The organism is Solirubrobacter soli DSM 22325 (genome assembly GCF_000423665.1).
Taxonomy (GTDB): domain Bacteria; phylum Actinomycetota; class Thermoleophilia; order Solirubrobacterales; family Solirubrobacteraceae; genus Solirubrobacter; species Solirubrobacter soli.
In genome coordinates, this window is the sequence record NZ_AUIK01000022.1 from 1 (window position 1) to 54,429 (window position 54,429).

General features: G+C 71.7%; 62 protein-coding genes and 1 riboswitch (1 of these 63 only partly in view). Of the genes, 38 read left to right on the forward strand and 24 right to left on the reverse strand.

All coding sequences use genetic code 11. The annotated features are described in order from the left end of the window. A partial coding sequence (locus G569_RS58165; RefSeq protein WP_169542162.1) for an RNA polymerase sigma factor occupies positions 1-1,304 on the reverse strand: 1,304 nt, incomplete at its 3' end. Positions 1,305-1,450: 146 nt separating this feature from the next. Beyond that, positions 1,451-3,172, reverse strand: coding sequence for a gamma-glutamyltransferase family protein (locus tag G569_RS0116405; protein ID WP_028064197.1), 1,722 nt, complete (start codon positions 3,170-3,172; stop codon positions 1,451-1,453). Positions 3,173-3,201: 29 nt separating this feature from the next. Here G569_RS0116405 and folD point away from each other — a divergent pair, with 29 nt between their 5' ends. Genes folD through G569_RS0116450 form a run of 9 tightly spaced genes read left to right on the forward strand, consistent with a single transcriptional unit; the run spans position 3,202 to position 10,564 of the window. Next, positions 3,202-4,041, forward strand: coding sequence for a bifunctional methylenetetrahydrofolate dehydrogenase/methenyltetrahydrofolate cyclohydrolase FolD (gene folD / locus G569_RS0116410; RefSeq protein WP_028064198.1), 840 nt, complete (start codon positions 3,202-3,204; stop codon positions 4,039-4,041). A 3-nt stretch (positions 4,042-4,044) separates the two neighbouring features. Further along, a complete protein-coding gene (locus tag G569_RS0116415; RefSeq protein WP_028064199.1) occupies positions 4,045-4,416 on the forward strand; it encodes a hypothetical protein in 372 nt (123 codons plus the stop codon). Further along, a complete protein-coding gene (locus tag G569_RS0116420) occupies positions 4,413-5,252 on the forward strand; it encodes a hypothetical protein (RefSeq protein WP_028064200.1) in 840 nt (279 codons plus the stop codon). The genes G569_RS0116415 and G569_RS0116420 overlap by 4 nt, the downstream gene beginning before the upstream one ends. A gap of 11 nt (positions 5,253-5,263) precedes the next feature. Continuing rightward, positions 5,264-5,866 carry a hypothetical protein gene (locus tag G569_RS0116425; RefSeq protein WP_157592092.1) on the forward strand — a complete coding sequence of 201 codons (603 nt, stop codon included), beginning with the start codon at positions 5,264-5,266 and terminating at the stop codon, positions 5,864-5,866. Next, positions 5,866-6,597, forward strand: a complete 732-nt coding sequence (locus G569_RS0116430; RefSeq protein ID WP_028064202.1) for a hypothetical protein — start codon at positions 5,866-5,868, stop codon at positions 6,595-6,597. The genes G569_RS0116425 and G569_RS0116430 overlap by 1 nt, the downstream gene beginning before the upstream one ends. 11 nt (positions 6,598-6,608) lie before the next feature. Then, positions 6,609-6,899, forward strand: a complete 291-nt coding sequence (gene gatC / locus G569_RS0116435; RefSeq protein ID WP_028064203.1) for an Asp-tRNA(Asn)/Glu-tRNA(Gln) amidotransferase subunit GatC — start codon at positions 6,609-6,611, stop codon at positions 6,897-6,899. After that, positions 6,896-8,305: an Asp-tRNA(Asn)/Glu-tRNA(Gln) amidotransferase subunit GatA gene (gene gatA, locus G569_RS0116440; RefSeq protein WP_028064204.1), complete on the forward strand. Its 1,410-nt coding sequence runs from the start codon at positions 6,896-6,898 to the stop codon at positions 8,303-8,305. The genes gatC and gatA overlap by 4 nt, the downstream gene beginning before the upstream one ends. Further along, a complete protein-coding gene (gene gatB / locus G569_RS0116445) occupies positions 8,302-9,696 on the forward strand; it encodes an Asp-tRNA(Asn)/Glu-tRNA(Gln) amidotransferase subunit GatB (RefSeq protein WP_037497201.1) in 1,395 nt (464 codons plus the stop codon). The genes gatA and gatB overlap by 4 nt, the downstream gene beginning before the upstream one ends. After that, positions 9,680-10,564, forward strand: coding sequence for a pyridoxal-phosphate dependent enzyme (locus G569_RS0116450; RefSeq protein WP_028064206.1), 885 nt, complete (start codon positions 9,680-9,682; stop codon positions 10,562-10,564). Before gatB ends, G569_RS0116450 begins: the two co-directional genes overlap by 17 nt. Here the strand turns inward: G569_RS0116450 and G569_RS0116455 are convergent. The 4 genes from G569_RS0116455 to G569_RS0116470 are packed head-to-tail and all read right to left on the reverse strand — an operon-like array spanning position 10,549 to position 13,447. Beyond that, positions 10,549-11,103, reverse strand: coding sequence for a hypothetical protein (locus tag G569_RS0116455; protein WP_028064207.1), 555 nt, complete (start codon positions 11,101-11,103; stop codon positions 10,549-10,551). The two genes, G569_RS0116450 and G569_RS0116455, sit on opposite strands and share 16 nt — an antisense overlap. Further along, complete coding sequence (locus tag G569_RS0116460; RefSeq protein ID WP_037497206.1) at positions 11,100-11,630, reverse strand: RNA polymerase sigma factor; 531 nt, start codon at positions 11,628-11,630, stop codon at positions 11,100-11,102. Before G569_RS0116460 ends, G569_RS0116455 begins: the two co-directional genes overlap by 4 nt. A gap of 18 nt (positions 11,631-11,648) precedes the next feature. After that, entirely contained in the window at positions 11,649-12,290 is a 642-nt protein-coding gene (locus G569_RS0116465) for a response regulator transcription factor (RefSeq protein ID WP_037497295.1), read from the reverse strand. Further along, positions 12,287-13,447 (reverse strand): sensor histidine kinase, encoded by a 1,161-nt coding sequence (locus G569_RS0116470; RefSeq protein ID WP_037497208.1) that lies wholly within the window; start codon positions 13,445-13,447, stop codon positions 12,287-12,289. The genes G569_RS0116465 and G569_RS0116470 overlap by 4 nt, the downstream gene beginning before the upstream one ends. Positions 13,448-13,556: 109 nt before the next feature. Between G569_RS0116470 and G569_RS0116475 the strand changes: the two genes are divergently transcribed. Further along, a complete protein-coding gene (locus tag G569_RS0116475) occupies positions 13,557-14,435 on the forward strand; it encodes an ABC transporter ATP-binding protein (protein ID WP_028064211.1) in 879 nt (292 codons plus the stop codon). Beyond that, entirely contained in the window at positions 14,432-15,154 is a 723-nt protein-coding gene (locus G569_RS0116480; protein ID WP_028064212.1) for a hypothetical protein, read from the forward strand. Before G569_RS0116475 ends, G569_RS0116480 begins: the two co-directional genes overlap by 4 nt. Here the strand turns inward: G569_RS0116480 and G569_RS0116485 are convergent. Both G569_RS0116485 and rpsD read right to left on the reverse strand, forming a co-directional pair. After that, complete coding sequence (locus G569_RS0116485; RefSeq protein ID WP_028064213.1) at positions 15,151-15,780, reverse strand: hypothetical protein; 630 nt, start codon at positions 15,778-15,780, stop codon at positions 15,151-15,153. The two genes, G569_RS0116480 and G569_RS0116485, sit on opposite strands and share 4 nt — an antisense overlap. Next, complete coding sequence (gene rpsD / locus G569_RS0116490) at positions 15,780-16,403, reverse strand: 30S ribosomal protein S4 (protein WP_028064214.1); 624 nt, start codon at positions 16,401-16,403, stop codon at positions 15,780-15,782. The genes G569_RS0116485 and rpsD overlap by 1 nt, the downstream gene beginning before the upstream one ends. A gap of 128 nt (positions 16,404-16,531) precedes the next feature. Between rpsD and G569_RS0116495 the strand changes: the two genes are divergently transcribed. Then, positions 16,532-16,786: a hypothetical protein gene (locus tag G569_RS0116495; protein ID WP_028064215.1), complete on the forward strand. Its 255-nt coding sequence runs from the start codon at positions 16,532-16,534 to the stop codon at positions 16,784-16,786. A 59-nt stretch (positions 16,787-16,845) separates the two neighbouring features. On the opposite strand, the gene G569_RS58170 is transcribed toward G569_RS0116495, so the two are convergent. Continuing rightward, positions 16,846-19,344 (reverse strand): putative bifunctional diguanylate cyclase/phosphodiesterase, encoded by a 2,499-nt coding sequence (locus G569_RS58170; protein ID WP_157592093.1) that lies wholly within the window; start codon positions 19,342-19,344, stop codon positions 16,846-16,848. Between the two features lie 91 nt (positions 19,345-19,435). Here G569_RS58170 and G569_RS0116505 point away from each other — a divergent pair, with 91 nt between their 5' ends. From G569_RS0116505 to G569_RS0116555, 11 genes are all read left to right on the forward strand, one after another. Beyond that, on the forward strand, positions 19,436-19,660 hold the full coding sequence (locus G569_RS0116505; RefSeq protein ID WP_028064216.1) for a hypothetical protein: 225 nt from the start codon (positions 19,436-19,438) through the stop codon (positions 19,658-19,660). A 27-nt stretch (positions 19,661-19,687) separates the two neighbouring features. Then, entirely contained in the window at positions 19,688-20,308 is a 621-nt protein-coding gene (locus G569_RS62665) for a hypothetical protein (protein WP_157592094.1), read from the forward strand. Positions 20,309-20,376: 68 nt separating this feature from the next. After that, on the forward strand, positions 20,377-20,559 hold the full coding sequence (locus G569_RS0116515) for a hypothetical protein (RefSeq protein WP_028064218.1): 183 nt from the start codon (positions 20,377-20,379) through the stop codon (positions 20,557-20,559). Between the two features lie 35 nt (positions 20,560-20,594). Further along, a complete protein-coding gene (locus G569_RS0116520; protein WP_028064219.1) occupies positions 20,595-20,777 on the forward strand; it encodes a hypothetical protein in 183 nt (60 codons plus the stop codon). Further along, positions 20,774-21,061: a hypothetical protein gene (locus tag G569_RS0116525; RefSeq protein ID WP_028064220.1), complete on the forward strand. Its 288-nt coding sequence runs from the start codon at positions 20,774-20,776 to the stop codon at positions 21,059-21,061. The genes G569_RS0116520 and G569_RS0116525 overlap by 4 nt, the downstream gene beginning before the upstream one ends. 50 nt (positions 21,062-21,111) lie before the next feature. Beyond that, entirely contained in the window at positions 21,112-22,791 is a 1,680-nt protein-coding gene (ilvB, locus tag G569_RS0116530) for a biosynthetic-type acetolactate synthase large subunit (protein WP_245602499.1), read from the forward strand. A 3-nt stretch (positions 22,792-22,794) separates the two neighbouring features. Further along, on the forward strand, positions 22,795-23,352 hold the full coding sequence (ilvN, locus tag G569_RS0116535; protein ID WP_084285060.1) for an acetolactate synthase small subunit: 558 nt from the start codon (positions 22,795-22,797) through the stop codon (positions 23,350-23,352). After that, positions 23,349-24,785, forward strand: coding sequence for an isochorismate synthase (locus tag G569_RS0116540; protein WP_028064223.1), 1,437 nt, complete (start codon positions 23,349-23,351; stop codon positions 24,783-24,785). Before ilvN ends, G569_RS0116540 begins: the two co-directional genes overlap by 4 nt. Positions 24,786-24,867: 82 nt before the next feature. Beyond that, positions 24,868-25,917 (forward strand): M4 family metallopeptidase, encoded by a 1,050-nt coding sequence (locus G569_RS49085; RefSeq protein WP_084285062.1) that lies wholly within the window; start codon positions 24,868-24,870, stop codon positions 25,915-25,917. A gap of 38 nt (positions 25,918-25,955) precedes the next feature. Further along, positions 25,956-26,372, forward strand: coding sequence for a protealysin inhibitor emfourin (locus G569_RS0116550; protein WP_028064224.1), 417 nt, complete (start codon positions 25,956-25,958; stop codon positions 26,370-26,372). Between the two features lie 122 nt (positions 26,373-26,494). Then, the gene (locus tag G569_RS0116555) at positions 26,495-28,717 is read left to right on the forward strand and encodes a carboxypeptidase-like regulatory domain-containing protein (protein WP_028064225.1); all 2,223 of its coding nucleotides are present in this window, start codon (positions 26,495-26,497) and stop codon (positions 28,715-28,717) included. Here the strand turns inward: G569_RS0116555 and G569_RS0116560 are convergent. Next, positions 28,692-28,928: a hypothetical protein gene (locus G569_RS0116560; RefSeq protein WP_028064226.1), complete on the reverse strand. Its 237-nt coding sequence runs from the start codon at positions 28,926-28,928 to the stop codon at positions 28,692-28,694. The genes G569_RS0116555 and G569_RS0116560 overlap by 26 nt on opposite strands. A gap of 247 nt (positions 28,929-29,175) precedes the next feature. Between G569_RS0116560 and G569_RS62670 the strand changes: the two genes are divergently transcribed. Continuing rightward, positions 29,176-29,349, forward strand: coding sequence for a hypothetical protein (locus G569_RS62670; RefSeq protein WP_157592095.1), 174 nt, complete (start codon positions 29,176-29,178; stop codon positions 29,347-29,349). On the opposite strand, the gene G569_RS0116570 is transcribed toward G569_RS62670, so the two are convergent. From G569_RS0116570 to menD, 6 genes are read right to left on the reverse strand one after another with little or no spacing between them, the layout of a single operon-like run. Then, positions 29,346-29,675 carry a hypothetical protein gene (locus tag G569_RS0116570; RefSeq protein WP_028064227.1) on the reverse strand — a complete coding sequence of 110 codons (330 nt, stop codon included), beginning with the start codon at positions 29,673-29,675 and terminating at the stop codon, positions 29,346-29,348. The genes G569_RS62670 and G569_RS0116570 overlap by 4 nt on opposite strands. An 11-nt stretch (positions 29,676-29,686) precedes the next feature. Next, entirely contained in the window at positions 29,687-30,076 is a 390-nt protein-coding gene (locus G569_RS0116575; RefSeq protein ID WP_028064228.1) for a hypothetical protein, read from the reverse strand. 10 nt (positions 30,077-30,086) lie between these two features. Further along, a complete protein-coding gene (locus G569_RS62675; RefSeq protein WP_157592096.1) occupies positions 30,087-30,248 on the reverse strand; it encodes a hypothetical protein in 162 nt (53 codons plus the stop codon). Between the two features lie 18 nt (positions 30,249-30,266). Next, positions 30,267-31,613: a hypothetical protein gene (locus G569_RS0116585; protein ID WP_028064229.1), complete on the reverse strand. Its 1,347-nt coding sequence runs from the start codon at positions 31,611-31,613 to the stop codon at positions 30,267-30,269. Positions 31,614-31,673: 60 nt separating this feature from the next. Next, the gene (locus tag G569_RS0116590) at positions 31,674-31,937 is read right to left on the reverse strand and encodes a hypothetical protein (protein WP_028064230.1); all 264 of its coding nucleotides are present in this window, start codon (positions 31,935-31,937) and stop codon (positions 31,674-31,676) included. 12 nt (positions 31,938-31,949) lie between these two features. Continuing rightward, positions 31,950-33,674: a 2-succinyl-5-enolpyruvyl-6-hydroxy-3-cyclohexene-1-carboxylic-acid synthase gene (menD, locus tag G569_RS0116595; protein WP_028064231.1), complete on the reverse strand. Its 1,725-nt coding sequence runs from the start codon at positions 33,672-33,674 to the stop codon at positions 31,950-31,952. 173 nt (positions 33,675-33,847) lie between these two features. On the opposite strand from menD, the gene menH reads away from it, so the two are divergent. Beyond that, positions 33,848-34,594, forward strand: coding sequence for a 2-succinyl-6-hydroxy-2,4-cyclohexadiene-1-carboxylate synthase (gene menH / locus G569_RS49095; protein WP_053226479.1), 747 nt, complete (start codon positions 33,848-33,850; stop codon positions 34,592-34,594). On the opposite strand, the gene G569_RS0116605 is transcribed toward menH, so the two are convergent. From G569_RS0116605 to G569_RS0116625, 5 genes are read right to left on the reverse strand one after another with little or no spacing between them, the layout of a single operon-like run. Beyond that, complete coding sequence (locus G569_RS0116605; RefSeq protein WP_028064232.1) at positions 34,558-34,803, reverse strand: hypothetical protein; 246 nt, start codon at positions 34,801-34,803, stop codon at positions 34,558-34,560. The two genes, menH and G569_RS0116605, sit on opposite strands and share 37 nt — an antisense overlap. Before the next feature lie 15 nt (positions 34,804-34,818). Beyond that, positions 34,819-35,814, reverse strand: coding sequence for a mandelate racemase/muconate lactonizing enzyme family protein (locus tag G569_RS0116610; RefSeq protein ID WP_028064233.1), 996 nt, complete (start codon positions 35,812-35,814; stop codon positions 34,819-34,821). Further along, the gene (locus tag G569_RS0116615; protein ID WP_053226525.1) at positions 35,814-36,680 is read right to left on the reverse strand and encodes a 1,4-dihydroxy-2-naphthoate polyprenyltransferase; all 867 of its coding nucleotides are present in this window, start codon (positions 36,678-36,680) and stop codon (positions 35,814-35,816) included. Before G569_RS0116615 ends, G569_RS0116610 begins: the two co-directional genes overlap by 1 nt. Before the next feature lie 20 nt (positions 36,681-36,700). After that, complete coding sequence (gene menB / locus G569_RS0116620; protein WP_028064235.1) at positions 36,701-37,519, reverse strand: 1,4-dihydroxy-2-naphthoyl-CoA synthase; 819 nt, start codon at positions 37,517-37,519, stop codon at positions 36,701-36,703. Beyond that, entirely contained in the window at positions 37,516-37,827 is a 312-nt protein-coding gene (locus G569_RS0116625; protein WP_028064236.1) for an Hpt domain-containing protein, read from the reverse strand. The genes menB and G569_RS0116625 overlap by 4 nt, the downstream gene beginning before the upstream one ends. Before the next feature lie 23 nt (positions 37,828-37,850). Here G569_RS0116625 and G569_RS49100 point away from each other — a divergent pair, with 23 nt between their 5' ends. Continuing rightward, positions 37,851-39,098 carry a class I adenylate-forming enzyme family protein gene (locus tag G569_RS49100; protein ID WP_157592097.1) on the forward strand — a complete coding sequence of 416 codons (1,248 nt, stop codon included), beginning with the start codon at positions 37,851-37,853 and terminating at the stop codon, positions 39,096-39,098. Here the strand turns inward: G569_RS49100 and G569_RS0116635 are convergent. Next, positions 39,051-39,935, reverse strand: coding sequence for a type IV toxin-antitoxin system AbiEi family antitoxin domain-containing protein (locus G569_RS0116635; protein ID WP_028064237.1), 885 nt, complete (start codon positions 39,933-39,935; stop codon positions 39,051-39,053). The two genes, G569_RS49100 and G569_RS0116635, sit on opposite strands and share 48 nt — an antisense overlap. Before the next feature lie 67 nt (positions 39,936-40,002). On the opposite strand from G569_RS0116635, the gene G569_RS0116640 reads away from it, so the two are divergent. The 5 genes from G569_RS0116640 (at position 40,003) to serA (ending at position 45,097) form a co-directional block, all read left to right on the forward strand. Next, on the forward strand, positions 40,003-40,407 hold the full coding sequence (locus tag G569_RS0116640) for a GNAT family N-acetyltransferase (protein WP_028064238.1): 405 nt from the start codon (positions 40,003-40,005) through the stop codon (positions 40,405-40,407). Between the two features lie 19 nt (positions 40,408-40,426). After that, positions 40,427-40,508: riboswitch (ZMP/ZTP riboswitch) on the forward strand. A gap of 23 nt (positions 40,509-40,531) precedes the next feature. Beyond that, a complete protein-coding gene (gene serC, locus G569_RS0116645) occupies positions 40,532-41,659 on the forward strand; it encodes a phosphoserine transaminase (RefSeq protein WP_028064239.1) in 1,128 nt (375 codons plus the stop codon). Continuing rightward, entirely contained in the window at positions 41,656-42,474 is an 819-nt protein-coding gene (locus tag G569_RS0116650) for a class I SAM-dependent methyltransferase (RefSeq protein ID WP_028064240.1), read from the forward strand. The genes serC and G569_RS0116650 overlap by 4 nt, the downstream gene beginning before the upstream one ends. Next, positions 42,450-43,484 (forward strand): ketol-acid reductoisomerase, encoded by a 1,035-nt coding sequence (gene ilvC / locus G569_RS0116655; protein ID WP_053226481.1) that lies wholly within the window; start codon positions 42,450-42,452, stop codon positions 43,482-43,484. The genes G569_RS0116650 and ilvC overlap by 25 nt, the downstream gene beginning before the upstream one ends. Further along, positions 43,484-45,097, forward strand: coding sequence for a phosphoglycerate dehydrogenase (serA, locus tag G569_RS0116660; protein ID WP_028064242.1), 1,614 nt, complete (start codon positions 43,484-43,486; stop codon positions 45,095-45,097). The genes ilvC and serA overlap by 1 nt, the downstream gene beginning before the upstream one ends. Here serA and G569_RS0116665 read toward each other — a convergent pair. Further along, complete coding sequence (locus G569_RS0116665; RefSeq protein WP_157592099.1) at positions 45,094-45,726, reverse strand: hypothetical protein; 633 nt, start codon at positions 45,724-45,726, stop codon at positions 45,094-45,096. The genes serA and G569_RS0116665 overlap by 4 nt on opposite strands. Positions 45,727-45,813: 87 nt before the next feature. Further along, positions 45,814-47,235 (reverse strand): HD-GYP domain-containing protein, encoded by a 1,422-nt coding sequence (locus tag G569_RS58175; protein WP_053226482.1) that lies wholly within the window; start codon positions 47,233-47,235, stop codon positions 45,814-45,816. Positions 47,236-47,345: 110 nt separating this feature from the next. Between G569_RS58175 and G569_RS0116675 the strand changes: the two genes are divergently transcribed. The 7 genes from G569_RS0116675 to G569_RS0116705 form a co-directional block, all read left to right on the forward strand. Next, positions 47,346-48,080: a GntR family transcriptional regulator gene (locus G569_RS0116675; protein WP_211233011.1), complete on the forward strand. Its 735-nt coding sequence runs from the start codon at positions 47,346-47,348 to the stop codon at positions 48,078-48,080. Between the two features lie 116 nt (positions 48,081-48,196). Beyond that, complete coding sequence (locus G569_RS0116680; RefSeq protein ID WP_028064245.1) at positions 48,197-49,483, forward strand: extracellular solute-binding protein; 1,287 nt, start codon at positions 48,197-48,199, stop codon at positions 49,481-49,483. Between the two features lie 74 nt (positions 49,484-49,557). Beyond that, a complete protein-coding gene (locus G569_RS49110) occupies positions 49,558-50,439 on the forward strand; it encodes a carbohydrate ABC transporter permease (RefSeq protein ID WP_157592100.1) in 882 nt (293 codons plus the stop codon). Further along, entirely contained in the window at positions 50,436-51,263 is an 828-nt protein-coding gene (locus tag G569_RS0116690; protein WP_053226484.1) for a carbohydrate ABC transporter permease, read from the forward strand. The genes G569_RS49110 and G569_RS0116690 overlap by 4 nt, the downstream gene beginning before the upstream one ends. Next, positions 51,260-52,354: an N-acetylglucosamine-6-phosphate deacetylase gene (gene nagA, locus G569_RS0116695; RefSeq protein ID WP_028064247.1), complete on the forward strand. Its 1,095-nt coding sequence runs from the start codon at positions 51,260-51,262 to the stop codon at positions 52,352-52,354. The genes G569_RS0116690 and nagA overlap by 4 nt, the downstream gene beginning before the upstream one ends. Before the next feature lie 4 nt (positions 52,355-52,358). Beyond that, positions 52,359-53,333: an SIS domain-containing protein gene (locus G569_RS0116700; protein WP_037497218.1), complete on the forward strand. Its 975-nt coding sequence runs from the start codon at positions 52,359-52,361 to the stop codon at positions 53,331-53,333. A gap of 14 nt (positions 53,334-53,347) precedes the next feature. Then, positions 53,348-54,429, forward strand: the 5' portion of a protein-coding gene (locus G569_RS0116705; RefSeq protein ID WP_028064249.1) for an ABC transporter ATP-binding protein. The gene runs 100 nt beyond the window's last position; the window shows 1,082 of its 1,182 coding nt (coding positions 1-1,082); the start codon lies at positions 53,348-53,350; the stop codon falls past the right edge of the window.

Sequence of the window (54,429 nt, forward strand, 5' to 3'; positions counted from 1 at the left end):
CTCGCGGCGCCGCCGCCGGCCGCCGCGCCAGTCGCGCCGCCGGCCGCCGCGCCGCCGACCGCCGCGCCGCCGCCGACCGCCGCGCCGCCGCCGACCGCCGCGCCGCCGCCGGCTGCCGCGCCCGCGCCGCTCGCGCCGCCGGCCACCGCGCCGCCGCCGGCCGCCGCGCCCGCGCCGCTCGCGCCGCCGGCCACCGCGCCGCCGCCGGCTGCCGCGCCCGCGCCGCTCGCGCCGCCGGCCACCGCGCCGCCGCCGAGCACGCCGCCGCCGGCCGCACCCGCGCCGCCCGCGGCCGCGCCACCGCCGGCCGCCGCACCGCCGCCACCGAGCACGCCGCCGCCGGCCGCCGCTGCGCCGGCCGCGCCGCCGCCGCTCGCAAGCACGCCGCCGCCCGCGGCGCCTCCCGCGCCCACGCCGCCCGCGACCGCATCGCTCCAGCCGTGACCGTGCGCCGCGGCGCTCGACGCCATGTCGCTCCAGCCGCCGCCGTGCGCCGCGCCGCCGGCGCCGCCGCCGAGGATGCCTCCCGCGGCGCCGCCGCTGAGTGCGGTCTTGCCCGCCGCGGCCGCCAGGACCGCGGCTTTGAGCGTGAGGGCCGGGGTGACGGGGATGATCGACGCAAGGCCGGCGCGCTGGGTCGTCACCGCGACGCGGTAGGCCTGGCAGGCCTCGCAGTGCTTGAGGTGGCGGCGCAGGGGGCCGCGGCGGAGGGCGCCGCCGCGGGCGACGGAGAGCTCTTCGCGGATCGAGTCGCACGGCGTCTGGCGGGCGTCGCGTTCGGCCATCAGCTCGGTGCGGGCCTGGAAGACGAGGGCCTTGACCTTGCCGGCGGGCACGCCGATCGCCTCGCCGATCTCCGCCTGCGAGAGCCCGCCGAGCTCGAAGAGCACGAGCGCGGCCCGCTGGTCCTCGGGAAGGCGGCCGAGGTCGGCGACCAGTTGGCGGAGGTCGCTGCGCTGCTCGACGCCGTCGGCCAACCCGTCGTAGGACGGTTCGTGGTCCTCGATCGGCACGGCCGCGGCGCGGCGCAGCGCGAGCATCGAGAGGCAGCGGTTGCGGGCGATCGCGAAGAGCCACGGCCGGACCGCGTCGGGGAGCTGGCCGCCGCGCAACGCGCCGTGGGCGCGCAGGAAGGTCTGCTGCAGGGCGTCCTCGCCGTCCTCGGTCGAGCCGAGCATGTGGCGGCAGAACGAGAGCAGCGCGCGATGGTGGCGGTCGTAGAGCGCTTCGAACGCCGCCGCGTCGCCGGCGGCGACCCGGCGGGCCAATCTCGAGTCGTCGATCTCTGCGAAGCGGCCGGACATGAGGATCGGTCGACCCTCCCCGAGCGGGGTTGGCATCTCCTTGGGAATTCCCAAGGGCGCCGGACGCGGGCGCACAGGGGCACAACCTCTCCACCCGGACAGGACGCCAGAGGTTGGCGGGTTATTCCAAAGCTGGCGCGCCGGCGCTAGCGGCCGACGGCGTAGCCCTGCATCCCGCGGGGGTTCGCGGCGCCGCGCAGCAGCCCGTCGGGCGAGCGGGCGATGGCGCTCAGGCGCCCGTGGACCCAGTCGTCACCCACGAGCACGTCGTGCCCGCGCGCCCGCAGCGCCGCGACCGTCGAAGCCGGCACGCGCCCCTCCACCTCGACCCGCCGCGGCTCGGCCTCACGCGGATAGAAGGAGCTCGGGAAGTGGGTGGTGTGGAACATGGGCGCGTCGATCGCCGCCTGCAGGTCGAGGCCGAACACCACGTGGGCGAGGAAGAACTCCAGCGACCACTGGTCCTGCTGGTCGCCGCCCGGCGTGCCGAACGCCATCACCGTCCCGTCCTCGCGCACACCCAGCGAGGGCGAGAGCGTCGTGCGCGGCCGCCGCCCGCCCACCAGCGACGCCGGCAACCCCTCCTCGAGCCAGAACATCTGCGCGCGGGTGCCGAGGCAGAACCCGAGGCCTTCAATCGCCGGCGAGCTCTGCAGCCAGCCCCCGCTGGGCGTCGCGCTGACGAGGTTGCCCCAGCGGTCGGCGACGTCGAGGTGGCAGGTGTCGCCGCGCGGCGGCCCGGCAACGGGCTCGTCGCGGGTCGGCTCGCCGACGCCGACGCCGACGCCGCCGCCGCCGGCCGGCACGCCGCCGCGCCGCACGATCTCGGGCAACCGCCCATCCAGCCCCGGCCGCAGCTCACCGCTCGCCGTCTCGCCGATCAGCGCCCGCCGCTCGCCCGCGTACGCGCGCGAGAGCAACTCGTCCAGCGGCACCGGCGCCGAGTCGCCGTAGAACGCGTCGCGGTCCGCGAACGCGAGCTTCGCGCCCTCGACCACCGCATGCAGGTGCTCGACCCCGAGGAACGGCCCGAGGTCGTCGATCATCGCCAACTGCTGCAGGAACACCGGCCCCTGGCCCCACGGGCCCGTCTTGAACACGGTCCAGTCGCGGAAGGCGAGCGACACCGGCGCCTCGTAGGTCGCCGCGAACGCCGCCAGGTCGTCGCCCGACAGCACGCCCGCGTGCGCCGAGCCGGACGAATCGACGGCCGGCGTAGCCACGGCGCGCACGATCGCCTCGGCCACGAAGCCGCGGTACCAGGCGTCCCGCGCGGCGTCGATCCGCGCCTCCCGCGTCGACCCGCCCGCGCGCGCCAGCCGCTCATACGTGTCGGCGAGCAGCGGGTTGCGCAGGCGCGGCGTCTCCCGCCACAGCGCCAACGACGTCGTCCACGTCGGCTGCAGCGCCCGGATCGCCCGCGAGATCCCGGGCGTGAGCGGAAACCCGTCGCGCGCGTAGCCGATCGCGAACGCGAGCACGTCGGCCAGCTCCCACGTCCCGTGGTCGCGCAGCAGCGTCAGCCAGGCGTCGAAGGAACCGGGGACGCAGGCGGCGAGGTATCCCGTCCCGGGGACCAGCGAAAGCCCCAACGCCCGGTACGACGCCACCGATGCGGCCACAGGTGCCGGACCCTGCCCGCACAGCACCGTCGGCGCCCCGTCCGTAAAGAAGATCAGCGGGAGATCGCCGCCCGGCCCGTTCATGTGCGGCTCGACCACCTGCAGCGCGAACCCGGCCGCGACCGCGGCGTCGAACGCGTTCCCGCCGCGCTCCAGCACCGCCATCCCCGCCGACGATGCCAGCCAGTGCGTGGAGGCCACCATGCCGAAGGTGCCGCTCAGCTCGGGCCGGGTCGTGAATGCCATCGCCCCAGAACGCTAGCCTCGGCGGCGCAATGACGCTGATCGACGGTAAGGCCATCGCCCAACAGGTGCGAAACGAAGTGCGCGACGAGGTCACGGCGTGGGTCGCCGCGGGCCACGAGCCGCCCGGGCTCGCGACCGTGCTCGTGGGGGATGACGCCGCGAGCGCGATCTACGTGGGCGGCAAGCAGAAGGCGAGCGCCGAGGTCGGCATCCGCCCGTTCGACATCCGCCTCGGCCAGGACGCCACCCACGAACAAGTGCGCAAGGTCATCCACGACCTCAACGCCGATCCGACCGTCAACGGCATCCTGCTGCAGCTGCCGACGCCGAAGCAGGTGAACGGCCAGCTGCTGACCACCGAGATCCTCCCCGGCAAGGACGTCGACGGCCTGACGCCGATCTCCGCGGGCCTGCTGTCGAAGGGCCTGCCCGGCCTGCGCCCCTGCACGCCCAGCGGGTGCATGGAGCTGCTGCGCCGCCACGACGTGACCCTCGAAGGCGCCGAGGCGGTCGTCGTCGGGCGCTCAGACCTCGTCGGCAAGCCGATCGCCGCCCTGCTGCTGGCCGCGAACGCGACCGTCACCATGTGCCATTCGCGCACCCGCGACCTTCCGGACGTCGTCCGCCGCGCCGACGTCGTGGTCGCCGCCGTCGGCGTGCCGGAGATGATCAAGGGCGACTGGATCAAGGAAGGCGCCGTCGTGATCGACGTCGGCATGAACCGCACGCCTGAGAAGCTGACCGGCGACGTAGAGTTCGAGACCGCCGTCGAGCGGGCATCCCTGATCACGCCCGTGCCCGGCGGCGTCGGCCCGATGACGATCGCGATGCTCCTGCGCAACACCCTCGAAGCCGCGAAGGCCGCCTGACCCGTGCGGCGCGCCGAGCCCATCGCCGGCCTCGGCGGCCTCCTCACGATCGCCGGCGTCCTGATCGCCGGGGTCGGCGTGACCGGCGTGCTGCTGATCGTGCTCGGCCTGCTCGCGCTCGCCGTCCCGGTGACGACGCTCGCGACGAGCGGCCCCGCGAAGTCGATCGGCACCGCCGTCGCCGCCAGCGCGCTCGGCTGGATCGGCATCGTGCTGGCGCTGATCCGCGTGCTCGACGACGCGACCACGGGCAACTGGATCGTGCTCGTCGGCGCCATCGTGGCGTGGGTGGGGAGCTGGCTGAGCATGCGCGACGACTCGACGCCCGGCGCCGTCGCCCCCGACATCCCACGGCGGCCCGCACCCGCGCCGTGACACGGCGAGCGATCGCCGCGGTCGCCGGTGTCGCGCTCTTCGCGACGCTGTTCGCGCCCTGGTTCGAGGTCACGCAGGGGTGGATCGTCTTCGACGGCGGTGCACGGACGATCGATGGGTCGTCGTCGACCTTGACGGCCTGGGAGGCGTTCTGGGCGCTCGACGTCCTCCTGGCAGTGCTCGCGCTCGCGATGCTCACTCCGCTCGCGCGGCTCGCCGCCCCGCTCGCGCTGGGGATCGTGGCGTCGGTGGTGGTCGCCGGGGAGCATCCGGCCGCCGGCGCCTGGCTCGCCTTGGCGGTCGCGGCGGTCGGCGTGGGCGCGACCTGGCGGTTCGGGATCCCGCGCCGCCTCGGCCGGTTGCGCCGCGCCGAGCCGTTCGCCGGCCTCGGTGGACTGTTCCTGCTGGTCGCGCTGTTCCTCGACTGGTACGGGATCGAGCCCAGCCCCGACCTGTCCGGCGAGGCCTTCGCGCAGCTCGAGCGAATCCCCGGGGCGACACTCTCGATCTGGGAGGCCCACGAGCTGCTGCCAGTGGCGCTGCTGATCGCTGCCGCGCTCGCCATTGCCGTCCCGGTGGTCTCGCTGATCGCGTCCGGTCCGGCACGAGCGATCGGCGCGGCGGCGCTCGCGAGCGCCGTCGGCTGGATCGGGATCGCGCTCGTCCTGTATGCGCTCGTCTCCGCGCCGGAGGACTGGCCGGACCTGCGCGCCGGGGCCTGGCTCGCGCTCGCCGGCGCCGTCCTCGCCTGGGTCGGAAGCTGGCTGAGCATGCGTGACGAGACGACCCCCGGCGCCGCCGCGCCCGACGTTCCCCGGCGGCCGGCACCCGCGTGACGCGCCGGCTGGTGGCGGGAGCGGGAGGCGTCGCGCTGATCGCGTCGCTCTTCCTGCCGTGGTACGAGGTGGCGGATGTCGCCGAGTTCAGCGGGTGGGACGCGTTCGCCACCCTCGACGTGGTGCTCGTGGGGTGTGCGGTGGCGGCGATCGGCGGGTCCGCCCGCTTCGCCGGTCCGGCCGCCTGGATCGCGCTGCTGGTCGTCGCGACGCGGCTGACGACCCCGGGCACCGACATCGGCGTCTGGGTCGCACTCGCCGCGTCGCTGTTGCTGTTCGCCCGCGCGGAGGTCCCGGACTGGCGGCCGCAGCGCGAAGACGCCATCGCGCTCGCGGGAGGCGTGCTCGTGTTCGCCTCGCTGTTCACCGATTGGCACGGGATCGACGCGCTGTCGGCGTGGGCGGTGCTCGAGCTGACGCCCGTCGCGGCGACCGTCGCGACCGTCATCGCGATCGTGCGCCGCTCCACGCCCGCGGCGATCGCCGTCGTCGCGCTCGTGGGCTACGCGCTGTTCACGACCTCGGACCCCCGCTACGGCGGGTGGCTGGGCCTCGCCGGGGCCGTGATCCTGCTCGTGGGCACGTTGCGCAACGATCGGCTCGTCCCGGCGTGATGCGGCGCCTCGCCGCCGGAGTCGGCGCCCTCGTCCTCGCGATCTCCCTGTTCCTGCCCTGGTACCGAGCCACAGGGTGGTTCGCGTACGAGGGCCAGCCTCGCGTGCTGCCGACGTTCTCGGCGTGGGAGGCGTTCGAATACCTCGACGCTGTGTTGCTGGTCCTCGCCTTGGCCGCGGTCGCGGCTCCGCGGGCGGCGGGGGCGCTCGCCGGCGTGATCGCGGCGGCGCAGCTGCTCGGCGACGCCCACGGCGTCGGCGCGTGGCTCGCCCTCGTCGCCTCGATCGCGATTCTCGTCGCCGGAGGGCGGCCGGAGTGGAACCGTCCGCCCGTGATCGCCGGCGCCGGCGCGCTGCTGCTGTTCGGCGCGCTGTTCGCCCCCTGGTATGGCTTCGCGCCGCCGTCGCGGCCGTCGCCGGCCGGGTACGAGAACGGCGTGCTGGGCCTCCTGAACACGCTCGTCGGGCCCGACACCTTGTCCCTCTGGCGCGCCTTCGAGCTGCTCCCGGTCGCCATCACGATCGCCGCGGCTCTGGCGTTCGCCTCCAAGCGGGCAGCCGCCGCCGGTGGCGTTCTCGCGATCGTGCTGGTCGTCTATGCCCTGCTCGCGCCGCCCGAGAACTTCTCGGATCTTCGCTTCGGCGCCTGGCTCGGCCTCGCGGGAGCCGTGCTCGCGGCCGTGGGCGCAGGTTCGAACCGGTTGAGAGCCCGGCCGCAGGTGGCGCCCTAACATCAGCGCCAATGCTGAGTCGCGATCAGGTACTTCACGTCGCCCGCCTCGCCCGCCTCGAACTCACCGACGAGGAGGTCGAGCGCTTCGGCGGCGAGCTCTCCAAGGTGCTCGACCACATCGAGCTGATCGGCGAGCTCGGCGATCTTGCCGACGTTCCACCCACGAGCCACGTCATCGACGTCGAGAACGCCCTGCGCGCCGACGAGCCGCGGCCCTCGATGCCGCGCGAGAAGGCGCTGGCGAGCGCGCCGGACGTGGCCCAGGACGGGTTCCGCGTCCCGAGTCCGGGGGCCGCATGATCGAGCTCACGGCCAAGCAGGCCGCCGATGCCATCAAGAAGGGCGAGCTCGACGCGAAGGAGTACTTCGACTTCTACCGCGAGCGGGCGGCGAACGACGCCTTCAACTCCTACATCTGGGTCGCGGACGAGGCGCCTGAGCTGAACACCGAGACGCCGTTCGCGGGCGTGCCGGTCGCGATCAAGGACCTGTTCTGCACCGAGGGCGTCCCGAGCCAGGCGGGAAGCAAGATCCTCGAGGACTACCGCCCGCCCTACACGGCGACGTCGGTGCGCAACCTCAAGGCCGCCGGCGGCACGCTGCTCGGCAAGACCAACCAGGACGAGTTCGCGATGGGCTCGTCGACCGAGAACTCCGCCTACGGGCCGACGCTGAACCCGTGGGACACGACGCGCGTCCCGGGCGGGTCGAGCGGTGGCAGCGCCGCGACGGTCGCGGCGGCGACCGCGCCGTGGTCGATCGGCACCGACACCGGCGGCTCGATCCGCCAGCCCGCGGCGCTCTGCGGGATCGTCGGGCTCAAGCCCACGTACGGCGCGATCAGCCGCTACGGCATGATCGCGTTCGCGAGCTCGCTCGACCAGGCCGGCACGTTCACCCGCGACGTCACCGACTCGGCGCTGCTGCTGTCCGGCATGGTCGGCCCCGATCCGTGCGACAGCACGAGCATCGGCCTGCCCGAACCGGTCAAGCTGCCGACGGCGCGCGACCTGAAGGGCATCCGCCTCGGCGTCCCGGAGGAGCTGTCCGGCGAGGGCATCGAGCCCGGCGTCCTGGAGGCCTTCCACAAGACGCTCGACCTCGCCCGCGAGCTCGGCGCGACGGTGGAGACGACGCACCTGCCGCACTCTCCGCACGCGCTTGCCGCGTACTACTTGATCGCGCCCGCGGAGTGCTCGTCCAACCTCGCCCGCTACGACGGCGTGCGCTTCGGTTACCGCGCGCAGGACGCCAAGGGCGGCCTGCTGGGCATGTACACCAAGACGCGCGAGGAGGGCTTCGGTCCCGAGGTCAAGCGCCGGATCATGCTCGGCACCTACGCGCTGTCGTCCGGCTACTACGACGCCTACTACGGTCGCGCGCAGAAGGTCCGCACGCTGATCAGCCGCGACTTCACCAACGCGTGGGAGCGGTTCGACTTCATCGTCACCCCGACGGCGCCGAGCGTCGCCTTCGAGCTCGGCTCCAAGACCGCCGACCCGCTGGCGATGTACATCAACGACGTCTGCACGGTGCCGATGTCGCTCGCCGGCATCCCGGGCATCTCGATCCCGAACGGGCTGTCCGAGGGGCTGCCGGTCGGCTTCCAGATCGCCGGCCCGGCATTCAGCGAGAACCGCATCCTCGATGCGGCGTTCGCGCTCGAGCAGGCCATCGGCTTCGACGGATCGGGGGCATTCGCGTGACCCAGTACGAACCCGTGATCGGGCTGGAGATCCACGTCCAGCTCAAGACCCGCACGAAGATGTTCTGCGGCTGCGAGCTGAGCTTCGGCGAGGAGCCCAACACCCGCACCTGCCCGGTGTGCCTCGGCCTGCCCGGAACGCTGCCGGTGACGAATGCCCAGGCCGTGACGTACGGGATCATGATGGGCCTCGCGCTGGGCTGCGAGATCGCGCCGCGGTCGATCTTCCACCGCAAGAACTACTTCTATCCGGACCTCTCCAAGGGCTACCAGATCTCCCAGTACGACATCCCGCTCTGCCTGGGCGGGCGGCTGGGGGACGTGCGCATCCACCGCATCCACCTCGAGGAGGACGCCGCCAAGCTCGTCCATCTCGGGACGAGCGGGCGCATCCACGGCTCCGACGCGTCGATCGTCGACTACAACCGCGGCGGCACGCCGCTGGCGGAGATCGTCACCGAGCCCGACATCCACTCGGCCGAGCAGGCCCGCGACTGGCTGCAGCTGCTGCGCGAGACCCTGCGCCAGCTGGGCGTGTCCGACGTGAACATGGAGGAGGGCTCGCTGCGCTGCGACGCCAACGTCTCCATCCGCCCCGTCGGCACCACCGAGCTCGGGACCAAGACCGAGCTGAAGAACATGAACTCGTTCCGGTTCGTGATGCAGGGCATCAACGCCGAGATCGCGCGCCAGACGGCGCTGCTGGAGGCGGGTGAGGCCGTCGTGCAGGAGACGCTGCACTTCGACCCTGTCAGCGGCCGGATCAGCTCGCTGCGTTCCAAGGAGGAGGCGCACGACTACCGCTACTTCCCGGAGCCCGACCTCGTCCCGCTGGTGCCGACGCCGGAGATGCTGGAGACCGCGCGCCGCGCGATCCCCGAGCTCCCCGCCGAGCGCTCCGCCCGCTACGAGAACGACTTCGGGCTCTCGCCGGACACCGCGTACCTGTTCAGCTTCGAGCCCGAGTGGGGCGAGTACTTCGAGCAGGCCGCGGGCGAGGACCCCAAGGCCACGGCGATCTGGGTGACCGAGCTGCGCTCGCGCGACGGCGCGTCCGTCGCCCCGGAGACCCTGGCCAAGCTCGTCACGCTCGTCACCGCCAAGACGGTCACGGCGGCCGCGGGCCGGACGATCCTCGACAAGCTCGTCGCCGACGGCGGCGACCCCGCCGAGATCGCCGAGCGCGAAGGCCTGACGGCGATGGAGGACTCCGGCGAGCTCGAGGCCATCGTCGCCAAGGTGATCGCCGACAATCCGGACGTGGTCGAGCGCATCCAGGGCGGCAACGCGAAGGCGATGGGCGCCCTGGTCGGCCCGATCATGCGCGAGACGAAGGGCCGCGCCGACGGCGGAGAGGTCAACCGGTTGCTGCGGAGTGCCCTCGGTCTCTGACCTCGGCGTCTTCGAGACACCACTGGAGCCCGCTCCGCGGCTCGCGGAGCGGCTCGGCCTGCAACCGGGCGACCTCTGGATCAAGCGCGACGACTTCCTCGGCTTCGGCGGCGGCGGGAACAAGCTGCGCAAGCTCGAGCACCTCGTGGGTGACGCGGTCGAGCGCGGCGCCCGCTGCCTGGTCACGAGCGGCGCCGCGCAGAGCAACTACGCGCGGCTGACCGCCGCGAGCGCGCGGCGGCTCGGCCTGGACGTCGTCCTGTGCCTGCGGCGCGGCTCCGGCACCGGCAACCTCACGCTCGACGCCGTCTTCGGCGCCGAGATCGTCTGGGACGGCAACCCGGAGCAGGTGGCGGCGACGATCCCGGACGCCGTCGTGCTCCCGTACGGCGGCTCGAGCGAGCTCGGCGCCCGCGGGTACGTCACGTGCGCGGAGGAGATCATCGCGGCCGCGCCCGACGTGCGCCACGTGGTCGTGGCGGTCGGGAGCGGCGGCACGATGGCGGGGCTGGTGCGCGGCCTCGGCCCGGAGCGCGTGCTCGGGGTCGACACCGGCGCGGTCTCGGACCCGGTGGCGACCGTCGCGGACTTCGCCGGGATGGACGCGCTGCGGATCCGCGTCGACCAGGTCGGCCCTGGCTACGAGCTCCTGACCGACGCGGCCCGCTCGGCGATCGAGCTGGCCGGCCGGACCGAGGGCATCGTGCTCGACCCGGTCTACACGGCCAAGGCGATGGCGGGCCTCGCCGCCGCGGTGCGCGACGGCGAGATCCGGCCGGGGGAGAAGACCGTGTTCGTCCACACGGGCGGCCTCGTCGGCCTCTTCGGCCACCCCTACGCGGACGAGCTGACTCAACAGCTCATGTAGGGCGCCGGCTTCTCGCCGCCGTCGGCGCCCGGGCGCTGGGTCGGGTGCGCGCACAGCCAGGCGTGCGCTTCGGCGTCGCTCAAAGGCTTGATGTCGTAGTCGGCCGGCCCGAGGTCGATCACCTCGATCCCCTCCAGGGGCGGCGCGTACTCCCCGCTCGGGAGAAAGCAGGCGCCGCGGTGGTCCGGGTCGCCGCCGCAGCGGGCGGTGACGCCCTCGGCGGCCAAGGCCTGCTCGCGTTTGCGGTTCATGCGCGCGGTGGCCTCCGGGTGTTCGCGCAGCAGGACCGGTCCCTCGCCGTGGCCGAACGGGTTCTTGGCGTAGTACTGCCACTCGGGGGCGGCCGGGACGCTGTGGTCGACCTTCGGCTCGGACCAGATCACGCCCGTCGCGGCCGCCACCGCGGTCGAGCCCGCGAGCAGCACCGCGATCATCGTCAGCGGAGCGATCCAGCGACGCCGCGAGCGCCGCGCGGCGTCGCGGGCGACGGCGGGCAGGAGTGCCGCGCGGACGGCGGCGACGTCGGACTCCACGCTCATGACACGGCTCCTTCAGGGCTCAAAGTGGGGGAGGGCTCGCGCCGCAGCTCGCGCAGCCCGCGCGAGACCCGCAGGCGCGCCGCGGTGTTGGAGCAGCCCAGGCGGCGGGCGAGCTCGTGGTAGTCGAGCTGCTCGACGACGCGCAGCAGCACGGCCTCACGCGTCCCGTCTCCAAGCCGCGCCAGCCGCGCGCTCAGCTCGGCGCGCAGCGCCGCCGCATCCAGACGCTCGTCAGCCTCGTCGACGAGCGCGGGCTCCAGAGCGGCGACGCCGAGTCGCCGGCGCGCGCGGTCCTCGACCTCGAGGCGCCGGTAGTAGCCGAACAGCAGGTGCTGGGCGATCCCGAACAGCCACGCGCGGGCGGGCCCGCGCTCGGGCTTGAAGCGCCGCCGCGAGCACCACGCCTCGGCGAACGTCTCAGCGAGCAGCTCCTGCGCGGTGTCCGGGTCCGATCGTCGCCGCAACCATGCGGCGAGCGCCGGCGCGTGCCGGTCATAGAGCTCCGCGAACGCGGCCTCGTCGATCATGCTCTCTATTGACGGAGCTCACCGGGAATGTGTCTCCTGGATCAGCAAGGCGACCTGGACGCGGTTCTCGACCTCGAGCTTGACCAGCAGCCGCGAGACGTGTGCCTTGACCGTCGCGACGCTCATGTGCAGCTCGCGCGCGATGTCCGCGTTCGCCGCGCCGCGCCCGACCGCGAGCGCCACCTCGCGCTCGCGCGCCGAGAGCGTCTCCAGCCGCGCCCGCGCCGCGTCGTGGCGGCCGCCGTCGTCGCCCGCGACGAGCGCGATCAGCTGGCGGGTGACGGCGGGGGAGAGCATGCTGTCGCCGGCGTGGACGTGCTCGATGGCGCGCACGATCTCCGCCGGCGGCGTGTCCTTCAGGAGGAACCCCGCGGCGCCCGCCCGCAGCGCGCGCAGGACCAGTTCGTCGGCGTCGAACGTCGTCAGCACGACCACGGCCGGGGGCGACGGTTGGGAGCGCACCAGCCGCGTGGCTTCGATCCCGTCCACGATCGGCATGCGGATGTCCATCAGCACGACGTCCGGGCGGTGGCGGTCGATCGCGGCGAGCACCTCGCGCCCGTCCTCGGCCTCGCCCACGATCTCGACGCTGCCGGACAGCATCATCCGCAGCCCGGAGCGCACGAGCGCGTCGTCGTCGACCAACAGGACGCGGATCATGTCCACGGCAACGTGGCTCGCAGGACGAAGTCACCGCGCGGGTTCGGGCCGTGCTCGAGCTCGCCGCCCACCAGCTCGACGCGTTCGGCCAGGCCGATCAGCCCGCTGCCGGCGCCGTCGGACTCGACCCGTTGCGCGGAGCGGCGCGACACGACCTCCACCACCAGCTCGTCGGCCGCGGCCACGGTCACCTCGACGGCGGCGGCGGGCGCGTGCTTGCGCGCGTTCGTCAGCCCCTCCTGGACGACGCGGTACGCCGTGCGGCCGAGCAGGACGTCGCCGCCCGCGGCGTCGACGTGCGCCTCCACCTTCATCCCCGCCGCGCGCGACTCCTCGATCAGCGACGGGATCGCGTCCAGCGTCGGCTGCGGCGGCGCCGTGCTGTCGGCGCCGGCGCGAAGGACGCCGATGACCTCGCGCAGCTCCTGCAGCGCCTCGCGCGCGTTGGCGCGGATCACCCCCGCGGCCTCGGCGATCTCCTCGGGCGGCGCGTCCGGGCGGAACTCCAGCGCCCCCGCGTGCACGCTCAGCAGGGAGAGCCGGTGCGCGAGCACGTCGTGCATCTCGCCGGCGATACGGCGCCGCTCCGCCTCGCGCGCCTGCTCGATGTGGGCGCGCTGCTCGGCCTCGGCCTGGCGCGCGCGCTCGTTGGCGGACCGCAGGAGGTCGCGCTGGGCGCGGGTGAACAGGCCCCACGGGATCACGATCAGCGTGATCAGGACCGACAGCGCCACCTCGACCGCGAACGGCAGCTCGTCGTCGGGGTAGATCAGCGTGTAGACCGTCGCCATCGCGAGGCCGAACGCGGCCGTGAGGACGAGCGCCCGCCGCGACCCGCGCAGCGCGACGTTGAACAGCGCGATCAGGCTCGCGCCCGCCACGAACGCCGAGAACGCGCTGAAGGTGATCGTGATCACCGCGACCGCGACGGGCCAGCGGCGCCGCCACCAGAGCGCGATCCAGCCGATGACGCCGGCGACGAGGTCGATCAGCGAGCCGAGCTCGGAGTGCTGGTCCTCGCTGGGGCTGAAGACCGCCACGCCGATGCCGATCGCGACGAGCATCATCGTGATGTCGACCAGCCAGTCGCGGCCCGTGCGCTTGGCACCGGGCTCCTCGAGCAGCGCGCTGGGAAGCAGGTGGCGGCGGTTCGGCATCGCTCCGCCAATGTACGCCCGAAGGAGGATTCCGACCCCCTACCGAAGTCGATCCCACTGTCGACTCCAGGCAGTGTTCGGCGCCGCCGCCGCGCCCGATGCTGAGGCCATGATCGAAGCGACAGGACTCACGAAGCGCCTCGGCGGGCGCACCGTGGTCAGCGACGTCTCCTTCCGCTGCGAGCCGGGCACCGTGACCGGTTTCCTCGGACCCAACGGCGCCGGCAAGACCACGACGATGCGGATGCTCGTCGGCCTCTCGGACCCCGAGGCGGGCGCGTCGCGCGTGCTCGACCGGCCGTACCGCGAGCTCGAGAATCCCGGCCGGCGGGTGGGCGTGCTGCTCGACGCGTCCGCCCAGCACCCCGGCCGCACCGGCCGCGAGGCGCTCACGGTCTCCGCCCTGATGATGGGCGTCGACACGTCGCGGGTGGACGAGCTGCTGCAGCTGGTCGGGCTGGACAAGAGCGCCGCGAAGAAGCGGGTGCGCCAGTACTCGCTCGGCATGCGCCAGCGGCTCGGGCTCGCCAACGCGCTGCTCGGCGACCCCGAGGTGCTGATCCTCGACGAGCCCGCCAACGGCCTGGACCCGGAGGGGATCCGCTGGATGCGCGGCCTCCTGCGCGACTTCGCCGACCGCGGCGGCACCGTCTTCCTCTCGAGCCACCTGCTCCTGGAGGTCGAGGCGGTCGCCGACCGGCTGCTGATCATCGGCGGCGGCCGGATCGTCGCCGACGGCTCGTGCGAGGAGCTGCTCTCCGGCGCGGGCGTGCTCGTGCGCGCCACCGACGACGAGGAGCTCGCGGCCGCCCTGCGCGCCGCAGACCTCGACTACCAGACGGTCGACGGCGGTTTCGTCGTCGACGCTTCCGCCGAGTCCGTCGGCGCCGCCGCGCTGCGCGGAGCCGTGATCCTCACCCACCTGGGCCCGTCCGAGGGCGCCGGGCTCGAACAACTCTTCTTCGACCTCACCGAGGTGCCCGCATGACCGTCTCGTTCCCGCGCCTGACCTGGGTCGAGCTGCGCAAGATGGTCGACACCCGCGCCGGCTTCTGGCTGCAACTCGGGACCGCCGTGCTGACCCTCGGCGTCGTGATCCTCTTCTGCATCTTCGCCGACACCAAGGACCTGATCTTGCGCGACGCGTTCGCGCTCGCGATCACCCCGGCGAGCATCCTGCTCCCGATCATCGGCATCCTGCTGGTGTCCTCGGAGTGGTCCCAGCGCACCGCGCTGATCACCTTCACGCTCGTTCCAAAGCGCATGCGGGTGATGAACGCCAAGATCGTCGCCAGCCTCTCGCTGGGCGCGATCGCGATGGTGATCGCGTTCGCCGTCGCGGTCGTCGCGATCCTCGCCGTCGGCGGCTCGTGGGAGCTGGGGATCGGCGTCTTCGGCCAGATCGCGCTGCTCTGCGTGATCTCGATCCTCACCGGCGTCGCCTTCGGCGCCGCCTTCCTCAGCTCGGCGCCCGCGATCGTCCTCTACTTCGCGCTGCCGATCGCCTGGGCCGCGCTCGGCTCGATCCCGTTCCTCAATGACGCCGCGGACTGGCTGGACACCACCCGCACCACCTCGCCGATGACCGAGCACCTGCTGAGCGGCACCGAGTGGGCGCAGTTCGCGACCTCCGAGCTGCTGTGGCTGGCGGTCCCGCTCGCGGTCGGCCTGTTCCGGATCGCCCGGGGCGAGATCCGCGCCGCCTAGTTCAGCCGCGCGAGCAGCCTCGCGTGCTCGCGCTCGCGGTAGTCGCCCTCCAACGGGAGCGTCAGCGCGCGGGCGGCGATCGCGAGCGCCAAGTCGCCCGTGCGCTCCGCCCGCTCCGCGATCCGGTCGAGGATCGTCGCCGTCGTCTCGTGCGCGCACTGCCATTCGAGGTCGACCCCGAGTGTCCGCCCGTCGAGCAGCCGCCCGCTCGCCTCGACCACCAACGGCGCGTCGGGATGCGCGAGATATAAGGGGTCTGTCCCCTCAACTTCGTGTTCGTACGAAAAGCCCTGCTCAGAGCGAAAGCGCATTGTTGAGGGGACAGACCCCGGATTCTGCGGCGCGACGAGGTCGACGGACAGGCCCGCCCGCTGTGCTGCCGCGGCGACCGCGAGCGCGACGCCAGCCGAGTCGCCGGCGCGGGCGCGCAGGACGTCCGGCAGCAGCAGGGCCGGCCCGTGCCCGAACGTCTCGCACAACACGCCCACGGCCTGCAGTTCGCTGTAGGCGTCGCCGGGCGCAAGCGACGCGGCCAGCTCGGCCAGCGCGAGATCCGTGCCCTCGAGCGAACAGCCGAGCTCGCGCGCGACCGACAGCGCGACCTCAGCGTGAGCGGGGCAACCCACTAGAGACGTGAGTAGAGCTCGACGATCAGCTGCTCGTTGACCGGCGCGTTGATGTCCGACCGCTCCGGCAGGCGCAGCACCTTGCCCGTCAGCTGCTCGAAATCCGTCTGCAGCCAGCCCGACACCGCGCCCGTGAGCTCGGTGGCCGCGGCGGCCGACTCGCGGACCGCGTCCTTGATCGCGACGACCTCGCCCGGCACGACCAGGTAGGAGGCGATGTCGACCTTCTTGCCGTCCACGGTCACGTGGCCGTGGTTGACGAACTGGCGCGCCTGGGCGCGGGTGCCGGCGAAGCCGAGCCGGTAGACGACGTTGTCCAGCCGCCGCTCGAGCAGCGACAGCAGCTCCTCGCCCGTGATCCCGGGGGCGCGGTTGGCCTTGTCCACGTAGCGGCGGAACTGGCCCTCGCGCACGCCGTAGTAGCGCTTGCAGGTCTGCTTGGCGCGCAGCTGGGTCTGGTAGATGGAGACCTTGCGGCGGCGGTTCTGGCCGTGCTGCCCGGGAGGCGCGTCGCCGCGGCGCTCGAGTGCGGACTTGCCGTTGAGGGCCCGCTCACCCTTCAGGAAGAGCTCCACGCCCTCGCGGCGCGAAAGCTTCTCGACTGGTCCGGTGTGACGCCCCATCTATCATTCTCCTACTGCCGAAGTCGGATTTAGTTAGGGCACCCTAACACATGGGGTCTGGACCCCATGTTCCCCGTCTGGACATTCGTCCCATTAAGGAATTGGGAATCGCCTGGAACCATGTGGTCATGGGTCAGGTCATCAACTTCCCCGGCAGCACCACTGAGGCCAAGAAGCACGGCCTGACCGAGGATCGGCGCCACGCCATCGTCACCGCCCTCTCGGCCCTGACGTTCCTGCTCGGCTTCTTCATCGTCGGGCCTTCGCTCGCGCTCTTCGCCTTCGGTTTCGCCTCCACCGCGCACATCGGCTCCGCCCTCAGCTGCCTCGCCGGCCTGCTGGTCACGTGGGCCATCACGCGGGCGGCGTACAAGCACCTTTAGCCCTCCAACCCCGTAGTTCCCCCCTCGCTTGACGACCCGGCTCTGCCGGGTCGTTTGCGTTAAGCGCGGGTGTTGCGGCCGAGGCGGGGCGCGGCGCCCGTCGGGCGGCCGAGGAAGTAGCCCTGGCCGAGACCGGCCTTGAGCTCACGCAGGGCGGCCAGCTGATCGGCCGTCTCGATGCCTTCGGCGATCACCTCGAGCTCGAGGGTCCTGGCCAGATCGACGATCATGCCGACGAAGCTCGACTCGCGCCGCCCGCTCGTCAGGCCGTCGATGAACGGCTTGGCGATCTTGAGCGTGTCCAGCGGCAGCGAGTGCAGGTAGGAGAGCGACGAGTAGCCGGTGCCGAAGTCGTCGAGCGCGATCTTGACGCCGAGGTCGCGCAGCTCGTGGAAGCGCTCGACGCCGGCGGCGGCGACCAGCTGGGACTCGGTGATCTCGATCACGAGCTGGCCCGGATCGATGCCGGACTCCTGGATCGAGGCGAGGACGTTCTCGACCAGGCCCGGGTCGCGCAGCTCGGCGACGCTCAGGTTCACGTGCATGCGCAGCGGCTCGACGCTCGTGTCGGTCTCGGCGTCCTGCCAGCGGCGCGCCTGGCGGCAGGCCTCGCGCAGGACGTGACGGCCGAGCGGCACGATCAGCCCGGTCTCCTCGGCCAGCGGCACGAACTCGGCGGGCGGGACGAGGCCCCGCACCGGGTGCTCCCAGCGCACGAGCGCCTCGGCGGCGACGATCCGGCCCGAGTCCAGCGCGACGATCGGCTGGTACTGGACGATCATCTGCTCGCGCTCGATCGCCTTGGCCAGCTCCTCCTTGAAGTCATGGCGGCGCAGCACCGCGGAGGCCATCTGCGGCTCGAAGAGCTCGAAGCGCGCCTTGCCCTTGGACTTGGCCTGGTACATGGCGACGTCGGCGTTGCGGATCAGCTCGTCGGAGTCGCCGCTGGACTGGTCGCTGGACGCAAGTCCGACCGAGAGGTGCACGGAGACGAGCTCGGTGCCGGCCTCGACGGGCAGCTCGAAGGCCTTCAGGATCCGGCGCGCGATCGTGCGCCCGTCGGCCAGCGGGTCGTCGACGCCCGGGATCATCACCGCGAACTCGTCGCCGCCGAGGCGGGCGACGGTGTCCTCGGGGCGCACGCAGCCGCGCAGGCGCTCGGCGACCGAGATCAGCAGCGCGTCACCCACGTGGTGGCCGAGCGAGTCGTTGACGGTCTTGAAGTCGTCGACGTCGATGAACAGCACCGCGATCGAGCGCTCCGCGGCCAGCTCGAGCCGCACGCGCTCCATGAACAGCGTGCGGTTCGGGAGGTCGGTGAGCGGGTCGTGGTAGGCCTGGTGGTGCAGCTGGTCCTGCAGCGCCTCGAGCTTGTTGACCGCCTGCTCGAGCCGGTCGTACTGCAGCGCGACCGCCGCGTTGTTCGCCAGGGCCTCCAGGAGGCGCAGGTCGTCGGCGCCGAACGAGCGCTCCAAGCCGACGCGGTTGGCGAGCATGATCGTGCCGATCGTGCGTTCCTCGCCCGGGAGCATCGCGATCATCGCGTGGCGGATGCCGCGCGACTGCATGTGCGCGCGCAGGTGCGGGGAGCCGAAGGGCGGGGTGAGCGAGACGACCGGGTTCTCGGCGTCGACGAGGCCGGAGAGCTCCTCGGCGATCGCGCGGTCGGTGATCTCCATCGTCACGCGGTGGTCGCCCGGGCCGTGGGTCGTGCGCAGCGGCTCGCCCTCGCCGGTGTAGAGGACGACCTCGGCGACGTCGGCGTTGAAGGCCTCGAGCGAGCGGGCGAGCAGCGCCTCCAGCGCCTCGGCGACCTCGGGCGAGCGGCTCAGCGTGCGGTTCGCGTCGTAGAGGAACTCGAGCCGCTCGTGGCGCTGGCGCTCGCCGATGTAGGCGCGGTAGACCGCGAACACCGTCAGCGCCGGGACGAGCAGCACCGGCACGGCGCGCGGATCGGTCGCGACGACGAGGGCCGCGGCGATCGCGATCGAGGCGTTGATCAGCGTCACCAGCGCGTCCGTCGCGAACATCTGCACCAGCATCGGCGGCTTGACGTTGCCCTCGGCGATCGCGATCGCGCCGCCGAGCAGGAGGATCGTGAGCGCGCCGCTGGTCAGCGTCGCGGCGTACAGGCCGATCCAGGTCTCAGGCTGGAGCGCGTCGGCGTTGCCGGCGATCGCCGAGAGGATGCCGGCGGCGGCGCTGGCGGCGAGCGCGAGCTGGGCGAGGTTGAAGGCGAGCTTGACCGGCTCCAGGCGGCGGATCAGGCCCCAGACGATGCCGGTGCCGACCAGCGCGCCGACGACGAACGCGTCACCCGAGGCGAACACGAGGCCGAACACGAACGGCAGGTCGGCGAGCGAGAAGGAATGGGCGCTGCGGCGGAAGCGGACGTGGACGACGCAGATCTCCGCGAACGCGAAGCCGAGCGCGACCGCCCACCACGGGAGGTGCGGGTCGGCGTGCGGGGTGTCGCCGTGGGTGATGAAGAACCACGCGAGCGCGGCGAGGCTCGCAAGGGCGACCACGTAGACCCAGACGAAGGCTTCGCGCGACACGACACTCTTGCGACTCGACTCCTCCATCTGTCCGGTAGTCGGCGCGTGAGTACGGTTCTTGACCGGCCTGGACAGGCGTAGCATTCGGGGCATGGCACGCCTCATCCGCATGGACAACACCGGTCACACCACGCTCGCGGAGTGGACAGCGGCCGATCCGGCGTCGGTCGAGGCCGCCGTCGCCGCCCTGCGCGCCGAGCTCGACCAGGGCTACTACGCGGTCGTCAACCACGGCGAAGGCCGCGCCGAGCAGGTGACCACGCTGCCGGTCGACGCCGACCTCGTGATCCTCCGCCGCCCCATCGCGGGCGGCTAGATAAAGGGGTCAGGCCCCTTTAGGTTCATGAGCGCGACGCTCCCTGAGACGGCGGCCGTCCATTGGCGGCCGCGCATGGACGCGGGGCGACTCTCGCTGATCGGCTGGTCGTGGACCGCGTCGACGCTCGTCCAGGTGCTGCCGATGCTCGCCCTGGCGATCATCCTCGTGCTGCTGGACCCGGTGACGATCGCGGTCGGCGCGATCATGCTCGTGCACGCTTGGGTGATCCCGGAGCTCTACGCCAACCGCGGGGCGAAGGTGATCAAGCCCAAAGCGCCCTCCGGCGACGCCGCCGAGGCCACGGCGCTCGGGCTGCTCGGCGACCTCGTCGACCACCGGGCGCGTGAGCTCCACGCCCGCACCGGGCTGATCATGGAGCGGGGCGCGTTGGGCGTCTGGCTCGTGGGGGAGGCGGGCGCGTTGCTCGTGCGCGGGCGCCGCGTGCATTGCTGGTGCGTGCGGGCGACCGACCCGGACCTGCCGTCGAGCGACCGCATCGCCCACCTGCTGCTCGCGCTGCGCGCCGACGAGCAGGGCTTCGCCACCGTCGCCAACCACGCCTTCGCGGGCGCGCGCTGGCGCGTGCGGAGGCGCCTCCCCAAACGGGTGCGCCCGGCGCTCGACGCGGTTCGACACAGTGGATAGGTCGAGGGTGTGAACATTCAGCCGCCGGTATATGCCGGACTGGCCGTTGGAGGAGCATCATTGTCGTCATGACCCCCGCCAGCGCTTCGCTCTCCTCCACCGGTCTGCCGATCCGCCGCCTGGCCCTCGTGCCGACCTCCGGTCGCTCCGATGCCGCCGTCCGCCGCTACCGGATCGCGCGCCTGCGTCTCGAGGACCGCGAGGTCGCCCGCGCCGAGCGCTTCGCCCACCTCAAGCGCACGCACGATTAACGCTGCTTTGAACCGGGCGGTCTAAAGTTGCGTTCATGCGCAACTCGTCCGGTTCTTTCGCTCGTAAGGCCCTGGCGTGGGCCATCGTCGCCGTCGTCGCGATCCTGCTGTTCAAGTTCGTGGTCGCCGCCCTCGCGGGCCTCGTCTCGCTGCTGTTCGGCCTGATCCTGATCGCCGCCGTCATCTGGGCGGTGCTCTGGGCCTTGCGCAACCTGTGATCTACCTGCTGCTCGCGATCTGGTTCGGCGTTGCGACCGGAATCGTGGGCCGCATCCGCGGGTCGTCGTTCTTCATCTGGTTCATCGTCGGTGCCGTGGTGCCGGTGATCGGCCTCGGGATCGCGCTCCTGTACCGGTCGGAGCGCGACGAGGTGCGCCGCCAGTGCCCGACCTGCGGGAAGGTCGTCAAGCTCCACGACGCGATGTGCATGCGCTGCGGAACCGATCTCGAGTTCCCCGAGGTGGGGATCGAGCCGGAATCCGCGGCGTTGCAGCGAAGCTAGACTCAGTTTTCGCTGTCCCCCTCGCGTTTCCACAAGGAGCTGAATCGCCGATGATGCGTGCCGTCGACGCCATCATGGAATGCCTCAAGGCCGAAGGCGTCGACGTCGTATTCGGTTATCCGGGTGGTGCCAACCTGCCCACCTACGACGCGTTCGTGGACGCGGGCATTCGCCACATCCTGGTGCGTCATGAGGCCGGCGGCGGTCATGCCGCCGAGGGCTACGCGAAGGCGTCGGGCAAGGTCGGCGTGGTCTTCGCCACCTCCGGGCCGGGCGCGACCAACATCGTCACGCCGCTCACCGACGCGATGATGGACTCCGTGCCGCTCGTGGCCTTCACCGGCCAGGTGCGGACCGAGCTGCTCGGGACCGACGGCTTCCAGGAGGCCGACACGTTCGGCATCACGATGCCGATCGTCAAGCACTCGTTCGTGATCCAGCACCCGGCGGAGATCCCGCGCGTGGTGCACGAGGCGTTCCACATCGCCCGCACCGGCCGTCCCGGGCCGGTCCTCGTCGACATCCCGCAGGACCTCTCGCGCGCGGAGATCGACTACCAGCCGGTCGAGGACGTCCACCTGCCCGGCTACCAGCCGACGGTCGACGGCAACTCCAAGCAGATCCGGCTCGCCGCCAAGGCGATGGCCAACGCGCGCCGGCCGGTGCTCTACGCGGGCGGCGGCGTCGTCAACGCGGAGGCGTCCGAGGAGCTGATCGAGCTCGCGGTGTCCGGCCGGCTGCCGGTGACGTGCACGCTGATGGGCCTGGGCGCGTTCCCCGCTCCCCACGACCAGTGGCTCGGGATGCTGGGCATGCACGGCACGCGCACGGCCAACTACGCGATGGACGAGGCCGACCTGATCGTCGCGATCGGCGCCCGCTTCGACGACCGCATCACCGGCAAGCTGTCGGAGTTCGCGCCGCGGGCGAAGTTCATCCACATCGACATCGACCCGGCCGAGATCTCCAAGAACGTGCCCGCGCACATCCCGATCGTGGGTGACGCGAAGCGCATCCTGGCGCGGCTGGTGGACGAGTACGCGGCGCTGAACCCGGATCAGGCGCGGCTCGCCGGCTGGTGGGAGCGGATCGACCACTGGCGCGCGCAATACCCGCTGCGCTACGAGGACTCGCCGGACTCCGAGATCAAGCCGCAGTACCTCGTCCAGGCGCTCTACCAGGCGACCGGCGGCGACTGCATCCTGTCCTCGGACGTCGGCCAGCACCAGATGTGGGCGGCGCAGTACTTCAACTTCAACAAGCCGCGCCGCTGGATCAACAGCGGTGGCCTGGGGACGATGGGCTTCGGCCTGCCCGCCGCGATCGGTGCGGCGGTCGCGTGCCCTGAGGTCCCGAGCGTGCTCTTGACCGGCGACGGCTCCTTCCAGATGAACATCCAGGAGCTCGGGACCGCGAAGCAGTTCGACATCCCGGTCAAGTGCGTGATCATGGACAACGGCTACCTGGGCATGGTCCGCCAGTGGCAGGAGCTGTTCTGGGACAAGCGCTACTCCAACGTCGACATGGGCTCCTGGCCGGACTGGGTCAAGCTCGCCGACGCCTACGGGGCGACCGGCGTACTGCTCACCGACAAGACGACGCTGGTGGATGACCTGAAGGCGGCATTGGCGACCCCCGGCCCGGTCGTGGTCGACGTCAAGGTGACGCGCGAAGAGAACACGTATCCGATGATCGCGCCGGGCGCCGCGGCCCGGGAAATGGTGGGCTGAGCGATGGGCGAACCCGGCACCAAGGAAGTCCTCAGCCTCGAGGAGCTCGAGGCCAGCGTCGGTCTGCGCACCGGCCGCAAGCACATCCTCTCGATCCTCGTGGAGAACAAGCCCGGCGTGCTCACCCGCATCGCGGGCCTCTTCGCGCGGCGCGGCTTCAACATCGACACGCTCGCGGTGGGGCCGACCGACGACCCCACGCTGTCGCGCATCACGCTGACGCTCGACGGCGCGATGCACCCGATCGACCAGGTGACCAAGCAGCTCCACAAGCTGGTCAACGTCATCAAGATCAGGGATCTGGAGCCGACCGAGACCGTCGCCCGCGAGCTCGCGCTGTTCAAGGTCGCGGCCGACGGCGCCTCCCGCGCCGAGGTCATGCAGATGGTCGAGATCTTCCGCGGCAAGATCATCGACGTCTCGAAGCGTTCGGTGATCATCGAGGTCACCGGCTCCTGGGACAAGATCGAGGCCTTCGAGCGCATGGTCCGCCCGTTCGGCCTGATCGAGATGGCGCGCACCGGCGAGATCGCCATCTCCCGAGGGAGAGGCGAGACCTGACCCAGGTCACCCGTTCATCGGGCGTCGGCGGGCTCGCCGTCGACGCCGCGGAGCTGCGCGCTCGCGCGGAGCGCGCGGTCCGGCGTGCGCGCAAGTCCGGGCGACCCGTGTTGCTCGGCCACACGACCCGCGTCGGCGCCGACGTCGACCCGAGCGCGGTCGCCTTCGCCTCCCGCGCCGCGGGGGAGAACTGGTTCTGCTTCGAGCAGCCCGACCGTGACGGAGCGGCGCTGGCCGCGCTCGGCACGGTCACGCGGCTCACGGCCTCCGGGACGGAGCGCTTCAAGCGCGTCGCCGCCGACTGGCGCACGCTGACCGCGGGCGCGGTCGCCGACCCGCCCGACGGTCCCGCGGGCGCGGGCCTGGTCGCCGTCGGTGGCTTCGCGTTCGCCCCGGACGGCGGCCACGCGCCGCACTGGGCGGGCTTCGACGCCGCCGACCTGATCGTCCCCGAGGTCGCGCTGGCGCGGCGCGGCGAGGACGTCCGGCTGACGCTGGCCGCGCTGGTCGCGCCGGACGATGTCGCCGAGGAGGTCGCCGCGCGGCTCAGCGCCCGGGCCGCCGCGCTCCGGCATTCGCCGCTCCCGCTGTTGGACCCCGCGCCCGCCGGGCGCTTCCGGATCGACTCCGTCGCGCCGCCCGAGCACTACGAGGGCGCGGTCGCGCGGGCGGTCGAGCGGATCCGGGACGGTGCCTTCGAGAAGATCGTGCTCGCGCGCGAGGTCACCGTGCAGGCGCCGACGCCGCATGACGCCGCCGCGGTCTTCGGCGTGCTGCGGGCCGGCTTCGAGTCCTGCTACGTCTTCTGCGCCGGCCGCGGCGACGCGGCGTTCGTCGCCGCCTCCCCGGAGCTGCTGATCCGCCGCGACGGTCACCGCGCGCAGACGGTCGCCCTGGCCGGTTCCACCCGCCGTTCCGCCGATCCCGCCGTCGACGATCACCTCGGCGAGCAGCTGCTGCAGTCCAGCAAGGACCGCGAGGAGCAGGCGATCGTCGTCCGCCGCATCTCGCGCGCGCTGCGGCCGCACGCGGTGTGGGTCGCGGCGCCCGACGAGCCGACGCTGATCAAGGTCGCGAACATCCAGCACCTGGCGACGCCGATCCGCGCGCAGCTCGCCCACCCGCTGAGCGCGATCGAGCTCGGAGGGCTGCTGCATCCGACGCCCGCTGTGGGTGGCGAGCCGCACGCGGCGGCCGCACCGCAGATCCCGGTGCTCGAAGGGCTGGACCGCGGCTGGTACGCGGGTGCCGTCGGCTGGACCGACGCCAACGACGACGGCGAGTTCTGCGTGGCGCTGCGGTGCGCGCTCCTGCGCGGGCGCGAGGCGCGGCTCTACGCGGGCGTCGGCGTCGTACGCGACTCGGACCCGGCGTCCGAGCTGGGGGAGACCGAGATCAAGCTCGGCGCGCTCCTCCCGATCCTCGCCGGCTGACGTGGTCCCGGGCCGGGCCCAGGCCGCAAGTTGGGTCCCGCGTCTCTTGTGACGGCTGCACCCGGCCGTGAGCCTGTCGAGCATGTTCACGGGTGTCTCATGGCGAGGCGAACGCGGCCAGACCGGGGCCGATTACATGGGCGGGCTGCTGCTCGTCGCGCTCATCGTGTTCGCGCTCGTCGTGACCGACGCCCCTGCGCAGGTGGCCGGCAAGGTCCGCCAGGCGGTCTGCTCGATCCGGGCCGGCAGCGACTGCGGCACGCCCAACCGCTCCGGCGGCTACGCGGAGGACGACTACGAGGACTCAGGGCTCGCCGACCGCGAGATCTACGACGCCGACTGCGGCTCGACCCCTGACGATCCCTCGCGCGCGGGTGACGACGGCGCGGTCGGCGACGACCAGGTCGACAAGGCCTACGAGAACCTCGGCCGCGTCTACGACTACTACCACGACACCTTCGGCTGGGACTCCTACGACGGCAAGGGCGCGCCGGTGGTCGGGATCGTCAACGTCTGCGACGGCGGCACGTCGTCGTATTGGAGCGACAACCGCGTCCACTTCGCGCCGGGCGCCGGCGACGCGCTGGACACCGCCGCCCACGAGTTCACCCACGGCATCACCGCCAGCACCGCCGGCCTGCGCTACGAGTGCCAGTCGGGCGCGCTGAACGAGTCGATCTCGGACATCATGGCCTGGAACCTCGACCCCTCCGACGCGACCTACGGCGAGGACCGCGACGGCGACGGCCCCGACGACCCGGACGGCGGGACGATCCGCGACTACAGCCTCCCGACCCGCTTCGACCAGCCGATGCACGTCGACGACTACCGCGCCACCAAGAACGACCGCTTCGGCGACTGGGGCGGCGTCCACACCAACAGCGGCATCCCCAACCACGCCTACTACCAGGTCGTCCTCCGGATCGGCCGCGACAAGGCCGAGCAGGTCGTCTGGCGCGCTCTGACGCAGCACCTACAGCCCGATTCGGGGTTCGAGGACTTCCGCACCGCGATGCTCGACTCCGCCGAGGAGCTCTACGGCCGCGGCACGGAGGTCGACGGCATCGACGCCGCCTTCGCCGCGGTCGGCCTCGACGGCACCTGGCAGGCCCCCGACCAGGAAGGCTGCTGAACGCTGTGATGACCCGACCGCTCGAACGTAGTGTCGGCATGAGGATCCTGCTGCTCGCCCTCGTCGCCCTGTTCGTGACCGCGTGCGGCGACGACGCCCGGACCGAGCCCGCCGCCCTCTCCGAGCCGATCACGTACGAGGTGATCGGCGGCGACGCCTTCCGCGACGACACCGTGACCGTCCAACCCGACGGCACCGCGTCCGTCGAGACCCGCGCCGGCACCCGCTCCGCGACCCTCACAGCCGCCGAACGGGCGACCCTCGCGGGCGGCATCGCCGACGCGTCCCTCTCCGACCTCGAGGACGCCGTCGCCGACCCACCGGTCCCGGACGCCCTCTCCTACCGCTTCACCTACCGCGGCCACCAGGTCACCACCGACTCCACCGAGCTCCCGGACGAGCTCCGCGGCCTCATCGGCACCTTCGACGACCTGATCGACCGCTACGGTGCCTAGCCGTGTCAGAAGACTGACCGGTTTCCGGTTCACCAGGGGCGAGATTTCCCGCGTCCCACCTATGGCGTGTCGTGCACACGCTCGACATTCACTCACTGTTCGTGAGAGGTTGGCGGCCCTCCATGATCCGCCTCCTGCTTGCGACGCTCGCCGTACTGCTCGCCCTCCCGGCATCGTCGGCCCTCGCCGGCACCTACGTCGTCTACGGCTGCTGGACCAGCGGAGACACCGGCGGCTGGACCCGCCTGGGCGGCGGCGCGCCCGGGGTCAACGCCTATGCGATCTGCCCCGCCGACCAACCTGCCCCGAACGGCGATCCAGGCGGCCTGCGTGACATCACGAGTGTTGGGTCATGGCCTGCAGGAGCGACCTCAGGATGGGTGTTCGAAGCCCCGCCGAACACCGACATCGTCGGCGTCGCCGCCGAGACACAGGGCCCAGGCGGGCAGGAGACACACGCGAACTCATGGTCGCGCGGCATCTGGGTCCCGGACACCGGGGCCTGGCTGGCCACTGCCCCGGTCCAGGACTCAGGCGGTTGGAAGGCCATCGCCACCCCCGGGATGTCCGCGCGCCGAGTCGCGGTCGGGCTGCGCTGCCGCGCGAACCCGTGCCTCGCCCCGCTGCCGGGATATCAACCCAAGTTCATCGCCTGGTCGGCGTTCCGCCGCCTCGGCGTGACCATCCGCGACGTCGCGCCGCCGCGGATCACGGTCCTCCGGCCGCCACCCGCGGGGTGGCTGAGCCGGGGTCGATCGACGGTCTCGTTCACCGCGACCGACAACGTCGGCGTGCTGTGGCTCGACGCCAGACTGGACGGCAAGCGCATCAGCTTCGCGTCTCGCGACTGCTACCCGCCGCAGATGAACACCGTGGTCGCGCCGTGCTCATCAGAGGCCACACCGCTCGCCGCCAACGTCGACGCGGATCTGCTGTCCGAAGGCGCCCACGCCCTGGTAGTGGTGGCGAGCGACGTGGCGGGAAACACGCGCGAAGAGACGCTGCCGATCCACATCGATCACAGCGCTCCGGTGGCGCCGCGCGGCCAGATGTCGGCTGCCCGTGCATGGCGACGCGAGAACCGTTTCGACGTCGCGTGGACGAATCCACCGGACACAGCTGGAGCGCCGGTCGCCCGCGCCCGATTCCGGCTCTGTCCGGCGGCGAACCCACCGTATGCCGAGGACGGGTGCGTTTCGGGAGAACGCACCGGGCCCGGCCTCTCCGCACTCGAGGGTCTGACTGTGCCGGGCGACGGGGCGTGGACACTTCGGCTCGCGCTCGTCGATTCGGCGGGCAATCACGATCCAAGCCGCGATGCGGTCTTCGAAGGACTGTGGTTGGACAGGGAACCGCCTCAGGCAAACTTTGAGCCCTTCGATCCGCAGGATCCCACGAGAGTGCGCTTGAGGGTCAGCGACGGCCTTTCCGGCGTCTCGCGCGTGGAGATCGAGGTGCGACGCCAAGGCGAGCCGGTCTGGCGGGCGCTCGATGTCGTACGCACCGACGGCCAGTACAGCGCAATCCTCGACGACGGATCTCTGAGCGACGGGCTCTACGAGCTTCGGGCAAGGGCCTTCGACGCCGCGGGGAACGAGCAGTCGGTCACAACCTTCCCCGATGGGCGGCCGATGCAGGCCCTCCTGCCACTACGGGTCCTGTCAGTCCTGACCGTCGGCCGGTCCGTGCGAGTGCGCGTGAAGGGCGCGAGCGGCGCGCGGCCGCGATACCGCACGGTCATCGTCGCTCGACCTAGCCTCGAGTACGGTCAGCGGGTGACCATTCAGGGAGCGCTCACGGACGACGCCGGCAATCCGCGGGACGGCGCCGAGGTCGTGGTGACCGAGCGCGTGGATCTCCCAGGAATGGAATGGCGGGTGATCGCGAGGATCAAGACGGACGCGAAAGGTGTCTTCACGCTTCTCGCGCCCGCCGGCGCGGCTCGCACCTTGCGCTTCACGTATGCGGGGACGGCGACCAACCGACCACGGACGCAGGACGTCGAACTGCGCGTCCGGGCGGCGACGACCTTGACGCCGAGCCGACGACGACTCCAGAACGGTGAGACGGTCGTTTTCCGGGGCCGGTTGCGTGGCGGTCCGATTCCGGCTGGCGGCAAACTCATGGTGCTGCAAGCGAAGACGCGTCTCGGATGGCGAACCTTCGCCACGCCGCACACCAACGCGGCGGGCCGCTGGTCGTACGCATACACGTTCACAGGGACCCAGACGACGGCTCGCTACGCCTTCCGCGCTCTGATCCCGGCGGAACCGAGCTATCCCTACGCCGCAGGCGCGTCGCCAATCGCGCGCGTCCTGGTCATCGGAGCAGGTGGCCGAGCGTGATCCCGTCCGTCATGCTGCGCCGCATGGCCAGACGGCTGCGAGCCCGAGTGTCGTACGCCAACGTGATGGCGACCATCGCCGTCTTCGTCGCATTGGGCGGGACAGGGTACGCGGCGCTCTCGTTGCCGCGCGACAGCGTAGGGTCGCGCGAGTTGAGGACCGGATCGGTCGGCGCCAGCGAGCTCAGGTCCAACGCGGTGACCTCGCCCAAGGTCCGCGACGGCTCTCTCGGTGTGCGCGATCTTTCAACGTCGGCGCGTGATGCACTGCGCGGCTCGGCGGGTGATCGTGGTGCCACAGGTCCGCAGGGACCAGCCGGACCTACCGGTCCGCCTGGAGCCCCGGGGATCACACTGACCGCGAGGGTCGACGCACACGGTCGGCTGGCCGGCGGCACTGCCACGTCGGCGTCCGAAGGGGGAGCGGGCGGTGACTACAAAGTGACGTTCCCGCGTTCCGTGGCCGGCTGCACGTACGCGGCGAGCATCGCGCGGGTGCCGGTCGGGCCGCCTGAGGACCCGCCGCCCGGGTTCGTGATCGTCTCAGCGGACGGTGACGACGTGCGGGTCCGCACCTACGATGCGTCCGGGAACTCGGACTCGCTCGGCTTCCACCTGATCGTCGCCTGCTAGCGGAAGATGCGGCGCCACCAGCGGGTGCTGGTGCGGCGGGCGTTCGTCTGCACCGCGCCCATCGTGCCGCCATAGGCCGGGAGCTTGGCCGCCTCGGCCGCGTCGATCGTCAGCGTCACCTGTCGCAAGGTGATGCGGGCCACTTCCGGGGCGTCGACGAAGCGGCGGCCGGTCTCGGTCTTGACGACGATGCCGTCGAAGATGTGCTCGCGGGCGTTGTCGAGGACCTTGGAGACGGTGCCGATCGTGACGCCGTCGGTGGTGACGATCGGGACGCCGCGAGGGAGGGCCTGGTAGCCGATCTGGTGGTCGTCGTCAGCGCTCAAGGTTCAGAAAGCTACCGGGAATCGGTGAGCCAACGACGTCCGTACACGACGGCGCCTACGACCGCGCCCGCGGGGAACGCCGCGTAGATGAGCGCCGTGTCGCTCGCGTCGTTCGTTCCGCCGCCGCCGGCGGTCAGCAAGACGCCCAGGAGCACGACGACGAGCGCCGGAACCACCAGGCCCAGGCCGGGCGCCCACGCGCCCGCGCGGCGCGCCTGCCACGCGCCCGCCCACGTGCCCGCCAGGGCGCCGAGGAAGCTCGAGACGATCACCAGGACGAGCAGCTCGGTGTCCTGGGAGAGCGGGTCGAAGAAGCTGCCCAGCAACCCGAACGCGATCAGCACCAGCGCCCACGCGCCGGCCGCGACGCCTGCGGCGCGCGCGCCCGCCCGGGCGGTCACGACGGCCTCCTCAGGTGCCGGTGTCCGAGTTCGAGTCGTAGTGCGGGCTGAAATCGAAGTCGTTCTCGTTCGCGTTCTTGAGGTGGTAGCCCCGGAACAGGAAGCCGGTCACGACGAACCCGATGATCAGCACGGCGCACACGACGAACGCGGCGATGAAGATCCCTGGCATCAGTCGCCAGCGTAGCGCTCAGTGCACGCATGAGTCCCACCTCGTGAAACCGAAGGTGTCGCCGCCGGCGGGGCGGTAGAAGGCGTCGACGAGGGTGGCGTCCTCGCTCGTGTACTCGCCGCTGACGCCGAACACGCCCGCGTTGAAGCCGACGGAGGTCTTTTGCTTGGCGAGCGAGTAGAAGCGGGCGTTGAAGGTCGAGTCCGTCAGCAGCCGCCCGCCGAGGTCGATCATCGAGCTCAGGCGGGACACGGGCTGGCCGGCGCTGTTGACCCCGTTGACGAAGCCGAGGGCGGCCTCGCGGTTCGCCGGGTCGCGGAGGTCGAGCTTGAAGTCGACGATCGCCCGCCCGCCCAGCGCGCCGTTCTGCGCCTCCTTGCGCTTGGTCAGGCGGTCGAGCACGGTGTTGAACTTCGTGCCCTCGAAGTCCTTCAGGTTCGCCGAGACGTCGCCGGCGGCGGTCACGTCGAGCTGGCCGGTGGCGCGCAGGGTCTTCGGTTGCCCGTTCTTGTCGATCGTGTAGGCGAGCCGGAGATTCGCCTGGCCGGAGGCGGCGATCTTGAACAGCATGAGCTTCTCCTTCTCCAGATCGCCCAGCCCGGTGTCCTGGACGGCGCCGCCCGCGACCTCGAAGTAGTAGGTCGTGTCGCCCTGGTTGGGGTCGTCCGCGTTGGTGTTTACGGTGCGGCCGAGCGCGACGCTGACGTTGCGTTCGAGCGTCTGGACTCCGGATGCACCGGCCTTCTGACGCAGCTCGAGCCCGCCCTGGATCGTGCTCTCGTCGTGCGGCGGGAGCTTGATGTCGGCGTCGTCCTTCGTGCCAGGGAAGTTCGGCAGCGGGTTGGCGATCGCGCCGACCTTCTTCTTGACGTCGGAGACGAACCGGTCGGCGTCGGCCTCGCTGTCGAAGATCCACGCCCGCGCCACGGTCGCGGTGACGCCCGCGCGCCCGCCCGCGCCGACCCCGGCCTCCGTGTCGCCCGCCTTGATCCCGACGTCGACGCCCCAGTTGAGCCCCGCCTTGGCGTTGCCCTTGATCGTCACCTTCACGGTGCCGTCGGCGCGGAGCTCGTTGGTGCCCTCGACGCCGCCGCCGAAGTCGAACGCCGCCACCCGGATCGACCCCGCGATCCCGCGCTGCGAGGCGTTGCGGACGCACTCGGAGATCAGCGGCTCGCCGTTGGGCCCGGTCAGGTCATCGGTGCACGTGCCGCCGGTGATCCGCGTCACCGCGCACTGGATCCCGTCGCTGATCTTCGGCCCGGCGCCGGACGCGAGGATCGCGACCACGATCAGGCAGACGAGCGCCAGCACGCCGAGGAGCTCGGCGGAGGTCTGGCCACGCGAGCAGCGGAGACGCTTCACAGCGCGGCAGGATGCCCGCGCCCAAGACCCCCGACCAGAGTCCCGGGTCCTGTCTTACATCTAGGACCGGCCCACGCGTCTCCACACGTCGATCACCTCGCGCACCGAGGCGATGCGATACGAGATGCGTGAGTCCAAAGGTCGCAGGACGAGCTCGAAGCGCCCGCTCTCGAGCTGCGTGAGCTCGGTCACGAGCGCGTGGAAGCGCCGGCCCTTCTTGTCGACCTCGACGATGTCACCCGGCCCGATCCCCTTGGAGGTCGTCCGCTTGTTCGACGGTGCCGTGGCCGACACGTCGAGCAGCGAGGTCTGGGCTTCGAGCATGGACGCCGCACGCTATGTGGCGGCCCGGACGGACTCCCAGACGCGGCGGTGCAGCTCCACGTTCTCCTCGCGGTTCGTGCGGGCGCAGATGATCGTGGTGCGCTCCGCGGACGCCGCACGCGCCAGCGCGTCGCGGAAGCTCTCGACGTCCGCCACCCGCTCATAGCCCACGCCGTACAGCGCGGCCGCGTGCGCGAAGTCGAGCCCGTGCGGCGTCGCGATGTGCTCCACGAACTCCGCGCCCTCACGCGCGGCCGGGAGGAAGTGGAAGATCCCGCCGCCGTCGTTGTCGATCAGCACGATCACGAGCTTCAGGCCGAGCCGCGACGCGGCCAGCAGCCCGCCGATGTCGTGGGCCAAGGCCACATCGCCGATCAGCAGGACGGTGAGCCGGCTCGCCGCGGCGACGCCGAACGCGGTGGACACCGTCCCGTCGATCCCGTTCGCGCCGCGGTTGGACAGCACCCGGAACGGCGTCTCGCGCGCCGGGAAGAAGGTCTCCACGTCGCGGATCGGCATCGAGGAGGCGACGACCAGCGTCGCCTCGGGCGGCAGCACGGTCCCCAGCTCCGCGGCGATCCGCGGCTCGTTCAACCCAGCGGGGCCGACCACCGAGGCGATCGCCTTCGAGGCCGCCCGGTCGGCCTCGTGCCAGCCGTCGAGCCAGGACGTGTCCTTGCGCTTGCGTGGGAGCTTGCCCGTGAGCGTCTCCAGCGTGCTCCGGGCGTCCGCGCCGACGATCGTGCCGACGACGCCAGACGGGTCGTGCCACGCGTTCTCGGAGTCGAAGGCCACCTGCAGCGCGTCCAGCCCCGCCAGCCACTGCCGCAGCGGCTTGGAGGTGGGGAGGTCGCCCACGCGCAGCACGAGATCGGGCGCGTGCGAGGCCGCCCACTCCCGATCGCGCAGCAACGCGTCGTAGTGCGCGATCGCCGCCGGCCCGCGGCGCGCGCCCGACGTCGGCTCGGCCAGCAGCGGCGCGCCCGCCCGCTCGGCGAACGCGGCGACCGCGTCCGGCAGGCGCGGATCGCGCTCCGCCCGTCCCGCGACGACGATCGTCCGCGGCCGCAACCGCAGCTCCTCCTCGAGCCCTTCGAGCAGCCGGTCGGACGCGACCCGCCGGCTCAGCGGCCGCGTCACCCACGGCCGCCCGCCCTCGCGACCGGGCACGATCTCGACGTCCGGGACGCCGCCCCCGTCCGGCACCAGCGGCTCGCGCAGCGCGAAGTTGAGGTGCACCGGGCCGGGCCGCCCGTCGATCGCGGTGTAGAACGCGCGGCAGGCGAGCTGGCGCAACCAGCGCACCCGCGCCGCCGAAGCGGGGTGGTCGTCGATCTCGAAGTACCACTTGACGGCGCTGCCGTAGAGCTTGACCTGGTCGATCGTCTGCCCGGCGCCGACGTCGCGCAGCTCGGGCGGGCGATCCGCGGTCAGCACGAGCAGTGGCACGCGCGCCTCGTGGGCCTCGATCACAGCGGGCGCGTAGTTGGCGGCCGCGGTGCCTGAGGTGCAGGCGATCGCGGCGGGGATGCCGGTCGCCTTGGCGAGGCCGAGCGCGAAGAACGCGGCGCTGCGCTCATCGACGTGGGAGGTGGCGCGCAGCCCGTCCTGGCGGGCGAGCGTGAGGACGAGCGGCGTCGAGCGCGAGCCGGGCGAGGTGATCGCGTCGCGCAGGCCGCAGCGCACGAGCTCGTCGACGAACGCGCGCAGGCCGAGGTAGGTATCGGTTCCGGGCATGAGTCCGTTGAAGAATGGTCGGTCAGACCGATGTGGTGCAGCCGCCAGTGGCTCGTGACGGCCGCGCTCGCGATGCGGCCCTCTGGGCCGTGAGCAGCGCGGGTGGCGCGAGGCGCCGCGGATGTGCCGCAGCGGGCGCACCGGAATTCTTCAAGGGGCTCATGATGTCAGGGGTGCCACCCGCGCTCGTCCTGCTGCATGGCTTCACACAGACCCGCCAGAGCTGGCGGCGAACGGCGCAGGCGCTGCAAGGACGCTATCGCGCGCTGGTGCCGGACCTCCCCGGCCACGGTCAGGCGAACCACCGGACGGCGAGCTTCGACGCCGTCGCCGCGTACACACGGGCGCTCGTGAACGAGCGGACGTTCGCGCTGTGCGGGTACTCGATGGGCGGGCGGATCGCGCTTCACACGGCGCTCACGCTCGGCCCCTCGGTCGTCACCCGCCTGGTCCTGGTGGGCGCGAGCCCCGGCCTGGCCGATCCTCAGGAGCGTGCCGCACGCCGCCAAGCCGACGACGCGCTCGCCGACCGGCTCGAGACGCTCGACATCGAGACCTTCGCCCGCGAATGGGGCTCGCAGCCGCTGTTCGCCGGCCAGCCCGAGCGCGTCGCCGCGGCCGCCTACGCGGACCGCCTGCGCAACACGCCCGCGGGCTTGGCCGCGGCGCTGCGCGGCCTTGGCACGGGGGTGATGGAGCCGCTGTGGGACCGGTTGCCGGAACTGCAGATCCCGGTCACGTTGATCGTCGGCGAACGCGACACCAAGTTCCGCGGCATCGCCGAGGCGATGCGCGAGCGGCTGCCGATCGGGAACCTCGTGATGGTCGAGGGCGCCGGCCACGCGGTCCAGCTGGAAGAGCCGGCCGCTGTGGCCAGCGCCATCTACCAGTCCTTGTCTTCCTCGTCCGCCTCGGCGTAGTCGTCGCCGTCGAAGTCCTCCTCGAGGAGTTCGTCGAAGGCGTCGCTCGTGATCGCACTCGTTCCGTGCTCGTCGCCGTGTTCGGCGTGTTCGATGAGGTCCGCTTCCGCGAGCTCGAAACCCTCGCTTTCGCCCTCACCGGCTTCGATCAGTGGTGCGAGCGCGGGATCGACCTTGTCGTCCGGCGTCTCAGGCCATTCCGGTGCCATGACCGGAAGCCTACGTCAAGCCAACCCTGGAACGGAAGGGACGGGGATCGAACCGCCCCGGGGCTCCGGTGCGCCGGTCGGCTCGGCGAAGTTCGCGAGCGTCGCGAGCCCGCACGCCCGCGAGATCCGCAGCCCCGCCGCGGCGTGGACGCCGGCGGCGATCCCCAGCGGGCCGTCGAAGGTCGATGTCAGGTAGACGCTCGAGCCGGCGGCGCGGGCGCGGCGGGCGTCCTCGAGCACGGCGGAGATGCCACCGCGCGAGATCTTCAGGCAGACGAGCTCGGCGGCGCCGGAGCCGGGGGCGTGGGTCTCATCCATCGCGATCCGGACGGGTGAGGAGGCGGCCACGGCGCGCAGCGCTTCGACGCCGTGCACCGGCTCCTCGCACAGCTCCAGGCCGATCGGGGCGAGCGCGCGCAGGTTCGCGAGCGCCTCCTCGGGCGTCTGCCACGCCCCGTTGGCGTCGACCCGGATCAGCACGTCCGGCCCGACGGCGGCGCGCACGGCGGCCAGGCGCCCCGCGTCGTCGCCGACGCCCACCTTGACCTTCACGCAGCGGAAGCCTTCACGCACCGCCTCCGCCGCCGCCTGCGCCGCCCCTGCGCGGTCGTCGGCGCCGATCGTGGCGTTCACGGCGACCTCATCGGCAGCGAGCGGGTGGATCAGCTTCGCGAGCGGCGTCTGCGTCCGGCGCGAGGCGTGGTCCCACAGCGCCATGTCGATCGCCGCGAGCGCCTGCGGGAGGTCGCGCTCGGCCTTGCAGGCGGCGAGGACGTCCGCGGTCGGCTCGATGCCGCTCAAGACCTCCTTGTAGGCGTCGATCGCCGCGCTCGCGCTGGCGAGGGACACGCCGTCGAACGGCTCCAGCGGCGCGGCCTCGCCCTCGCCGTACAGACCGTCGGGGAAGTCGAGGCGGACCCGCAGCGTCTCGCGCTCGTGCAGCTCGCCCCAGGACGCCCGCAGCGGCGCGCGCAGCGCGTAGCGGACCGTCCGGACCGAGAGCTCGACCATCAGCGCGAGAGGAGGAGCCCGATGCCGAGCAGGACGCAGAACACGAGCTGGAGCATGCCGGTGCGCGCCAGCGCGCCGTTCAGGCTGGGCCCGTCGACGCGGTTGCGGACCACGCGCACGATCGGCGCCGCGAGCGGCAGCGCCAGCCACGGCAGCAGCAGCCACGCGGTCAGGTGCTCGCCGCCGAACACCCATGCAAGCGGCGCGGTCGCGAACGCGCCGTAGACCAGCAGCGCGTAGCCGAGCCTCGCCTTGTCGCGGCCGAGGCGGACCGCGAGCGTGCGCTTGCCTGCGCGGCGGTCGGTCTCGAGGTCGCGGGTGTTGTTGACCATCAGGATCGCGGTCGCGAGCAGGCCGACCGGGACCGCGAGGACGAACGACTCCCAGTTGAACTCCTGCGTCTGGGCGAAGAACGTGCCGGTGACGGCGACCAGGCCGAAGAACAGGAAGACGAAGACCTCACCGAGCCCTTCGTAGCCGTAGGGGCGTGGGCCGCCCGTGTAGAGCACGCCGGCGAGGATCGAGAGGACGCCGATCAGGAGGATCTGCCAACCCGCGGTGACGATCAGATAGACGCCCACCAGCACCGCCAGGCCGAACGCGACGTAGGTGGCGATCAGGACCTGCTTGGGCGGCACCAGGCCGCCGGCGGTCACGCGGACCGGGCCGAGGCGGTCCTCGGTGTCCGCGCCGCGGCGGGCGTCGGAGTAGTCGTTGCTGAGGTTGGTGCCGATCTGGATCAGCAGCGCGCCGAGCAGCGTGGCGATGAACGTCAGGACCTTGAACGTCCCGAGCGTGTACGCGTAGGCCGTGCCGACCAGCACAGGTGCGGCCGCCGCCGGCAGCGTCCGCGGCCGGGAGGCCATCAGCCAGATCTTGAACGGACTCAAGGTCGTTTGGGGAACTGCGCGAAGTCGGGCTGGCGCTTGGCCTTGTAGGCCTCGCGGCCCTCTTTCGCCTCGTCGCTGGCGTAGAACAGAAGATTGGCGTCGTGCGCGAGCTGCTGGATCCCCGCCATACCGTCTTCCTCAGCGTGAAAACTCAGCTTTACGAGGCGCAGGGCGAAGGGGGAGAGGGCGAGCATCTCGTGGCACCATTGGACGGTCTCGGTCTCGAGCTGGTCGAGTGGGACGACCGTATTCACGAGCCCCATGTCGAGCGCCTGCTGGGCGTCGTACTGGCGGCAGAGCATCCAGAACTCCTTGGCCTTCTTCGGGCCGACGTGCTTGGCGAGCAGGCTCGCGCCGTAGCCGCCGTCGAAGGAGCCGACCCGCGGACCGGTCTGGCCGAAGCGGGCGTTGTCGGCCGCGATCGTCATGTCGCAGACGAGGTGCAGGACCTGGCCGCCGCCGATCGCCCACCCGGCGACCATGGCGATGACCGGCTTGGGCAGGCGGCGGATCTGCACGTGCAGGTCGGTCACGTGGAAGCGCCCGACCTGCGCTCCGCCCGGCACGTAGCCGGTGTCGCCGCGCACCCGCTGGTCGCCGCCGGAGCAGAAGGCCTTGTCGCCCGCGCCGGTGAGGATGATCACGCCCACCGTGGTGTCCTCGCGCGCCTTCTCGAGCGCGTCGGAGACCTCGATCAGCGTCTCCGGGCGGAACGCGTTATGGACTTCGGGACGGTTGATCGTGATCTTCGCGATCCCGTCGCCGGACAGTTCATAGAGGATGTCTTCGTAGTCGGCGCCGGCAGTCCAGTTCACGGCGCTGAGCCTAGCGGCGGCGCCTCGAGGGCGGCGCGCAGGGAGCGCACGAGCGGTTCGATCGCGTCCAACTCGCCGGAGAGGAACCGCCGCTCGAGCGCGCGGGCATGGTCGGCGGCCGCCGTCTCGCCCAGCACCGCCAGCGTCCCCGCAAGCCGGTGTGCCTCCGCCTGCGCCTCGCGCCGCTCGCGCTCCAGGACATGCGGACCCTTGGCCGCCGCGCGCTCGATCACGCCGACGCGCGCGAGCTCGGTCGGACGCCACTGCGCCCACAACTCCCGGATCGCCGAGGAGAGCGTGTCCTGCATGGCACCAACCTAAGCTCGTCTGGATGCACTGGGTAGAGCAGGCTCCCCCGTCCGGGGTGGCCGTGGAGACCGCGGACGGCGCGCTGGATTACGGCACCTTGCTGACCCGGGCGCGCGCGGGCGCGGCCGAGCTCGCGGGCCACCAGCGGGTCGCGATCGCGCTCCCGCCGGGCCTCGACTTCGCGGTCGCGCTCCACGCCTGCCTGCTCGCGGGAGCCGCCGCGGTGCCCCTCGACCTGCGCGAGCCGGCGCCGCGCCTGGCGGGGGCGACGATCACGATCGACGGCCCGCTCGGCACGGGCCCGGCCGCGTCGCCGGGCGCCGCCGCGTCGCCGGGCGCCGCCGCGCTCTCGCCGCGCCGCGCCGGCGCCGGCGCGCTCGACCTCGCCGCGCCGGCCCTCGTCGTCCACACGTCCGGCACGACCGGCACGCCGCGGCCGGTCGAGCTGACCCTCGGGCAGATCCTCCACAACGCCCTCGGGTGCGCGGTCGCGCTCGGGCATGACCGGCACGAACGCTGGCTGTGCCCGCTCCCGCTCAGCCACGTCGGCGGCCTGATGGTCCTGCTGCGCTCGGCGATCTACGGGACGACCGCCGTGCTCGGACCCGCCGACACGGACGACGTCACGATCGCGAGCCTCGTCCCGACCCAGCTCTCCCGCCTGCTCGTCCGCGAACCACCGCGGACCCTGCGGCTCGTGATGCTCGGCGGCGCACCCGCCGATCCGACGCTGCTCGCCCGCGCCCGCGAGGCCGGCTGGCCGGTCGCCCCGACCTACGGGCTCACGCAGGCGTGCTCCGCCGTGACCGTCGCCCGGTCCGGCGACACCGAGACGTCGGGAACGCCGCTCCCGGGCGTGACCGTCGAGATCGCGCCCGACGGCGAGATCGTCGTCGACGGGCCCACCGTCACCGAACGCCTCCACACCGGCGACCTCGGCACCCTCGACGAGCAGGGGCGCCTGAAGGTCCTCGGCCGCAAGGTGGACACGATCGTCTCCGGCGGCGAGAACGTCATGCCCGCGGAGGTCGAGGCCGCACTCCTCGCCCACCCCGCGGTCGCCGAGGCGGGCGTCTTCGGCCGCCCCGACCCCGAATGGGGCGAGGCCATCACCGCCCACGTCGTCCTGCGCACCCCGCTCGAGCCGGAGATCCTGCGCGAGTTCGCCGCCACCCGCCTCGCCCGCTTCAAGGTCCCCAAGACGATCGAGCCCGTGACCGAGCTACCCCGTAACGCGAGCGGGAAGCTCCTGCGCCGCGAGTTGGGCTAGCACCCAGCCGGGCCGCTCGTTGAGGTCCTCCTCCCTGAAGCGAAGCACCACGAATCCGGCCGCCCGAAGCGCCGCGTCCCGGATCCGGTCGTCCACCTGCGACCGCTTGCGCCGATGCCCGACCCCGTCGACCTCGACGCACAACCCCGGCCAGAACGCGTCGACCTCGAACCCGTTGATCTTCACGTTCTGACGCGGCGCCGGAAGGCCCGCGCCGACCACCATCCGCCGGAACCGCTTCTCGAGCCGGCTTCGCGAGCCGGCGCTCCCACTGGCGTGCAGTTCCAGCGCCTCCTCGAGCACCTTGACCCGCCGCCGCCCGTTGGCTCGTCCCATCGCCGCCAGCGTCGCTTCGCGGCTGAACTTCCCCAAATGCGCGGCCTCATGGATGACGAGCGCGAGGTCGTCGGCATCCAGCTCGTCGGCGAGGTCGACCAGCAGTCGCGCGACCGTCGCGACCGGGATGCCGTCGACGACCACGACGTCGCGGGGGTCCAGGTTGCGGCACGTATGGGCCCGGAACCCGGGCTGAGAGGTGCGCGGCTTCGGCACCAAGACGTCGATCACCTGCACCCGTTGCGTCATGACCGCCAGCAGTCGCCCGCCCGCGAACCCGGTGAGCGTCGCGCCGTCGCCCGCGGCGAGCAGCGCGGCCATCCACCCACCGCGCTCCGACAACGCGGCGTGCCCATACGCGTAGACGCCGCGGTAGAGCGGGTGGAGCCGCCCGGTTCGAACCCACTTCGCGATCCCGCTGGAGCTCATCCCGAGCTGAGCACCGCGGATCACGCCGTGCTGGCGGGCCGCGATGACCCAGGGTGGTTCGAGTTTGCTCACAACGCGTGAGCAAACTCGAAACACCCCCTACGGCTCCACACGCAACCGTGCCAATACCGTCAACGAAATGCCACGAAACGCCACACGCGACGACTTCCCGGCCGTTCTCGCCCTGTGGGATGAAGCGCGCAGCGGCCACGCGGAGACGCCCGACTCGATCGAGGCGCTCGAACGGCTCGACGACGGCGCGCTCATCGTGCACACACACGACGGGAAGGTCGTCGGTGCGGTGATCGCCGCGTTCGACGGCTGGCGCGGGAACATGTACCGGCTGGCGGTCGCGCCGAACCATCGCCGCATCGGGATCGCCAAGCAACTCGTGACCGCGGGGGAGGAGCGGCTGCGCGCCCAAGGCGCCCCCAAGGTCACCGCGCTCGTCGGCCGCGGGGACGAACAGGCGGAGGCGCTGTGGCGCGCCGTCGGCTACCGCGACGATGTTGCCATCGGTCGATGGGTTCACTCGCTGGGATGACGCCGCCCGCTACATTGCCAATGGCCGTCGCAACTGGCGCTTAGGTGGAGAACCACCGGGGAGCGACGAGCGTCGAACGGTCGCGCGCCTGGGCACCTTCAACTCGATCCAACGAGGAGACCCCGTGACCGTTCCAGACACCACTACCCCCGTGATCATCCCGGAGGACCTGAAGCCGGGTGACGGCCGGTTCGGCTGCGGGCCGTCGAAGGTCCGTCCCGCGCAGCTCCAGCGTCTCGTCGAGGCCGACGGCGCCGCGCTGATGGGCACCTCGCACCGCCAGAAGCCCGTCAAGGCGCTCGTGGGGCGGGTCCGCCAAGGTCTGAGCGAGCTGTTCCAGACCCCCGACGGCTACGAGGTCATGCTCGGCAACGGCGGGACGACCGCGTTCTGGGACGCGGCGACGTTCGGCCTCGTCAAGGAGCGCGCGCTGCACCTGACCTACGGCGAGTTCTCATCGAAGTTCGCCAAGGCGACCAACGACGCGCCGTTCCTCCAGGACTCGATCGTCATCAAGGCCGACGCGGGCGACGCGCCCGAGCCCACGTCCGACCCGAGCGCCGACGTCGTCGCCTGGGCGCACAACGAGACCTCGACGGGCGTGATGGTTCCGGTCGAGCGCGTCGGCGACGGCCTCGTGCTGATCGACGCGACCTCCGGCGCCGGCGGCCTGCCCGTCAACAGCCAGGACGCCGACGTCTACTACTTCGCTCCCCAGAAGTGCTTCGCCTCCGACGGCGGGCTGTGGCTCGCGCTCACCAGCCCCAAGGCCCAGGAGCGGATCGGCGAGATCGCGGCCTCCAACCGCTGGATCCCCGAGTTCCTGAGCCTCTCCACCGCGCTGGACAACTCACTCAAGGACCAGACCTACAACACGCCCGCCATCGCAACGCTGGTCCTGCTCGCCGATCAGATCGAGTGGATGCTCGGCCTCGGCGGCCTCGACGCCTGCGTGCAGCGCACCACGGCCTCCTCGACCCACCTGTACGACTGGGCCGAGGAGACGACGTACACCACGCCGTACGTGAAGGACGCAAACAAGCGCTCGCTCGTCGTCGGCACGGTCGACTTCGACGACGCGGTCGACGCGGCCCAGGTCGCCAAGACGCTCCGCGCCAACGGGATCGTGGACGTCGAGCCGTACCGCAAGCTCGGCCGCAACCAGCTGCGCGTCGCGATGTTCCCGGCCATCGAGCCGGAGGACGTCAAGGCGCTCACCGCCTGCATCGACTTCGTCGTCGAGAACCTGTGAGCCTCGAGTCCCGCGATCGCTGGATCAAGGCGGCCGCCGGCTGGGAGGCGCGGGCCGACTTCTTCGCGCGGGACACCATGCCGGTGTCCCTCGCGATGGTCGAGGCGATCCAGCCGCAGCCCGGGCAGACGATCCTCGACCTGGCCGCGGGGATCGGTGACACCGGGTACCTCGCGGCGGAGCTGATCGAGCCCGGCGGGCAGCTGATCACGTCGGATTTCTCGCCCGACATGCTGTCCGCGGCGCAGAGACGGAACAAGCTCAAGAACGTCCGCTTCCGGCAGATCGACCTGAGCACGCCGATCGACCAGCCGGCGGCGAGCATCGACGCCGTGCTGTGCCGGTGGGGCTACATGCTGCTCGAGGACCCCGAGTCCGCGCTCAGGGAGACGAGGCGGATCCTCAAGCACGACGGCAACCTCGCCCTCGCGGCCTGGACCGGGCCCGACGACAACCTCTGGAGCGCCGCGGCGACGCGCGCGCTGGTCGAGCACGGGGTCATCCCGGCGCCGCAGGGTCCCGGCCAGTTCACGTGGGCCGACCCGGCCCTGATCGTCGACACGATGGAGGCCGCCGGGTTCATCGAGCCCGACGTCGACGCCATCGACTTCGTCATGCGTTTCGAGGACTTCGACGACTGGTGGACGCACCTCACGCTCACGAGCGGTTCGGTCGGCGAGGCGGACGCGAAGATGGACTTCGCGACCCGCAGCGACGTGCTGGCCGACCTCGAGAAGGTGGCCGAACCATTCACCCAACCCGACGACCGTCTGGAAATTCCCGCACGGACATGGATCGCGACAGCAACCGCCTAGGATCACCGCCCATGTACTACGACGACGACGCGGATCTGGACCTGCTCAAGGGCAAGACCGTGGCCATCCTGGGGTACGGCTCCCAGGGCCACGCGCACGCCCGGAACCTCCACGACTCTGGGGTAGACGTCGTCGTAGGCCTCCGCGAGGGTTCCAGCTCCGTCGAGCACGCCAAGGCCGCCGGCCTGAACGTCACGAGCATCGAGGACGCCGCCAGCCAGGGCGACATCGTGATGGTCCTGCTCCCCGACGAGAAGCACCACGACGTCTACGAGCAGTCGATCAAGGACGGGATCGCTCCCGGCAACCTGCTGATGTTCGGCCACGGCTTCTCGATCCACTACGGCGAGGTCGAGGCCCCGCCGGAGGTCGACGTCGCGCTGGTCGCCCCGAAGGGGCCGGGTCACCTGGTCCGCCGCCAGTACCTCGAGGGCTCGGGCGTCCCGTGCCTGATCGCGATCGACTCCAACGCGACCGGCGACGCGCAGAAGCTCGCCCTGGCCTACGCCAAGGGCATCGGCGGCACCCGCGGCGGCGTGATCGAGACGACGTTCAAGGACGAGACCGAGACGGATCTCTTCGGCGAGCAGGCCGTGCTCTGCGGCGGCGTCTCCGAGCTGGTCAAGGCCGGCTACGACACCCTGGTCGACGCCGGGTACGACCCCAAGCTCGCGTACTTCGAGTGCCTGCATGAGCTCAAGCTCATCGTGGACCTCATGTACGAGAAGGGGATCACGGGCATGCGCCACTCGATCTCCAACACCGCCGAGTACGGCGACCTGACCCGCGGCAAGCAGATCATCACCGCCGAGACCCGCGCGGCGATGAAGAACGTCCTCGGCCAGATCCAGGACGGCACCTTCGCCCGCGAATGGATCGCCGAGAACCGCGCCGGCCAGGAGAACTTCCAGCGCATGCGCAAAGAGGAGATGGGTCACCAGATCGAGACCGAGGGCAAGCAGTTGCGCTCGATGATGAGCTGGATCGACACCGAATTCGAAGAGGGCTGATGAGCACCCTGACGGAACCCTTCCGCGTCCTTGTCGCGGAGAAGATCGCCGACACCGGCGTCGACATGCTCAAGGAGCGTTTCGACGTCGACCTCGGCACGGACTGGAGCCGCGAGGACCTGCTCGAGCGCATCGGCAGCTACCACGGCATCCTGATCCGCAGCGCGACGAAGCTGGACGCCGAGGTGATCGACCGCGCCGACAACCTGCGGGTGGTCGGCCGCGCGGGCGTGGGCGTGGACAACGTCGACGTCGCCGCCGCGTCCAAGCGCGGGATCATCGTCGCCAACGCGCCGGAGGCCAACACGGTCGCCGCCGCCGAGCACACGGTCGCGCTGATGCTCGCGCTCGCCCGCAACATCCCGCAGGCGCACGCGTCGCTGACGAGCGGCAAGTGGGAGCGCTCGAAGTTCGGCGGGACCGAGGTCGAGGGCAAGACCCTCGGCGTGCTCGGCTTCGGCCGCATCGGCCAGCTGGTCGCGATCCGCGCCCGCGCCTTCGGCATGAACGTGGTCGCGTACGACCCGTTCGTCAGCCCGGAGCGCTTCCGCGAGATCGGCGCCGAGAAGGCCGAGTCGCCGGACGACGTCCTCGCCGCCGCCGACTTCCTCACGCTGCACCTGCCGAAGACCCCGGAGACCCAGGGCTTCATCAACAAGGACACCCTGGCCAAGACCAAGGACGGCGTGCGGATCATCAACGTCGCCCGCGGGCCGCTCGTGGTCGACGAGGACCTCAAGGCCGCGATCGACTCCGGCAAGGTCGCCGGCGCCGCGCTGGACGTCTTCGCGCAGGAGCCGATCACCGATCACCCGCTGTTCGGCTACCCCAACGTGGTCGTCACGCCCCACCTGGGCGCCTCGACCGCCGAGGCGCAGGACCGTGCCGGCGTGCAGACGGCCGAGCAGGTCGTCGCCGCGCTCACCGGCGGGGTCGTCTCCACCGCGGTGAACATCCCGGCGATCAGCGCCGAGGACTCCGAGGTGCTCGGGCCGTTCGTTCCGCTCGCGCTGCGCCTGGGGCGGATCGCCGCGGCGTTGACCGACGGCGTCGAGCGCGTCGAGGTCGAGCATCTCGGCCGGATCGCCGAACGCGACACCCGCTTCCTCACGCTCAGCGTGCTGATGGGGCTCTTCGCCGGGCGCACCGAGGAAGAGGTCAACCTGGTCAACGCGCCGACGCTGGCCGAGGAGCGCGGGATCTCGGTCTCCGAGCGTCGCGAGACCAAGGCCCGCGACTACGCCGACCTGATCCGCGTGACGCTGTTCAACGGCGACGAGCGGGTCCGGGTCGTCGGCACGACGCTCGGCCAGCTGCACCGCCCGCACCTGCTCGAGGCGTGGGGTCAGCGCTTCAACCTGCAGATCGACGACCCGTACCTGACGCTGTTCCGCTACTCGGACGTGCCGGGCATGGTCGGCCGGGTCGGGTCGAAGTTCGGCGATCAGGGCGTGAACATCTCCGCGGCCGCGGTGGGCCGCGGCGAGGGCGACGGCCACGCCGACATCGCGGTGATGGCGGTCACGACCGACGCCGCCGTGCCGGACGCGGTCGTGAGTGAGATCGCGGGCTCTGACGGCTTCGTCAGCGGCCGCAGCATCGCGCTCGACTAGAGCACTTCGCGCGCAGCCGGCGGAGACTTCTTCGCCGGCTGCGGCTTGCACGTCGAGGCCCAGCCGGGCTGCTTCGCCAGCCGCAGGGCCTCCGCCGCCATCCCGCGGATCGAGCGCGAGGCGCCGAGCAGCTCGCCCCACGGCGCGTCGAGCCCGCCGCGCAGCGTCGAGTTCGTGGTGAACGCGAGCATGTTGTTCGCGCCCGACAGCGCCAGCACCCGCCCGCGGCACTCGCGGACCGGGTTGGTCGAGCCGGCGAGGTTGGAGAGCATGCGGCTGTTGGCCGACGCGAACGCGTGCGTGCGGGCCAGCGGAGCGGTCGCGCAGCGCCGGTAGTCGCGGTTGCGCAGCTCGCGGGCGAGGTGTTCGGCGTGCGCCTCGCACGACGCGAGCGAGGCGAGCGACCGCTTCGCCTCGGCGGCCGTCGTCCGGCGCAAGAGCGCCAGCGACTCGCGCGCGGGCTCGTCCCAGTGCCCGGGCTTCTCCGGCGCGGGCGGCGGGGGATTGGGCGGCGTCCTGGCCCACGCGTGCGGCGCCGGCGTCACCGGATGGCCGAGCACGAGCCCGAGCGACGCGGCCGGAACGGCCAACACCAGCACTCCGAGCAGCAGCGCGAGCCGCGAACGCATCAGGACCAACACTCCCATCCGTGGGTAGACGGGGGCGATCTTATGTCGCCATGCTGACCCGCGGCAAGCGCTTTCCCGTGGAAATGCCTAGGCGATGCGGGGGCTGCGCAGGCGTTGAGCGACCGGCGCGGGGGAGACGTCGGCCACGAACGGGGCGACGACCCGCTTCAGCGCGGCGACGACCGTCTGGTCGTACGCGTGCGCCTCCTCCTCGAGCAGCGCGAACGCGCGGTCCGGCGACCAGGCGGCGCGGTAGACGCGGTCGCTGACCAGGGCGTCGTAGACGTCGACGACGGCGAGGATCCGCGTCTCGACCGAGAGCTCGTGACCCTTCAGGCCGCGCGGGTAGCCGGAGCCGTCGAGGCGCTCGTGGTGGTCGGAGACGAGCTCGCGGACGCCCTCGGGGAAGCCGCCGAGCTCCTCCAGGAGCTTGCGGCCGTCGCCCGGGTGGCGCTTGATCGCCGCGAACTCCTCGTCGGTCAGCTTGCCGGGCTTGTTGAGGATCTCGAGCGGGACGGAGAGCTTGCCGATGTCGTGCAGCAGGCCGCCGACCGCGAGGTGCCGGCGCGAGGTCGCGGAGAGCTTGAGCTCCTCGCCGACCTGGGCGGCCAGCAGCGCGACGCGGCGGGTGTGCGCCTCGGTGGAGACGTCGCGGCGCTCGAGCCGGACCATCAGCGCGCGCACGCGCGGGCCGAGGTAGGCCTCCTCGCTCGCGACCAGCTCGGGCGTGGTGAGGTCACCGACCAGCGGGCGCGAGGCGCCGGCGCGCTTGATGTCGAGCGCGGCCGGGATGCCGACGAACGCCACGGCGAGGATCTCGACCAGGTGGCCGGCGTAGAAGCCGAGGGTGCCGCCGCCGAGGATCAGGTTCGCGTAGAGCGTCACGCCGAGCCACGCGCAGCCGACCGCGACCGTGAGGTCGGCGGTGCGGCGGGTGAGCCGGAAGGTTCGCACGGCGCGGACGATCAGCAGGATCAGGCAGGTGCCGCCGATCCCGAAGAGCATGTTCGCGGGCGTCGAGCCGACCGTGGGCACCGCGGGGATGTCCCGCGGGAAGAACATGCCGAACAGGCCGAAGCCGATGATCGCCACGAACAGCGTCAGCTGCAGTGCGAGCAGGCCGCGCACGTTGACGGGCCGGCGCAGCGCGGGCAGCGCCGTCAGGGTCAAGAGGAACACGCCGACCGGGACCGACAGGCCGCCGGCGAGCGCGATCATGCCGTTCTTGCCGACGAAGAACCCGGGCGTCGAGAGCGCGTGGATCGCGAACAGCGCGGTCATCGTCGAGAACGCGGTGCCCATCAGGATCGCGCGGCCGTCGCGGGCGCGGGCGCCGGCGAGGCTCAGGAGCAGCGACGCGAGCGACGTCAGCGCGGCGGCGCCGCCCACGAGGCCGAAGTGCTGATTGGGCGTGAGCTTCGCCGGGTGGGTGCCGACGGCGGCGACGACGACGATCGGCGCAATGGCCAGGGCGAAGGCGAAGACGGCGGCGATACGGGCCCGAGACATGGCTGCCCGGGGTGATCGCCCGATTCAACGAGAACTTGAGCGACCACGGCAAAGTGGTCTTGACCAATAGTTGACCAGTCTGTACTCTGCCGCCCCGGAGAGAGCGTGGTATGACCTCGATGGCGCACACGAACGGCCGGGGCGGGAGCAAGCAGGCCCTGGTCCGGGACGAGATCCTCGGCATGCTGGACGAGCTGCAGGTCGGCGACGCCCTGCCGTCCGAGCGGCGGCTCGCGAGCGAGTTGGGCGTGTCGCGCCCGACGCTGCGCGCCGTCATCGACGAGCTCGTGCGCGAAGGCCTGCTCCTGCGCCGCCACGGCAGCGGCACCTACGTCGCGGAGCCGAAGATCGCCCTGCCGCTGACCATGACCTCCTTCAGCGAGGACATGGCCCGGCGCGGTATGCGGCCGAGCACGCAGGTGGTCTCCTTCGAGCGCCAGAGCGCCGGGGCCAAGCTCGGCCAGCGCCTGCAGATCTCGCCGGTCGACGAGGTCTGGGTGATCACCCGCCTGCGCCTCGCCGACGACGAGACGATGGCGATCGAGTGGCTGCACGCCCCGGTCAACCTGCTGCCGGGCCTGCGCCGCGAGGACCTCACCCACTCGTTCTACGAGCTGCTGCGCGTGCGCCAGGGCATCGTGATCGCCTCGGGCACGCAGACGATCGAACCGACGGTGACCAGCCCCGAGGAGGCTGAGTACCTGAGCGTGCCGGTGCACTCGCCGGCGTTCCTCTTCGAGCGCACCACGCAATCTGAGCAAGGGGAGGTGGTGGAGTTCGTGCGGTCCGTGTACCGAGGGGACCGGTACCGGCTGGTGACGGAGCTGAGGCCGGCGCTGCGATAGCGGTGCCGGAAAGGGGGCCGGCCGCGCGAGCGCGGCCGGCGAGGTACGTCTGCGTCGTCCGCTGGAACGGGCGACGCATCCAATCTACCCGCCGCGAGGGCGGGACAGGAGGACGGATGAGGAAGTTCAGCGTGGCGGCCGTGGGCCTGGTGCTCGCGGTCGTCGTGGCCGCATGCGGCGGCTCGGACGACAAGCAGACGGGCGACAAGGCCGCCGCGAGCAGCGGCAAGCTCTCCGGCAACATCAGCGTCTGGATCATGGATCCGGGCTCGCCGAAGATCCAGGACGTCGTCAAGCAGTACGGAACCGACTTCGAGGCCGCCCATCCCGGCACGAAGATCGACATCCAGTTCGTCCCGTGGGCGCAGGCCCACGACAAGTTCGTGACCGCGATCGCCGGCGGCAAGGTGCCGGACGTCGCGGAGATGGGCACCACCTGGACGCCGGAGTTCGCCGACCAGGGCGGCCTCGTCGAGCAGCCCACGATCTCCAAGGGCGACTACGTGTCCAGCCTCGTCGACGCGGCGACGCTGAACGGCAAGGTCTACGGCAAGCCCTGGTATGCGGGCGCGCGGGCGCTGATCTACCGCAAGGACATGCTCGAGAAGGCCGGCGTGCAGCCGCCGAAGACGTGGGACGACATGATGGCCGCCGCCAAGGCGATCAAGTCCAAGGTCGGCGGCGGGGTCTATCCCGTCTCCTTCACCGGGCTGAGCGAGCACATGTACCTGCCGACGATCTGGCAGGCGGGTGGGCAGATCGCCACGCAGGACGGCGACACGTGGAAGTCGGCGTTGAACACGCCCGAGGCGGCCAAGGCGCTGGACTACTACGCCTCGTTCTACAAGGACGGGCTCGATCCCAAGGCCGCGGTCGGCTGGGAGGAGCCGGACGCGCAGACCGCCTTCGCCAACGGCGACGTGGCCATGCTGATCGCGGGCGGCTGGACCTACAACTCGATCATCGCGACCAAGCCGGGGCTCGAGAAGAAGATCGGCACCGAGCTCGCGCCGGCCGGGCCGTCGGGCAAGAACACCGCGTTCGCGGGCGGGTCGCACCTCGTGCAGTTCCAGGAGTCCAAGAACAAGGACCTCGGTGCCGCGTTCATCGACTTCATGCTCGAGCCCGCGCAGCTGAACAAGTTCACGTCGGAGATCGGGTTCCTGCCCGGGACGACCGAGGGCATCAAGGCGAGTGGGTACCTCGAGGACCCGCAGCGCAAGCCGTTCGCCGAGCAGCTGCTCGACCACTCCGCGGTCTACCCGCCGTCGCCGAAGTGGGGCGGCCTCGAGGGCGCGAACATCTTCGACGGCGAGATCCAGAAGGTGATGAAGGGTCAGGCCACGGGCCAGCAGGCTGTGCAGGAGCTGGCCAAGAAGATGGATGAGGAGTTCGCCGGGTGAGCATCGCTCCGGCAGCCGTTCCGGCGGGGCGCGCCGCGCGCGCCCCGCGGCCGGCCCACAGGGCGCAGCGCCTCGTGAGCCGGCTCACCATGCCGGTGCTGATGCTGCTGCCGGCGATGGTGATCATCGTCGGTCTCGTCGGCTACCCGCTGGTACGGACGGTCTACCTGTCCTTCACCGACACCGGGCTCGGGCAGCTGATCTACGGCGGCTCGACCTGGGTCGGGCTGGACAACTTCAAGGAGGTCTTCTCCGACGAGCACCTGCGCGCGTCGCTGGTCAACACCGTCGTGTTCGGCACCGTGTGCGTGGCCGGGACCATGGTGTTCGGCTTCGCGGTCGCGCTGCTGCTCAACCAGCGCCTGCGGGGGAACTGGTTCTTCGCGCTGGCCGTGCTGCTGCCGTGGGCGGTGCCGGCGATCGCGGCCTCGGCCATCTTCAAGTGGCTCTTCGACTCGCGGTACGGCTTCGTCAACTGGATGCTGGTCGAGCTCGGCTTCGACGGCTTCCAGGACTACGCGTGGTTCGCGGGCCGCTTCAGCGCCTACGTCGCCATCTTCGTGACGGTCGTCTGGCAGTCGTTCCCGTTCATCGCGCTGTCGCTGCTCGCGGGGCTGCAGACGATCCCGAAGGAGACGCTGCACGCCGCCGCCGTCGACGGCGCCGGCCCGTGGAACCGCTTCCGGCTCGTGACGCTGCCGCTGCTGCGGCCGATCGTCGCCGTGCTGGTCGTGTTCTCCACGATCTGGGACTTCAAGATCTTCGATCAGATCTACGTGATGGCGGCGGGCGTGCCCGACCGCGCGGCGGACACCGCGGCGGTCGCCGCCTACCGGGAGGGCTTCGCGCTCTCGCACTACGGGCTGGGCAGCGCGGTCGCGGTCGTGCTGTTCCTGATCCTGCTGGCGTTCTCGCTGCTCTACGTGCGCCTGATCGGCCGGGAGGGGACGACATGAGGTGGCTGCTCAAGCGCGGCTGGATGTACGGCGCGATGGCGGCGATCTCGGCGTTCGCGCTCTTCCCGATCTACTGGGTCGTGATCACGTCGCTGAAGCCGCGGTCGGAGATCTACACGCGCACGCCGGACCTGTGGCCGAACGACCCGCAGTGGGACCAGTACCCGCGCGTGCTCGGCGAAGGCCACGTGGGGCGGGCGCTGATGAACTCGCTGATCGTGGCGTCGGGCACGATGGTGATCTGCCTGATCGTCGGCGCGATGGCCGCGTACGCGCTCGCCCGCTGGCGGGTGCGGATCACCTACATCCTGCTGATGCTGGTGCTGATGACGCAGATGTTCCCGCTGGTCGTGCTCGTGATCCCGCTGTTCGTGACGATGCGCAAGGCGGGCCTGCTCGGCACCTACTGGAGCCTGATCATCACCTACCTGGCGTTCTGCGTGCCGCTGGCGATCTGGGTGATGCGCGGGTTCATCATGTCGATCCCGGAGGAGCTCGAGCACGCCGCTCGCATCGACGGGGCGACGCGCTTCGGGGCGATGTGGCGGGTCGTGCTGCCGCTCGCGGCGCCCGGCCTGGCGACCACCGCCGTCCTCGCGTTCCTGGAGGGCTGGAAGGAGTTCCTGCTCGCCCTGACCTTCATCAACAGCGAGGACCGCAAGACCGTCCCGCTCGTCCTGCAGTCGTTCGTCGGCCGGGGCGATACGGATTGGGGCGCGGTGATGGCGACGTCGGTGCTCTACACGCTGCCGGTCGCGCTCGTGTTCGTGCTCGCGCGCAAGCACCTCATGACCGCTCGCACGGCCGGGGCGGTGAAGGGATGAGGCTGGGCGTCTCAGCGGCGTTGGTCGACGGCGTGCTCGTCTCGGGCGACGTGTCGGTCGCCGACGGGGTCATCGAGGCCGTCGGGCTGCCGGGGGCGACCGGGAGTGACATCGCCGCGCCCGGCTTCGTCGACCTGCAGGTCAACGGCTTCGCGGGCGTCGACCTGCTGGCCGCCGACCACGACGGATACGTCCGCGCGGGAGAGGCGATGCTCGCCACCGGCACGACCGCGTTCCAGCCGACGTTCGTCACGTCGCCCGAGGCCGTGCTGCTCGACGCGCTGCGGGCGATGCCCACGGGTGACATCGGCCCGCGCGTGCTCGGCGCGCACGTCGAAGGCCCGTTCCTCTCGCCGCGGCGGGCGGGCGTGCACGACCCGCGCTGGGTGCTCGCGCCCGACCTCGCGCTGCTGCGGCGCCTGCTCGACGCGGCGCCGGTCTCGCAGGTGACGCTCGCGCCGGAGCTGCCCGGCGCGTTCGAGCTGATCGACGAGCTCGTCGCGCGCGGCGTCACCGTCTCCGCCGGCCACACCGATGCCACCGCGGCCGAGGCGCACCTCGCCTTCGACCGCGGCGTGCGCACCGTCACCCACCTGTTCAACGCGATGCGGCATTCGACCGCCCGCGATCCCTCGATCGCCATGTCCGCGCTCGCGCGGCCCGACGTGATCGTCCAGGTGATCGTCGACCTGCACCACGTCGCGCCCGACACGGTGCTCGTGGCGTGGCACTCGGCGTCCGGGCGTTTCGCCCTGGTGACCGACGCGGCGCCGGCGGCGGGGATGGGCGACGGCGAGTTCGTGCTCGGCGGGCGCAAGGTGCACGCGGAGGGCGGCGTCGTGCGCGGGCCCGAGGGGCAGCTGGCGGGCTCGGCGCTGACGATGGTCGAGGGCGTGCGCAATCTCGTCTCGCTCGGCGTGCCGCTGCCCGACGCGCTGCGGGCGGCGTCGGAGGTCCCGGCGCGGGTCGCGCAGCGCGCCGACCTGGGGCGGCTCGTCCCCGGCGCAGCGGCCGACATCGTGGTCCTGGATGATCGGGTGGACGTCATCCGGGTTCTCGTGGACGGGAGAGAGCGTGTCGCTCGCACGTAATGAAATGGCAGAACAGCCTCAGGTGCTCCAGCGGCTGCTGCGGGAGTCGGCGCCGGCGATCGCGGCGGCGGGGGCGGACATCGTCGCCCGCCGGCCGCGCTTCGCGGTGATCGCCGCGCGTGGGTCCTCCGACAACGTCGCGCGCTACGCGCAGCACCTGTTCGGCCGCTTCTGGGGGATGCCGGTGGCGCTGGCGACTCCCTCGCTGCACACGCTGTACGACGCCGACCTCGACTATCGCGAGGCGCTGGTGATCGGGATCTCGCAGTCCGGCGCCTCCCCGGACGTCGCGAGCGTGGTCAAGGCGGCGACCGCGGCCGGTGCCGTGAGCGTCGCGATCACGAACGAGCCGGGCTCGCTGCTCGCCGAGTCGGCGCGGCACGTGATCGAGTTGCGCACCGGCCCGGAGCGTTCGGTGGCGGCGACCAAGACCTACACGGCATCGCTCGGTGCGGTCGCGGCGCTCGTGGGCGTCGAGCCGCGCGAGCTGGCGGAGCTGCCGGACGCGATGGCGCTGCAGCTCGACGCGCCGGTTCCCGCCGAGGAGGCCGCATCGTGGCAGCGGCTGGCGGTCGTCGGCCGCGGCGTGGTCTACGGGACCGCGTTCGAGGCGGCGCTGAAGCTGTCCGAGTTGACCGGCGTGATCGCCGCGCCGTACTCGTCCGCCGACTTCATGCACGGCCCGATCGCGATCGTCGAGGACGGCTTCCCGATCCTCGCGATCGCCCCGTCCGGTCCGACGCTCGACGGCGTGCGCGCGCTGCTCGAGGCCGCGACCGCGCGTGGCGCCGACGTCACCGTGATCTCCGACGCCGCCGACCTGCCCGGCCGGCGCATCCATTTGCAGGCGGTCCCGGAGTGGCTCTCGCCGCTGGTGTCCGTCATTCCCGCCCAGAAGCTCGCCGTCGGCGCCGCCGAGATCCTCGGCCGCGACGTCGACCACCCGACCGGCCTCCACAAGGTCACGCTCACATCATGAAAGGGGCCGCCTGAATGCCCGGCATCGTCATCGAGGAGGTCACCAAGGCCTACAAGAACGGCCCGCGCGCGGTCGACGAGGTCAGCCTCGAGGTCCGCGACGGCGAGTTCATGGTCCTCGTCGGGCCCTCAGGTTGCGGCAAGTCGACGCTGCTGAAGCTGATCGCCGGGATCGAGGAGACGACCTCCGGGCGGATCCTGATCGGCGACCGCGACGTCACCCTGCTCGACCCGCGCAAGCGCGACATCGCGATGGTCTTCCAGAACTACGCGCTCTACCCGCATCTTTCGGTGCGCGCGAACCTCGGTTTCGGCCTGAAGCTGCGCAAGACGGCCAAGCGCGACATCGAGGCGCGCGTCGACGAGGTGGCGCGGATCCTCGGCCTGGACGAGATGCTCGAGCGCAAGCCGGGCGAGCTGAGCGGCGGCCAGCGCCAGCGCGTCGCGATGGGCCGCGCGATCGTCCGCGAGCCGGCGGCGTTCCTGATGGACGAGCCGCTGTCGAACCTGGACGCCAAGCTGCGCGTCTCGATGCGGGCGCAGCTCTCGCGCCTGCACGAGCGGCTCGGCGTCACCACCGTCTACGTCACCCACGACCAGGTCGAGGCGATGACCCTCGGCCAGCGCGTCGCCGTCATGCGCGGAGGCGTCCTGCAGCAATGCGACACGCCCGAGATGCTGTTCGAGCATCCCGCGAACCTGTTCGTGGCCGCCTTCATCGGCTCGCCGGCGATGAACCTCGTGGAGGCGGACGTGCAAGACGGCGAGGCACGCTTCGGCTCCTGCCGCGTCCCACTCCCGGCCGGCTCGCCGCTGCACGGCCGGATCGTCCTCGGCATCCGTCCCCACGATCTGCGACTCGGAACCGACACCGCCGCCGGCCGCCCGATCAGCGGCCGCGTCCAGGTCGTCGAGCGCCTCGGCACCGAGACCCACGTCGTCGTCGGCATCGACGCCCCGCGCCTGCGCGCCCGCGCGTTGACCGACGCGATCGACGCCGCCCCCGACGACGACATCCTCCTCGCCGAGGACGATCGCGCCTCCTTCACGATCGTGACCGAGGCCCGCGCCGAGGTCGCCGTCGGCGACACGATCGA

What these genes read in the sequence shown, in the direction of transcription:
- G569_RS0116405 (WP_028064197.1), bottom strand. Translation starts at nt 3,172, where the DNA reads ATGGCATTCACGACCCGGCCCGAGCTGAGCGGCACCTTCGGCATGGTG.
- folD (WP_028064198.1), top strand. Translation starts at nt 3,202, where the DNA reads ATGACGCTGATCGACGGTAAGGCCATCGCCCAACAGGTGCGAAACGAA.
- G569_RS0116430 (WP_028064202.1), top strand. Translation starts at nt 5,866, where the DNA reads ATGCGGCGCCTCGCCGCCGGAGTCGGCGCCCTCGTCCTCGCGATCTCC.
- gatC (WP_028064203.1), top strand. Translation starts at nt 6,609, where the DNA reads ATGCTGAGTCGCGATCAGGTACTTCACGTCGCCCGCCTCGCCCGCCTC.
- gatA (WP_028064204.1), top strand. Translation starts at nt 6,896, where the DNA reads ATGATCGAGCTCACGGCCAAGCAGGCCGCCGATGCCATCAAGAAGGGC.
- G569_RS0116455 (WP_028064207.1), bottom strand. Translation starts at nt 11,103, where the DNA reads ATGAGCGTGGAGTCCGACGTCGCCGCCGTCCGCGCGGCACTCCTGCCC.
- G569_RS0116460 (WP_037497206.1), bottom strand. Translation starts at nt 11,630, where the DNA reads ATGATCGACGAGGCCGCGTTCGCGGAGCTCTATGACCGGCACGCGCCG.
- G569_RS0116465 (WP_037497295.1), bottom strand. Translation starts at nt 12,290, where the DNA reads ATGATCCGCGTCCTGTTGGTCGACGACGACGCGCTCGTGCGCTCCGGG.
- G569_RS0116470 (WP_037497208.1), bottom strand. Translation starts at nt 13,447, where the DNA reads ATGCCGAACCGCCGCCACCTGCTTCCCAGCGCGCTGCTCGAGGAGCCC.
- G569_RS0116475 (WP_028064211.1), top strand. Translation starts at nt 13,557, where the DNA reads ATGATCGAAGCGACAGGACTCACGAAGCGCCTCGGCGGGCGCACCGTG.
- G569_RS0116480 (WP_028064212.1), top strand. Translation starts at nt 14,432, where the DNA reads ATGACCGTCTCGTTCCCGCGCCTGACCTGGGTCGAGCTGCGCAAGATG.
- rpsD (WP_028064214.1), bottom strand. Translation starts at nt 16,403, where the DNA reads ATGGGGCGTCACACCGGACCAGTCGAGAAGCTTTCGCGCCGCGAGGGC.
- G569_RS0116495 (WP_028064215.1), top strand. Translation starts at nt 16,532, where the DNA reads ATGGGTCAGGTCATCAACTTCCCCGGCAGCACCACTGAGGCCAAGAAG.
- G569_RS0116505 (WP_028064216.1), top strand. Translation starts at nt 19,436, where the DNA reads ATGGCACGCCTCATCCGCATGGACAACACCGGTCACACCACGCTCGCG.
- G569_RS62665 (WP_157592094.1), top strand. Translation starts at nt 19,688, where the DNA reads ATGAGCGCGACGCTCCCTGAGACGGCGGCCGTCCATTGGCGGCCGCGC.
- G569_RS0116515 (WP_028064218.1), top strand. Translation starts at nt 20,377, where the DNA reads ATGACCCCCGCCAGCGCTTCGCTCTCCTCCACCGGTCTGCCGATCCGC.
- G569_RS0116520 (WP_028064219.1), top strand. Translation starts at nt 20,595, where the DNA reads ATGCGCAACTCGTCCGGTTCTTTCGCTCGTAAGGCCCTGGCGTGGGCC.
- ilvB (WP_245602499.1), top strand. Translation starts at nt 21,112, where the DNA reads ATGATGCGTGCCGTCGACGCCATCATGGAATGCCTCAAGGCCGAAGGC.
- ilvN (WP_084285060.1), top strand. Translation starts at nt 22,795, where the DNA reads ATGGGCGAACCCGGCACCAAGGAAGTCCTCAGCCTCGAGGAGCTCGAG.
- G569_RS49085 (WP_084285062.1), top strand. Translation starts at nt 24,868, where the DNA reads ATGTTCACGGGTGTCTCATGGCGAGGCGAACGCGGCCAGACCGGGGCC.
- G569_RS0116550 (WP_028064224.1), top strand. Translation starts at nt 25,956, where the DNA reads ATGAGGATCCTGCTGCTCGCCCTCGTCGCCCTGTTCGTGACCGCGTGC.
- G569_RS0116555 (WP_028064225.1), top strand. Translation starts at nt 26,495, where the DNA reads ATGATCCGCCTCCTGCTTGCGACGCTCGCCGTACTGCTCGCCCTCCCG.
- G569_RS62675 (WP_157592096.1), bottom strand. Translation starts at nt 30,248, where the DNA reads ATGCCAGGGATCTTCATCGCCGCGTTCGTCGTGTGCGCCGTGCTGATC.
- G569_RS0116590 (WP_028064230.1), bottom strand. Translation starts at nt 31,937, where the DNA reads ATGCTCGAAGCCCAGACCTCGCTGCTCGACGTGTCGGCCACGGCACCG.
- menD (WP_028064231.1), bottom strand. Translation starts at nt 33,674, where the DNA reads ATGCCCGGAACCGATACCTACCTCGGCCTGCGCGCGTTCGTCGACGAG.
- G569_RS0116605 (WP_028064232.1), bottom strand. Translation starts at nt 34,803, where the DNA reads ATGGCACCGGAATGGCCTGAGACGCCGGACGACAAGGTCGATCCCGCG.
- G569_RS0116610 (WP_028064233.1), bottom strand. Translation starts at nt 35,814, where the DNA reads ATGGTCGAGCTCTCGGTCCGGACGGTCCGCTACGCGCTGCGCGCGCCG.
- G569_RS0116615 (WP_053226525.1), bottom strand. Translation starts at nt 36,680, where the DNA reads ATGGCCTCCCGGCCGCGGACGCTGCCGGCGGCGGCCGCACCTGTGCTG.
- G569_RS0116625 (WP_028064236.1), bottom strand. Translation starts at nt 37,827, where the DNA reads ATGCAGGACACGCTCTCCTCGGCGATCCGGGAGTTGTGGGCGCAGTGG.
- G569_RS49100 (WP_157592097.1), top strand. Translation starts at nt 37,851, where the DNA reads ATGCACTGGGTAGAGCAGGCTCCCCCGTCCGGGGTGGCCGTGGAGACC.
- G569_RS0116640 (WP_028064238.1), top strand. Translation starts at nt 40,003, where the DNA reads ATGCCACGAAACGCCACACGCGACGACTTCCCGGCCGTTCTCGCCCTG.
- ilvC (WP_053226481.1), top strand. Translation starts at nt 42,450, where the DNA reads ATGGATCGCGACAGCAACCGCCTAGGATCACCGCCCATGTACTACGAC.
- serA (WP_028064242.1), top strand. Translation starts at nt 43,484, where the DNA reads ATGAGCACCCTGACGGAACCCTTCCGCGTCCTTGTCGCGGAGAAGATC.
- G569_RS0116665 (WP_157592099.1), bottom strand. Translation starts at nt 45,726, where the DNA reads ATGCGTTCGCGGCTCGCGCTGCTGCTCGGAGTGCTGGTGTTGGCCGTT.
- G569_RS58175 (WP_053226482.1), bottom strand. Translation starts at nt 47,235, where the DNA reads ATGTCTCGGGCCCGTATCGCCGCCGTCTTCGCCTTCGCCCTGGCCATT.
- G569_RS0116675 (WP_211233011.1), top strand. Translation starts at nt 47,346, where the DNA reads ATGACCTCGATGGCGCACACGAACGGCCGGGGCGGGAGCAAGCAGGCC.
- G569_RS0116680 (WP_028064245.1), top strand. Translation starts at nt 48,197, where the DNA reads ATGAGGAAGTTCAGCGTGGCGGCCGTGGGCCTGGTGCTCGCGGTCGTC.
- G569_RS0116690 (WP_053226484.1), top strand. Translation starts at nt 50,436, where the DNA reads ATGAGGTGGCTGCTCAAGCGCGGCTGGATGTACGGCGCGATGGCGGCG.
- nagA (WP_028064247.1), top strand. Translation starts at nt 51,260, where the DNA reads ATGAGGCTGGGCGTCTCAGCGGCGTTGGTCGACGGCGTGCTCGTCTCG.
- G569_RS0116700 (WP_037497218.1), top strand. Translation starts at nt 52,359, where the DNA reads ATGGCAGAACAGCCTCAGGTGCTCCAGCGGCTGCTGCGGGAGTCGGCG.